48 protein-coding genes and 1 pseudogene (2 of these 49 only partly in view) are annotated in these 57,671 nt (G+C 71.4%); 17 read left to right on the forward strand and 32 right to left on the reverse strand.

Annotated elements, in window-relative coordinates:
• Positions 1-1,074, reverse strand: the 5' end (the start) of a protein-coding gene (locus ACH4U7_RS18270) for a vitamin B12-dependent ribonucleotide reductase (RefSeq protein ID WP_089508546.1). 1,800 nt of this gene lie to the left of the window's left edge; only the first 1,074 of its 2,874 coding nucleotides appear in the window; the start codon lies at positions 1,072-1,074; its stop codon lies off the left edge, out of view.
• A gap of 121 nt (positions 1,075-1,195) precedes the next feature.
• Positions 1,196-1,717 (reverse strand): transcriptional regulator NrdR, encoded by a 522-nt coding sequence (gene nrdR / locus ACH4U7_RS18275; RefSeq protein ID WP_398528893.1) that lies wholly within the window; start codon positions 1,715-1,717, stop codon positions 1,196-1,198.
• Positions 1,718-2,151: 434 nt separating this feature from the next.
• Between nrdR and lexA the strand changes: the two genes are divergently transcribed.
• Positions 2,152-2,955, forward strand: coding sequence for a transcriptional repressor LexA (gene lexA / locus ACH4U7_RS18280; protein WP_398528894.1), 804 nt, complete (start codon positions 2,152-2,154; stop codon positions 2,953-2,955).
• A 202-nt stretch (positions 2,956-3,157) separates the two neighbouring features.
• Here lexA and ACH4U7_RS18285 read toward each other — a convergent pair whose 3' ends face one another.
• From ACH4U7_RS18285 to ACH4U7_RS18295, 3 genes are all read right to left on the reverse strand, one after another.
• On the reverse strand, positions 3,158-5,164 hold the full coding sequence (locus ACH4U7_RS18285) for an ATP-dependent DNA helicase (RefSeq protein WP_398528895.1): 2,007 nt from the start codon (positions 5,162-5,164) through the stop codon (positions 3,158-3,160).
• Between the two features lie 113 nt (positions 5,165-5,277).
• A complete protein-coding gene (locus ACH4U7_RS18290) occupies positions 5,278-5,973 on the reverse strand; it encodes a GNAT family N-acetyltransferase (protein WP_398528896.1) in 696 nt (231 codons plus the stop codon).
• A 90-nt stretch (positions 5,974-6,063) separates the two neighbouring features.
• Positions 6,064-8,094, reverse strand: coding sequence for an IucA/IucC family protein (locus ACH4U7_RS18295; protein WP_398528897.1), 2,031 nt, complete (start codon positions 8,092-8,094; stop codon positions 6,064-6,066).
• A gap of 236 nt (positions 8,095-8,330) precedes the next feature.
• Here ACH4U7_RS18295 and ACH4U7_RS18300 point away from each other — a divergent pair, with 236 nt between their 5' ends.
• Positions 8,331-9,557: a trypsin-like serine peptidase gene (locus ACH4U7_RS18300; RefSeq protein ID WP_398528898.1), complete on the forward strand. Its 1,227-nt coding sequence runs from the start codon at positions 8,331-8,333 to the stop codon at positions 9,555-9,557.
• A 180-nt stretch (positions 9,558-9,737) separates the two neighbouring features.
• Here ACH4U7_RS18300 and hflX read toward each other — a convergent pair whose 3' ends face one another.
• From hflX to miaA, 6 genes are all read right to left on the reverse strand, one after another.
• A complete protein-coding gene (gene hflX / locus ACH4U7_RS18305) occupies positions 9,738-11,246 on the reverse strand; it encodes a GTPase HflX (protein ID WP_398528899.1) in 1,509 nt (502 codons plus the stop codon).
• Between the two features lie 117 nt (positions 11,247-11,363).
• Positions 11,364-12,941, reverse strand: a complete 1,578-nt coding sequence (locus tag ACH4U7_RS18310) for a M1 family metallopeptidase (protein ID WP_398528900.1) — start codon at positions 12,939-12,941, stop codon at positions 11,364-11,366.
• A gap of 130 nt (positions 12,942-13,071) precedes the next feature.
• Positions 13,072-15,246 (reverse strand): RelA/SpoT family protein, encoded by a 2,175-nt coding sequence (locus ACH4U7_RS18315; protein WP_398528901.1) that lies wholly within the window; start codon positions 15,244-15,246, stop codon positions 13,072-13,074.
• Between the two features lie 136 nt (positions 15,247-15,382).
• Entirely contained in the window at positions 15,383-16,297 is a 915-nt protein-coding gene (gene dapF / locus ACH4U7_RS18320; RefSeq protein ID WP_398528902.1) for a diaminopimelate epimerase, read from the reverse strand.
• A gap of 77 nt (positions 16,298-16,374) precedes the next feature.
• The gene (locus ACH4U7_RS18325) at positions 16,375-16,881 is read right to left on the reverse strand and encodes a hypothetical protein (RefSeq protein WP_398528903.1); all 507 of its coding nucleotides are present in this window, start codon (positions 16,879-16,881) and stop codon (positions 16,375-16,377) included.
• A 107-nt stretch (positions 16,882-16,988) separates the two neighbouring features.
• Positions 16,989-17,927, reverse strand: a complete 939-nt coding sequence (gene miaA, locus ACH4U7_RS18330) for a tRNA (adenosine(37)-N6)-dimethylallyltransferase MiaA (protein ID WP_398528904.1) — start codon at positions 17,925-17,927, stop codon at positions 16,989-16,991.
• 120 nt (positions 17,928-18,047) lie between these two features.
• Between miaA and ACH4U7_RS18335 the strand changes: the two genes are divergently transcribed.
• Both ACH4U7_RS18335 and ACH4U7_RS18340 read left to right on the forward strand, forming a co-directional pair.
• Positions 18,048-18,374, forward strand: a complete 327-nt coding sequence (locus tag ACH4U7_RS18335; protein WP_398528905.1) for a hypothetical protein — start codon at positions 18,048-18,050, stop codon at positions 18,372-18,374.
• 24 nt (positions 18,375-18,398) lie between these two features.
• Entirely contained in the window at positions 18,399-18,653 is a 255-nt protein-coding gene (locus ACH4U7_RS18340; protein ID WP_089508534.1) for an antitoxin, read from the forward strand.
• A gap of 216 nt (positions 18,654-18,869) precedes the next feature.
• On the opposite strand, the gene ACH4U7_RS18345 is transcribed toward ACH4U7_RS18340, so the two are convergent.
• The 3 genes from ACH4U7_RS18345 to miaB all read right to left on the reverse strand — a co-directional run bounded on the left by ACH4U7_RS18345 (position 18,870) and on the right by miaB (position 21,558).
• Complete coding sequence (locus ACH4U7_RS18345) at positions 18,870-19,592, reverse strand: class III extradiol dioxygenase subunit B-like domain-containing protein (RefSeq protein WP_398528906.1); 723 nt, start codon at positions 19,590-19,592, stop codon at positions 18,870-18,872.
• A 10-nt stretch (positions 19,593-19,602) separates the two neighbouring features.
• Positions 19,603-19,923, reverse strand: coding sequence for a hypothetical protein (locus tag ACH4U7_RS18350; protein ID WP_398528907.1), 321 nt, complete (start codon positions 19,921-19,923; stop codon positions 19,603-19,605).
• Positions 19,924-20,040: 117 nt separating this feature from the next.
• Positions 20,041-21,558 (reverse strand): tRNA (N6-isopentenyl adenosine(37)-C2)-methylthiotransferase MiaB, encoded by a 1,518-nt coding sequence (gene miaB, locus ACH4U7_RS18355; protein WP_398528908.1) that lies wholly within the window; start codon positions 21,556-21,558, stop codon positions 20,041-20,043.
• A 116-nt stretch (positions 21,559-21,674) separates the two neighbouring features.
• Here miaB and ACH4U7_RS18360 point away from each other — a divergent pair, with 116 nt between their 5' ends.
• A complete protein-coding gene (locus ACH4U7_RS18360) occupies positions 21,675-22,673 on the forward strand; it encodes a TAXI family TRAP transporter solute-binding subunit (protein WP_398528909.1) in 999 nt (332 codons plus the stop codon).
• A gap of 57 nt (positions 22,674-22,730) precedes the next feature.
• Here the strand turns inward: ACH4U7_RS18360 and ACH4U7_RS18365 are convergent, their stop codons facing one another.
• Positions 22,731-24,137 (reverse strand): ATP-binding protein, encoded by a 1,407-nt coding sequence (locus tag ACH4U7_RS18365; RefSeq protein WP_398528910.1) that lies wholly within the window; start codon positions 24,135-24,137, stop codon positions 22,731-22,733.
• Between the two features lie 21 nt (positions 24,138-24,158).
• Entirely contained in the window at positions 24,159-24,869 is a 711-nt protein-coding gene (locus ACH4U7_RS18370) for a response regulator transcription factor (protein ID WP_398528911.1), read from the reverse strand.
• A 273-nt stretch (positions 24,870-25,142) separates the two neighbouring features.
• Here ACH4U7_RS18370 and ACH4U7_RS18375 point away from each other — a divergent pair, with 273 nt between their 5' ends.
• The 8 genes from ACH4U7_RS18375 to ACH4U7_RS18410 all read left to right on the forward strand — a co-directional run bounded on the left by ACH4U7_RS18375 (position 25,143) and on the right by ACH4U7_RS18410 (position 31,870).
• Positions 25,143-25,919: an amino acid ABC transporter ATP-binding protein gene (locus ACH4U7_RS18375; RefSeq protein ID WP_014175929.1), complete on the forward strand. Its 777-nt coding sequence runs from the start codon at positions 25,143-25,145 to the stop codon at positions 25,917-25,919.
• Positions 25,920-26,022: 103 nt separating this feature from the next.
• Positions 26,023-26,928, forward strand: coding sequence for a glutamate ABC transporter substrate-binding protein (locus tag ACH4U7_RS18380; protein ID WP_398528912.1), 906 nt, complete (start codon positions 26,023-26,025; stop codon positions 26,926-26,928).
• A 72-nt stretch (positions 26,929-27,000) separates the two neighbouring features.
• On the forward strand, positions 27,001-27,648 hold the full coding sequence (locus tag ACH4U7_RS18385) for an amino acid ABC transporter permease (RefSeq protein WP_398528913.1): 648 nt from the start codon (positions 27,001-27,003) through the stop codon (positions 27,646-27,648).
• Positions 27,645-28,586: an amino acid ABC transporter permease gene (locus tag ACH4U7_RS18390; RefSeq protein WP_398528914.1), complete on the forward strand. Its 942-nt coding sequence runs from the start codon at positions 27,645-27,647 to the stop codon at positions 28,584-28,586. The genes ACH4U7_RS18385 and ACH4U7_RS18390 overlap by 4 nt, the downstream gene beginning before the upstream one ends.
• Positions 28,587-28,761: 175 nt before the next feature.
• On the forward strand, positions 28,762-30,588 hold the full coding sequence (locus tag ACH4U7_RS18395; protein WP_398528915.1) for an FAD-dependent monooxygenase: 1,827 nt from the start codon (positions 28,762-28,764) through the stop codon (positions 30,586-30,588).
• A gap of 177 nt (positions 30,589-30,765) precedes the next feature.
• The gene (locus ACH4U7_RS18400) at positions 30,766-30,855 is read left to right on the forward strand and encodes a putative leader peptide (protein ID WP_358644245.1); all 90 of its coding nucleotides are present in this window, start codon (positions 30,766-30,768) and stop codon (positions 30,853-30,855) included.
• Between the two features lie 60 nt (positions 30,856-30,915).
• On the forward strand, positions 30,916-31,473 hold the full coding sequence (locus ACH4U7_RS18405) for a cysteine dioxygenase (protein WP_398528916.1): 558 nt from the start codon (positions 30,916-30,918) through the stop codon (positions 31,471-31,473).
• Positions 31,474-31,477: 4 nt separating this feature from the next.
• Positions 31,478-31,870, forward strand: coding sequence for a rhodanese-like domain-containing protein (locus ACH4U7_RS18410; RefSeq protein ID WP_398528917.1), 393 nt, complete (start codon positions 31,478-31,480; stop codon positions 31,868-31,870).
• Positions 31,871-32,020: 150 nt separating this feature from the next.
• Here the strand turns inward: ACH4U7_RS18410 and recX are convergent.
• From recX to ACH4U7_RS18430, 4 genes and pseudogenes are all read right to left on the reverse strand, one after another.
• Positions 32,021-32,725 (reverse strand): annotated as a pseudogene (gene recX / locus ACH4U7_RS18415) (recombination regulator RecX); the annotation flags it as partial.
• Positions 32,626-33,765, reverse strand: a complete 1,140-nt coding sequence (gene recA / locus ACH4U7_RS18420; protein ID WP_398528918.1) for a recombinase RecA — start codon at positions 33,763-33,765, stop codon at positions 32,626-32,628. The gene recA and the pseudogene recX, both read right to left, overlap by 100 nt.
• Before the next feature lie 139 nt (positions 33,766-33,904).
• Entirely contained in the window at positions 33,905-35,116 is a 1,212-nt protein-coding gene (locus tag ACH4U7_RS18425; protein WP_398528919.1) for an AI-2E family transporter, read from the reverse strand.
• A 76-nt stretch (positions 35,117-35,192) separates the two neighbouring features.
• Positions 35,193-35,387 (reverse strand): DUF3046 domain-containing protein, encoded by a 195-nt coding sequence (locus tag ACH4U7_RS18430; protein ID WP_014175939.1) that lies wholly within the window; start codon positions 35,385-35,387, stop codon positions 35,193-35,195.
• Between the two features lie 79 nt (positions 35,388-35,466).
• Here ACH4U7_RS18430 and ACH4U7_RS18435 point away from each other — a divergent pair, with 79 nt between their 5' ends.
• A complete protein-coding gene (locus ACH4U7_RS18435) occupies positions 35,467-36,447 on the forward strand; it encodes a hypothetical protein (protein ID WP_398528920.1) in 981 nt (326 codons plus the stop codon).
• Here the strand turns inward: ACH4U7_RS18435 and ACH4U7_RS18440 are convergent.
• The 3 genes from ACH4U7_RS18440 to ACH4U7_RS18450 all read right to left on the reverse strand — a co-directional run bounded on the left by ACH4U7_RS18440 (position 36,444) and on the right by ACH4U7_RS18450 (position 38,499).
• Positions 36,444-36,746, reverse strand: coding sequence for an AzlD domain-containing protein (locus tag ACH4U7_RS18440; RefSeq protein WP_014175941.1), 303 nt, complete (start codon positions 36,744-36,746; stop codon positions 36,444-36,446). The genes ACH4U7_RS18435 and ACH4U7_RS18440 overlap by 4 nt on opposite strands.
• The gene (locus ACH4U7_RS18445; RefSeq protein ID WP_385627597.1) at positions 36,743-37,513 is read right to left on the reverse strand and encodes an AzlC family ABC transporter permease; all 771 of its coding nucleotides are present in this window, start codon (positions 37,511-37,513) and stop codon (positions 36,743-36,745) included. Before ACH4U7_RS18445 ends, ACH4U7_RS18440 begins: the two co-directional genes overlap by 4 nt.
• A 116-nt stretch (positions 37,514-37,629) precedes the next feature.
• Positions 37,630-38,499, reverse strand: coding sequence for an AraC family transcriptional regulator (locus tag ACH4U7_RS18450; RefSeq protein ID WP_398528921.1), 870 nt, complete (start codon positions 38,497-38,499; stop codon positions 37,630-37,632).
• Positions 38,500-38,578: 79 nt separating this feature from the next.
• Between ACH4U7_RS18450 and ACH4U7_RS18455 the strand changes: the two genes are divergently transcribed.
• The 3 genes from ACH4U7_RS18455 (at position 38,579) to ACH4U7_RS18465 (ending at position 44,874) form a co-directional block, all read left to right on the forward strand.
• Positions 38,579-43,186, forward strand: coding sequence for an ATP-dependent helicase (locus ACH4U7_RS18455; protein ID WP_398528922.1), 4,608 nt, complete (start codon positions 38,579-38,581; stop codon positions 43,184-43,186).
• 43 nt (positions 43,187-43,229) lie between these two features.
• Complete coding sequence (locus ACH4U7_RS18460) at positions 43,230-44,027, forward strand: Fpg/Nei family DNA glycosylase (RefSeq protein WP_398528923.1); 798 nt, start codon at positions 43,230-43,232, stop codon at positions 44,025-44,027.
• 73 nt (positions 44,028-44,100) lie between these two features.
• Positions 44,101-44,874 carry an SDR family NAD(P)-dependent oxidoreductase gene (locus ACH4U7_RS18465; RefSeq protein ID WP_398528924.1) on the forward strand — a complete coding sequence of 258 codons (774 nt, stop codon included), beginning with the start codon at positions 44,101-44,103 and terminating at the stop codon, positions 44,872-44,874.
• Between the two features lie 434 nt (positions 44,875-45,308).
• Here ACH4U7_RS18465 and ACH4U7_RS18470 read toward each other — a convergent pair whose 3' ends face one another.
• The 9 genes from ACH4U7_RS18470 to ACH4U7_RS18510 all read right to left on the reverse strand — a co-directional run.
• The gene (locus tag ACH4U7_RS18470; protein WP_398528925.1) at positions 45,309-45,788 is read right to left on the reverse strand and encodes a Dps family protein; all 480 of its coding nucleotides are present in this window, start codon (positions 45,786-45,788) and stop codon (positions 45,309-45,311) included.
• Positions 45,789-45,985: 197 nt separating this feature from the next.
• Positions 45,986-46,369: a helix-turn-helix domain-containing protein gene (locus tag ACH4U7_RS18475; RefSeq protein WP_014175948.1), complete on the reverse strand. Its 384-nt coding sequence runs from the start codon at positions 46,367-46,369 to the stop codon at positions 45,986-45,988.
• Positions 46,370-46,478: 109 nt separating this feature from the next.
• On the reverse strand, positions 46,479-47,030 hold the full coding sequence (locus tag ACH4U7_RS18480) for a CinA family protein (RefSeq protein ID WP_398528926.1): 552 nt from the start codon (positions 47,028-47,030) through the stop codon (positions 46,479-46,481).
• Positions 47,027-47,662 carry a CDP-diacylglycerol--glycerol-3-phosphate 3-phosphatidyltransferase gene (gene pgsA, locus ACH4U7_RS18485; RefSeq protein ID WP_398528927.1) on the reverse strand — a complete coding sequence of 212 codons (636 nt, stop codon included), beginning with the start codon at positions 47,660-47,662 and terminating at the stop codon, positions 47,027-47,029. Before pgsA ends, ACH4U7_RS18480 begins: the two co-directional genes overlap by 4 nt.
• Complete coding sequence (gene rimO / locus ACH4U7_RS18490; protein ID WP_398528928.1) at positions 47,659-49,239, reverse strand: 30S ribosomal protein S12 methylthiotransferase RimO; 1,581 nt, start codon at positions 49,237-49,239, stop codon at positions 47,659-47,661. The genes pgsA and rimO overlap by 4 nt, the downstream gene beginning before the upstream one ends.
• 63 nt (positions 49,240-49,302) lie before the next feature.
• Complete coding sequence (locus ACH4U7_RS18495) at positions 49,303-50,136, reverse strand: helix-turn-helix domain-containing protein (protein ID WP_398528929.1); 834 nt, start codon at positions 50,134-50,136, stop codon at positions 49,303-49,305.
• A 190-nt stretch (positions 50,137-50,326) separates the two neighbouring features.
• The gene (locus ACH4U7_RS18500) at positions 50,327-53,203 is read right to left on the reverse strand and encodes a DNA translocase FtsK (RefSeq protein ID WP_398528970.1); all 2,877 of its coding nucleotides are present in this window, start codon (positions 53,201-53,203) and stop codon (positions 50,327-50,329) included.
• A 194-nt stretch (positions 53,204-53,397) separates the two neighbouring features.
• Entirely contained in the window at positions 53,398-54,075 is a 678-nt protein-coding gene (locus ACH4U7_RS18505) for a two-component system response regulator (protein WP_398528930.1), read from the reverse strand.
• A gap of 274 nt (positions 54,076-54,349) precedes the next feature.
• Positions 54,350-57,671: the 3' portion of a HAMP domain-containing protein gene (locus tag ACH4U7_RS18510; protein ID WP_398528931.1), read on the reverse strand. Its footprint extends 2,201 nt past the window's final position; only the last 3,322 of its 5,523 coding nucleotides appear in the window; its start codon lies beyond the right edge, outside the window; its stop codon occupies positions 54,350-54,352.

The raw sequence follows: 57,671 nt of genomic DNA on the forward strand, positions 1-57,671 counted from the left end.
GCCCGTCTCCGGCGAGGTGTGCCAGTGGTTGATCGTGTCGTCGTACTGGATGCCCGGGTCGGCGCAGGCCCAGGCGGCCTCGGCCATCTTACGGAAGAGCGACTTGGCGTCGACCTCTTCGAGGATCTCGCCGCTCATACGGGCGCGCAGACCGAACTTCGAGCCGGACTCCACGGCCTTCATGAACGTGTCGTTCACCCGGACCGAGTTGTTGGCGTTCTGGTACTGGACGGACGTGATGTCCTCGCCGCCCAGGTCCATGTCGAAGCCCGCGTCGCGCAAGGCGCGGATCTTCTCCTCCTCCTTCACCTTGGCCTCGATGAAGGCCTCGACATCCGGGTGGTCGACGTCGAGGACGACCATCTTGGCCGCCCGGCGGGTGGCGCCGCCGGACTTGATCGTTCCGGCGGAGGCGTCGGCGCCGCGCATGAAGGAGACCGGACCGGACGCGTTGCCACCGGAGGAGAGCAGTTCCTTGGAGGAGCGGATACGGGAGAGGTTCAGGCCGGCTCCGGAGCCGCCCTTGAAGATCATCCCCTCTTCCTTGTACCAGTCGAGGATCGACTCCATGGAGTCGTCGACGGAGAGGATGAAGCAGGCGCTGACCTGCTGCGGCTGCTTGGTTCCGACGTTGAACCACACTGGCGAGTTGAAGCTGAAGACCTGGTGCAGCAGAGCATAGGTGAGCTCGTGGTCGAAGATCTCGGCGTCCGCGGGGGAGGCGAAGTAGCCGTTGTCCTCGCCGGCCTGGCGGTAGGTGCGCACCACCCGGTCGATGAGCTGCTTCAAGCTCGACTCGCGCTCCGGCGAGCCGACCGCGCCACGGAAGTACTTGCTCGTGACGATGTTGACCGCGTTCACCGACCAGAAGTCGGGGAACTCGACGCCACGCTGTTCGAAGTTGATCGACCCGTCGCGCCAGTTGGTCATGACGACGTCACGGCGCTCCCAGACCACCTCGTCGTACGGATGCACGCCGGGGGTGGTGTGGATGCGCTCGATACGCAGACCCTTGGCCGCCTTGCTGCCCTTGGAGCGGGAGCCTCGCGCGGGGCCGCTCGTCGTCTCTGTCATTCCGCCTCCCTGTACGGGCAAAAACGCCCTGATGTGCCCATTTCTTCCCATGGCACGGTGTATGTCGTTCATCCGGAGGCATCTCACCCCCGGCAAGCCTTGATCGCCGCGACTCAGTGACTCAGTCGGCGGTGGTGGCGGACGCGGGGACCTCCGCGACCCCGTCGGCGCCGGGCCCGCGGTCGTTCGCGGGAGGCTGTTGCTGGTTGCGCAGCTCCGTGACCGCGGCCTCGAAGTCTTCGAGGGAGTCGAAGGCGCGGTAGACGGAGGCGAAGCGGAGGTATGCGACGAGGTCGAGCTCCTGGAGCGGGCCGAGTATGGCGAGCCCCACATCATGGGTGGACAGCTCCGCGCTGCCGGTGGCCCGTACGGCCTCCTCCACCCGCTGACCGAGCTTGGCGAGGGCGTCCTCGGTGACCGGGCGACCCTGGCACGCCTTGCGCACCCCGGAGATGACCTTGTCGCGACTGAAGGGCTCGGTGACCCCACTCCGCTTGATCACCATCAGCGACGCAGTCTCCACGGTCGTGAAGCGGCGCGAGCAGTCGGGGCACTGACGGCGCCTGCGGATCGAACAACCGTCGTCTGTGGTCCGGCTGTCGACGACTCGACTGTCGGGGTGCCTACAGAAGGGGCAGTGCATGACTCCGTACCCTCCTCACCCTCAAGAACGGCGCATGGCTGACATGCTTCGACCGGCCCTCACAGGCCCTTTCGAAGCAGCCACAAGCATAGGCGAAGTACTCGGCCATGAATGACCGGGGACCACAACTTATGGGCGGCTACCATCCATCAAACCACTAGATGTGGTGCTTGGCACTCACCCGCCACAATGGCGTGTCCCGCCCCGCGAGCAGGCACGAGACTACGCGAAGCCCACCGGTCCCCGTGCCACGGGGGTGAGGGTGTCACACTGGTACGCCACCCCAGCCGACCATCGAATCAACCGCCCCATACACCCAATCCTGTGATCACGTCAGCTCATCTGCGAAATTTCACTCGAACGTGTGTTTGGCGCAACCTTTCGAAAGCAACTACCGTTGCCCTACTAGGGAGAACATCTCGAGAGGGGCCGTCGTGACCACCACCACAGAGAGCGCCACCATCACCACCCAGGAGCGCTCCCAGAGCCGACTCGAACACACGCATGCGATGAACCAGGGCCACGCGATGAATGACGCACCCACGAACCCGGAGGGGCAGAAGCCCACGCGCTCCCTACCCGGCCGACCTCCAGGGATCCGAGCGGACAGCTCCGGGCTGACCGACCGGCAGCGTCGAGTCATCGAAGTCATTCGCGACTCTGTGCAGCGCCGCGGCTACCCGCCGTCCATGCGTGAGATCGGGCAGGCGGTGGGCCTCTCCAGCACCTCGTCCGTCGCCCATCAGCTCATGGCGCTGGAGCGCAAGGGCTTCCTGCGCCGCGACCCGCACCGGCCCCGGGCGTACGAGGTGCGCGGCTCCGACCAGCCCAGCGCCCAGCCCGCCGACACCACCGGCAAGCCCGCTGCCTCGTATGTTCCCCTCGTCGGCCGGATCGCGGCCGGTGGCCCCATCCTCGCCGAGGAGTCGGTCGAGGACGTCTTCCCGCTCCCTCGGCAGCTGGTCGGAGACGGTGAGCTCTTCGTCCTGAAGGTGGTCGGCGACTCCATGATCGAGGCCGCCATCTGCGACGGCGACTGGGTGACGGTCCGCCGCCAGCCCGTCGCGGAGAACGGCGACATCGTCGCCGCCATGCTGGACGGAGAGGCCACGGTCAAGCGTTTCAAGCGCGAGGACGGCCATGTGTGGCTCCTCCCGCACAACGCCGCGTACCAGCCGATCCCGGGCGACGAGGCGACCATCCTGGGCAAGGTGGTCGCGGTGCTGCGCCGGGTCTGAGCTCGGCGGGTCCGAGCTCGGCAGGTCCGAGCTCGGCAGGTCCGAGCTCGGCAGGTCCGAGCTCGGCAGGTCCAGGCGCGCCGACCCTCCGCGCCCAGCGACCGGGCCCCGGAACCTCTGCGCCGGTTCCGGGGCCCTGCTGTATCCACGCCGCTGCTGTGTCCGCGCCCCTACGCGGGGCCACGCAGGGCCTGGGCTCGGCCTAGGCGTCAGCCGCCTTGGCCGCGGCGTCGATGGCGGCCAGCGAGCGGCGCACCTGATTGCGGTCGGTCGTGTACCAGAAGTCCGGCATGGACTTACGCAGGAACGAGCCGTAGCGGGCCCGCTCGACCCGCGGGTCGAGCACGGCGACGACCCCACGGTCTCCGGAGGCGCGCACCAGCCGACCTGCCCCTTGCGCCATCAGCAGGGCGGCATGCGTGGCCGCAACCGCCATGAAACCATTGCCGCCGGCGTCCTCCACGGCCTTCTGGCGAGCGCTCATCAGAGGGTCGTCGGGGCGCGGGAACGGCACCCGGTCCATCACCACCAGCTGGCAGTTCGGACCAGGGACATCGACACCCTGCCAGAGCGAGAGCGTGCCGAACAGGCACGTACGGGCGTCGCCCGCGAAGGTGCGGATCAGCTCGCCCAGCGTCTCCTCGCCCTGGAGCAGGATGGGCACGTCCAGACGGCCGCGCAGCTCCTCCGCGGCCGCCTGAGCGGCGCGCATCGAGGAGAAGAGGCCGAGGGTCCGGCCGCCCGCGGCCTCCACCAGCTCGGCGAGCTCGTCGAGCATGTCCGAGCGGCTGCCCTCGCGACCGGGCTGGGCAAGATGCTTGGCGACGTAAAGGATCCCCTGCTTGGAGTAGTCGAAGGGCGAACCGACGTCGAGCCCCTTCCACGGGGGCGCGGCGCCCTCCTCGCCCTTGGCGTCCCGGACGCCCTCGGGAAAGAGGCCGAGCGAGGCGGCCACACCGTTGAAGTCCCCGCCGAGCTTGAGGGTGGCGGAGGTGAGGACCACGGAACGGTCCTCGAAGAGCTTCTCGCGCAGCAGGCCGGACACCGAGAGCGGGGCGACGCGCAGCGAGGCGCCGAAGCGGTCGTGCCGCTCGTACCAGACGACGTCGTACTCGGACCCGTCCACGATGCGCTCGGCCACTTGGTGGATGTTCTCCACGGAGGCGAGGGCCTGCTTGCGCACGGCGTCCTCGTCCTGGACCGAGGCGTCGCGCGTGGCACCGAGCGCCGAGATGACCGTACGGGCCGCGTCGCGGAGCGCCATCAGGGCATAGCCGAGGTCTTCGGGAATCTCCTCGATGCGGCCGGGCAGCGCCAGCTCCATCAGCCGCTCGAAGGTCTCGGCGGCGGTCTGCAGAGCGTCCGCCGCCTTCTCGTTGACGAGCTTGGCGGCGCGGCGCACCGCGCGGTTGACCTGGCCCGGAGTGAGCTCGCCGCTGGCGACTCCGGTGACCCGGGAAACGAGCTCATGGGCCTCGTCGACGATCAGCACCTCATGGCTCGGCAGGACGGGCGCGCCCTCGATGGCGTCGATGGCCAGCAAGGCGTGATTGGTGACCACGACCTCGGCCAGCTTGGCGCGCTCGCGGGCGGCCTCCGCGAAGCATTCGGCACCATAGGTGCACTTGGACGCGCCGAGGCATTCCCGGGAGGAGACGGAGACCTGGGACCAGGCTCGGTCGGATACGCCGGGGGTCAGATCGTCGCGGTCGCCCGTCTCGGTCTCGTCGGCCCAGTCGCGCATCCGCAGCAGGTCCTTGCCCAGCTTGCTGGTGGGCTCGGCCGCCTCGAACGGGTCGAACAGCCCGACCTCCCCCGCCTCGGCGTCCTCCTGCGGCACACCCTCGTGGAGGCGGTGCAGGCACAGGTAGTTGGAGCGGCCCTTGAGCATGGCAAACTCGGGGCGGCGGCGCAGCAGCGGGTGCAGGGCGTCGACGGTGCGCGGCAGGTCGCGCTCGACGAGCTGGCGCTGCAGGGCGAGGGTGGCCGTCGCGACGACGACACGCTCTCCGTGGGCGATGGCGGGCACGAGATAGCCGAGGGACTTTCCGGTGCCGGTGCCGGCCTGGGCGAGCAGATGCGCGTTGTCATCGATCGCCTCGGCTACAGCTTCGGCCATGGCGGTCTGGCCAGGGCGCTCGGTGCCGCCCACAGCGGTGACAGCGGCATGCAGCAGGTCGGCGAGGGTAGGCGGGGACGATGCAGTCATAGGAGAGTCAGCCTACGCGGCAGCACTGACATCACGGGCGAGACTCCTGACGCGGAACCTGAACGGGTTGGGCGGTGTATTAGAGATCAGAGGCGCGAAGTGGCGCCGGTGGATCACAGGAGGTGGCGCAGGGTGCGATCCCGCAGCATGAGGGCCGCGTGTTTGTCGGGCAGTTCCACCTCTGCGGACAGCCGGAAGCCGGCGCCGAGGAAGGCGGCGACGCAGGGGGTGTTCCGCAGATCGGGTTCCGCGACCACGCGGCCGCAGGAGGGCCGCCGGTCGAGGACGAGATCGGCGACGGCGCGCAGCAGAGCCGTGCCGATACCCCGGCCCCGATCGCGTACGCGGCCGATGAGCAGGTGGAGACCCGTGTCCTGCGGCCGGGCCGGGTAGTACCGGGCGAGGGGAGCGAGGTCGGCGCGGTACACCTCCCAGTAGCTCATCGGCACACCGTCCAGGACCCCCAGACAGGGCACGCTGCGGCCGTCGCCGTCGAGCTGGGTGCACAGGTGCCGCGCGGTGGTCTCATGCGGGCCGGACAGCTCCCAGAAGGCGGAGACAGCCGGGTCGTTCATCCAGCGGGCGATGAGCTCGACATCGCGCTCGAGATGGACGGGGACGAGCTGGAAGGCGCCCACCGCCGTGCCGACGGGCCCCCACTGGGCGACCTGGTCGAGCAGGTCCGGCCGATCGGGGGCCGCCGGACCGGCAAGGTGCTCCTCGATGAGGCGTGCGGCCTGTTCCTCAGAGGGCCGCATATCGAGGGTGTCCTCGCTGCTGGAGCTGGTGCCGGAGTCGGTGGGCGGCATGGCGACGCTCTCCTCTCGTCGTTACCGGGGCGTCGTGGGGGCGCCTGATCGTCGGCGCGGGCGTCACGCCATGGATGTCATGCCAGGGAGTCACGCCATGGACGTCGTGGACGTCGCGGGCGTCACGGGCGTCACGGGCGTCACGGGCGTCACCGAGTGGAAAAGGGGGTTGGCGATGGTGACATAGACGGACTGGGTGTCCACCGGTCCCACGAGTTCGTCCAGGCCGCGCAGCCGGGTGAGCAGGTTGGCCTTGCAGCGCAGGGTGGGCGCCTCCAGGAGCCTGGCGGGCAGTGTCGAGCGGATCTTCGCGGGGCCGGACGCGGCCTCGGCGAGGAAGCGGCGGAACGCGGCCAGCAGAAGGCGCTCATCAGCGAGCCGCTGGGAGCCGAACGCCCCGACCAAACCGAGGACGTTGTTGACACCGAGGTAGTAGGCGAACCGTTCGTCGGCGACCTCGTCGGAGACGAAGGTGTCGCTGTGGGCGCCGATCTCGGGCAGTCGCCGCTGGAGTTCGGCGCACCGGGACTCACGGAAGTAGTACCCCTGGTTGTCGCGATAGCGGCCGCCGGCCGGCCAGCCGTCGGGGTCCAGCAGTACCAAGGTGTTCTGCTGGTGTGCCTCCAGTGCGATACCTGCCTCGCCGTCCAGCCAGAGCACGGGCCGTACGACGGTGTGCAGATAGCGCAGAAACCACTCGGTGCTGACGGTCGCCGGGCGGTGGCCGGTGCGGGCGGCGATCCGGGCGACGATCCGGGCGAGCCGTGAGCACATCGTCCTCCGGTCTGGCCAGGGGCGGAGCGCGGTGAGGCCGGCCAGGCATACGGCCTCGTCGCCCGGGCCGAACGGGTTGTGCCGGACGACGACATCGAGCCCGCTGATCGGGGTGCTGTCGGGGCTGTCGACCGCGAGCCAGGCGGGGTCGCGGACGATGTCGAAGCCGGGGCGTCCCGGGCAGGCCGCCCGCCACTGCCCGGAGAGGCCGCTGCGCAGGAGCCGGTGCACCTCGACGCCGCGCCACAGCTCCTTGCGCAGGTTCTCCCGGCGGGAGTTGGTGATCCGCAGGGCGAGCGACAGCTTGAGCATCGCGGGTGCGCCGGTCCGGTAGACGGTGCGGATGGAGGAGGTGGGGTGCCAGTGCTCGCCGGCCGGTCCCAGGTCGTGCAGCAGCCCCGCGTCGAAGAGCGCGGTGACCTCCGGGCGGTACCGGATCTCCCGGGCCTGCCAGGGGTGCAGCGGCAACGGCACGGTGCCGGGCGGCCGTTCGAGGTCCGGGCCCGCGAGCGAGAGGGCGAGCCGTTCGGCGGGCACGGTCCTGCCGCGTTCGGTCCAGGCCGAGTCGCGGGACAGGACGGACTGATCGACGGCGAACCAGTGCAGGGGAAAGGAACCACGCGACTCCGGTGAGAAGACAGGCGATTCGGCCTCGGAGAGCCCTTCGCGGCTCTTGGGGGTGGGATGGAAGGGGTGACCCAGGAGAAGGGACTGTTCGGCGGTCAGAAAGGGGGTGTCCGTCGCGGGGTCGGCGGGCGTGGCCCGTCGGGCGGACAGGAATTGGGCGGTGTGTCGCACGGAGTCCGCGACTCGGCCGACGAGTTCGGTGAGCGGTTCCCGGGAGCTGATCCGCTCGGGACCGTAGGCCGCCTCCCGGCCGAGGAGGGCCGCGAGGGTGACCGCGTCGAGGGCGGGCGCGTCCGGGGCGCCGCCGTCGAGCGTGGGCGGGCCGAAGCGGTGCCATCCGGTGGCGGACCAGTGGCGCACTGGCACCAGCAGGGCGGTGCCGACGGCGGGGAGCGGGATCCGCCAAGTGCCGGCGGCGGGGGGCGCCGCACCGCTCTCGCGCGCCCAGCAGCGCAGCAGGTTCTCGGTGGCGCAGGCGTCCGCCGCGGCCCAGGGGTCAGGGTGGTCCAGGGCATCGTCCGGGGCGGTGTCGTGGGCGCCTTCGTGGACGCCGTCGGCGCGGCGGCCCTGCCGTGGGACGGCCGCCACCTCGGCGCCACCCTCGTCGTGGGCTTCCTTGCCATGGGCTTCCTTGCCATGGGCCCCGGCAGCGGTCTGCGGTGCCGGCGGGAGGTGTGGGTGGTGTTCCCGGGGGGAGTGCGGCATATCGGGTGCGGGCACGGCTGTCGGTCCTCCTGCTGCTGAACGCCTTTCGGCTGTCCCCCGCACGTACCAACGACGCGCGGGGCGCGGGATCACGGGCAACCGGCAGATCCGTGCGGCCGGGAACCAAGGACCCGGCTGTGGCCGTCGTAGGCGGCACCGGCATAGTGGGGGCCGTCCCCTAATCGGGGCGGTGCATGACAATTTCACAGCAGCACTCAGAGCAGCCCAGAACATCAGGGGGAGTTCCGCCCATGCCATCCAATCGCCAGCCAGCCTCGCGTCCAGGGTCCAGGTGGAGGCCGCTGCGCGCCCGCAGCAGCTCCCCCGTGCTGGCCGCCGCGGCGATCGCCTCGGTGCTGGCGCTGACCGCCACGGCGTGCGGCCCCTCGGACGACAACGCGGGGTCCGAGCCGAGTGCCGCGTCGTCGCAGAGCGCAGGGGACATCACTCTTCCCGACAATCTCAACGACAAGTTGAAGGAGCTCGGGGTCGACCTGGACAAGTGGAAGAACGGCGCCTGGAACAAGTGGGACAAGGACGACTGGCTGCGTGAGGCCGGCGACTTCATCAACCCGATCATCAAGGACCTCTGGAAGCCCGACCGGATGAAGGAGGCCCAGGAGCCCGACACCCCGGTCGACGACAACGACATCTCGGGCGACCAGGGGGTCACAGACCCCGACCCCCAGCCGGTCGCAGCCAAGGAGGTCGCGAGCCCCTACAGCGCCAACGTCCCCGACGCGGGCAAGGTCTTCTTCGACGGCCCCGAGGGCTCGATGGTCTGCTCCGCCACCGTCGTGCAGGACCCGGCGCACCCGGGCAAGTCCAACCTGGTGTGGACGGCGGGCCACTGCGTCCACGCGGGCAAGGGCGGCGGCTGGTACAAGAACCTGATGTTCGTCCCCTCGTACAACGACGCCGGCAAGTCGGTCGACGAGCTGGAGAACGCCACCAAGGAGCAGCTGGCGCCGAAGGGCGTCTGGTGGGCCGACTGGGCGCAGACCTCCTCGCAGTGGATCGACAACGGCGCGGCCGTCGGCGGCAAGGGCGCCCCGTACGACTTCGCGGTGCTGCATGTGAAGCCGGAGAACAGCGGCGGCAAGTCGCTCGAGGAGACGGTCGGCGGCGCACTGCCGGTCGACTTCAACGCCCCCGCGGTGAAGTCCATCAGCAAGATCACGGCCACGGGCTACCCGGCCGCGCCGCCGTTCGACGGCCAGAAGATGAACCAGTGCTCGGACAAGCCGGGCAGGCTCTCGCTCGACGCCAAGCAGCCGACGATGTACCGCATCGGTTGCACGATGACCGCGGGTTCGTCCGGCGGTGGCTGGGTCGCGACCGGCTCGGACGGCAAGCCGGCGCTGGTGTCGAACACCTCGATCGGCCCGACCACCGCCACCTGGCTGGCGGGTCCGCACCTCGGCCCTGAGGCGAAGGCCGTCTACAACGCGGTCAGCAAGAAGTTCGCCAACCAGTAGAACCGGCAGGCCGAACGGAGGGACGTGGCGGTCGGCACCGGCCGCCACGTTCTTACGGAAGCCGCCACGTTCGTCCCGCGGCGTTCGTACAGATGCCGCGTTCGTACAGATACGGACCAGACGGCGAAGGCCCGCCCCCGGTATCCCGGAGGCGGGCCTTCGCCGTGGAAGGGGTGTGGATCAGCCCTGCGCGGAGCTGGCGGGCACGTACCGCCGCAGCTCTGCGGCCAGTTCCTCGTGCACCCGTGCCTTGAGCAGCGTGCCCTCCGGGGTGTGCTCCTCGGAGATCACCTCGCCCTCGGCATGCGTGCGCGCGACCAGCTTGCCCTGGGTGTACGGCACCAGCGCCTCGATCTCGACCTGAGGCCGCGGCAGCTCGTTGTCGATCAGCCCCAGCAGCTCGTCGATGCCCTGCCCCGTACGGGCCGACACCACGAGGGCGCGCTTCTCGACGCGCAGCAGCCGCTGCAGCACCAGCGGGTCCGCCATATCCGCCTTGTTGATCACCACGATCTCGGGCACATCGACCGCGCCCACATCGCGGATCACCTCGCGCACGGCGGCCAGCTGCTCCTCCGGCATCGGATGCGAGCCGTCCACCACATGGACGATCAGATCGGCGTCGCCGACCTCCTCCATGGTGGAGCGGAACGCCTCGACCAGATGGTGCGGCAGATGCCGCACAAAGCCGACGGTGTCCGCCAGGGTGTACAGCCGCCCGCTGGGCGTCTCGGCCCGGCGCACGGTCGGGTCCAGGGTGGCGAACAGCGCGTTCTCCACCAGGACGCCCGCACCGGTCAGCCGGTTGAGCAGCGAGGACTTCCCCGCGTTGGTGTATCCGGCGATGGCGACCGAGGGCACCTTGTGGCGCTTGCGCTCCTGCCGCTTGATGTCGCGGCCGGTCTTCATCTCCGCGATCTCCCGGCGCATCTTCGCCATCTTCTCGCGGATGCGGCGCCGGTCGGTCTCGATCTTGGTCTCACCGGGACCGCGGGTGGCCATACCGCCGCCGCCCGCCGCTCCGGAGCCACCGCCACCCATCTGCCGGGACAGCGACTGACCCCAGCCGCGCAGCCTCGGCAGCATGTACTGCATCTGGGCCAGGGAGACCTGCGCCTTGCCCTCGCGGGACTTGGCGTGCTGGGCGAAGATGTCGAGGATCAGGGCGGTGCGGTCCACCACCTTGACCTTGACGACATCCTCCAGGTGGATCAGCTGGCCGGGGCTCAGCTCACCGTCGCATACGACGGTGTCGGCCCCGGACTCGATCACGACGTCGCGCAGCTCCTGGGCCTTGCCGGAGCCGATGTACGTGGCCGGATCCGGCTTGTCGCGCCGCTGGATGACCCCGTCGAGCACGAGGGCGCCCGCGGTCTCCGCGAGCGCGGCCAGCTCCGACAGCGAGTTCTCCGCGTCCTGCACGGTGCCGGAGGTCCAGACGCCGACCAGCACCACGCGCTCCAGGCGCAGCTGCCGGTACTCGACCTCGGTGACGTCCTCCAGCTCGGTGGACAGGCCCACGACGCGCCGCAGCGCGGCTCGCTCGGAGCGGTCGTACTGATCGCCGTCACGCTCCTGGTCGATCTCGTGACTCCAGGCGACGTCCTCTTCCATCAGGGCGTCGGCCCGAAGGCTCTCGGCGAAGGCGATGCGCTGCCGGTCCTGCGGAAGGGAAGAGGAGTGGGTCAAATCGATCCTTACGTCGTTGAGTACTCTCACCGTCGACAACGCATGGCGGACCCGGAGGATTCCCGGCCGCCGGCCGCGGCGCCGACCTGTCGATGGTCGCACGCGGCGGCCGGGCCGTCACCCGGGTTTCCCGGCGGATTCGTACGCCCGGCGGTCCGCCTTTCCGTCGGCCTTCGCCATGGCCCTCCCCGAGGATCTGACGTCGGGCCTCCAGTCGGGGTGCCCTGGCATCTTCGGCGTCGTCCTCCCGTACAGCCACGGCCGCAGGAAACCGGTCAGATCGCGGCCCGCCACCTCCGACGCCAGCCGGACGAAGTCCGCGGTCGAGGCCACACCGTCGCGGTACTTGTGCACCCACCGCCGCTCCAGCCGCTCGAACGCCGCCCGCCCGATCCGCTGCCGCAGCGCGTACAGGACCAGGGCGCTGCCGTCGTAGACGATCGGGCGGAAGATGCCGATCTGGTGGTCGGGGTCGGACGGCAGGGGCGCGGCGGGCGGGCCCCCGGACGCGCGCCAGGCGTCGGACCGCCCGTAGGCGAGACGCATCCGCTTGTCGAGCGGCATCTTCCCGCGCTCGTCCCCGTAAAGCGCCTCGTACCAGGTGGCATGGCCCTCGTTGAGCCACAGGTCGGACCAGCGGCGCGGGCTGACGCTGTCGCCGAACCACTGGTGCGCCAGCTCATGCACCATGATCGACTCGATGTACCACGACGGCAGTCCCGAGGTGGTGAACAGCCCTCTCTCGAAGAGGGAGAGCGTCTGGGTCTCCAGCTCGAAGCCTGTCGTGGCCTTGGCGATCAGTACGCCGTACGTCTCGAAGGGGTACGGGCCGACCTGCTTCTCCATCCACTCCAGCTGTCCCGGTGTGCGCGCCGGCCACTTGGCCAGGCGGGTGCTGTCCGCCGCGGGCACGACATCGCGCACCGGCAGCCCACCGGGGCCGGTGCGGTGCAGAACGGCCGAACGGCCGATGGAGATCTGCGCCAGTTCGGTGGCCATGGGGTGGGCGAGGCGGTATCGCCAGGTGACGTTGTTCCCCTCACGGCTGCGCCCCAGGGACTTCCCGTTCGCGACGACCGTGAGGTACTTGGGGGTGGTGACGCTGAAGGTGAAGCGCGCCTTGTCGGAGGGGTGGTCGTTGCAGGGGAAGACGCGGTGGGCGGCGTCGGCCTGGTTGGCCATCGCGAGCCCGTCGTGGGTGCGGATCCAGCCGCCGCTGTTGCCGCTCGGGTCGCTGGTGTGTTCAAGGGCGACCTGGAAGGAGGCGCCGCTGCGGACGGGCCGGGCGGGGGTGATGACCAGGTCCTCCCCCGCGCCGGTGAACCGGGCGGGCCTGCCGTCGACCCGCACCGAGCGCACGGTGCCGTGCGTGAAGTCGAGGTTGAAGGTGCGCAGCGGGGCGGTGGCGCGGGCGTCGAGGGTGGTGACGGCGTCCAGCGCCCGGTCGTTGCCGTGGTAGCGGAAGGCGATGTCATAGGCCGTGACGTCGTAGCCGGGGTTGCCGAGATACGGGAAGAGCCGGTCGCCGATGCCCCGGGGGCCCGGGGGCGGCGGCTCCGCGGCGGACACCCGCCCCGCGGCGGAGGACGGGCAGACCACGACGAGGGCGGCGGTGATCGCGGCGGCCGCGGCGGCGGTCCTGTGCCGCCCCGCGCGCCGGGCTGACGAGGGGCGGCCCCTCGGGGAAGACAGCATGACCTACGGCTATCAACGCCCGGACAAAAGCGGCCGACGGCACGGCCCAAGTCCACCCGAATGGGGTTCGGCCCCGGTTCGGCGCCAAAGGGCGAGGGGACCGGAGAGGCCGAGAGGCACCGGCCGGGGTTCAGGACCGGGCCGCCGCCATGCTGCGGCCCGCCCGCGTCACGTCGTAGACGCCGGGCACATCGCGCATGGCGCGCATCAGCGTCGGCAGTCGGCCCGGGTCGGGCAGCTGGAGCGTGTACGTATGGCGGACGCGCTGCTCGCGGGGCGGCTCGACAGCGGCCGAGACCACGGCCACCCCTTCGGCGGCGATGGCCTCGGTGAGGTCGGCCAGCAGGCGCGGTCTGCTGAACGCCTCGGCCAGGAGGGTCACGCGATAGTCGCCCCCGTCGCCCCCCTCCTCGTCCAGCCAGCGCACCCCGACCGTGCCGCGTCCGGTCGCCGTCATACGGGACACCGCGGGGCACTGCTCGCGGTGGACGGTGACGGTCCCGCCGCGCACCGCGAAGCCGATGACGGCGTCCGGGGGCACGGGGGTGCAGCAGCCCGCCAGCCGTACGGCCGCGCCGGGCAGGTCCGCGGCCACGCCCGGGGCGACCGCCGCCCGGTCCTCGACCCCACCGGACGCACCGGCTCCGGCCTGGTACTCGGCGGGGGCCGGGTCCGGGGCGGGGTCCGAGGAGGGCTGCTGGCGCTCCGGATTGGCGGCCAGCCAGCGGCTGATGGCGATGCGCGCGGCGGGCGTCCGGGCGTGGTCGAGCCATTCGGGCGAGGGCCCTGAGGAGGCGGCGTCTCTGGTGTCGCGCGCCATGAGCAGCTGGAGCATGTCGCCGTCGCGCAGCACCGTGCTCAGCGTCGCGATACGGCCGTTGACCCTGGCCCCGATGCAGTCGTGGGCGGCCTCGCCGTACTGGGCGTACGCGGCGTCCACGCAGCTCGCGCCCGCGGGCAGGCCGAGCGTGCCGCCGTCGGCCCGGAAGACGGTGATCTCCCGGTCCTGGGCGAGTTCGGCGCGCAGCGAGGACCAGAAGGTGTCGGGGTCGGGGGCGGCGCTCTGCCAGGCCAACAGCCGCGACAGCCAGCCGGGGCGGGTGGGGTCGGCGCGCTCGCCGTCGAAGGCGTCGGCGGCCTCCACCGGCGCGTTCGGCGCGTTGGTCGCGTACGGATTGCCGAGGGCGATCACTCCGGCCTCGGCGACCTGGTGCATCTGGTGGGTGCGGATGAGGACTTCGGCGACCTCGCCGTCGCGCCCGGCCACGGCCGTGTGCAGCGACTGGTACAGGTTGAACTTGGGGACGGCGATGAAGTCCTTGAACTCCGAGATGACCGGGGTGAAGCAGGTGTGCAGCTCGCCGAGGACCGCGTAACAGTCGGCGTCCTCCGAGACGAGGACGAGCAGTCGGCCGAGGTCGGAGCCGGTCAGCTCGCCGCGCTTGATGCCGACCCGGTGGACGGATACGAAGTGCCTGGGCCGGACGAGGACTTCGGCGGCGATGCCCGCCTCGTGCAGCACGCCGCGCACGTCCTCGGCGGCGCGGGCGAGCGGGTCCGGGCGGCCCGCGTGCTCCAGCAGGAGCTCGCGGGTACGGGCGTACTCCGCGGGGTGGAGGATGGCGAAGACCAGGTCCTCCAGCTCGGTCTTGAGGGCCTGCACGCCCAGCCGCTCGGCGAGCGGAATCAGCACATCGCGGGTGACCTTCGCGATGCGGGCCTGTTTCTCGGGGCGCATCACGCCCAGGGTGCGCATGTTGTGCAGGCGGTCGGCGAGCTTGATGGACATCACGCGCACGTCGTTGCCGGTGGCAACCAGCATCTTGCGGAAGGTCTCCGGCTCGGCCGCCGCGCCGTAGTCGACCTTCTCCAACTTGGTGACACCGTCGACGAGATAGCGGACCTCCTCGCCGAACTGCTCGCCCACCTGATCCAGCGTCACGTCCGTGTCCTCGACCGTGTCGTGGAGGAGCGACGCCGTCAAGGTCGTGGTCTCGGCGCCCAGTTCGGCGAGGATGAGGGTGACGGCGAGCGGATGGGTGATGTACGGCTCGCCGCTCTTGCGCATCTGGCCGCGGTGCGAGGACTCGGCGAGCACATACGCCTTGCGCAGTACGTCCAGATCGGCACCGGGGTGGTGGGCCCGGTGCACCTTGGCCACATGCTCGATCGCGTCCGGCAGGCGGCCGCGGGCGGGCGAACCCAACAGGGCGGCCCTGCTGAACCTGCGGAGATTACGCAGGTCGATGCGCGGGAGGCCGCGCCTGCGGCCGAGAACGGCATGGTCGGTGGCCTCTGCGCTCATGGGCACCTCCGGCGGCGTCGAGCGTCAACCGGCGTGGGCACTCCCCCTGGGCCGGTGCTTGATGCTACCGAGCCCATCACGCACGGCCGACCGGCTCTCGCCCAGAGTGAAATGGATCACCCATTGGGGTGAACTGTCAGGCGAGGGCCGTGTCCAGCCATGCGGGGTCGAGCTCGCCCTCGGCGACGATCACGGCCGGGCCGGTCATCTCGACCGTTCCGTCCGGAAGCTCACTGATCACTAGACGGCCGCCGGGGACGTCCACGGTATACGTGACGGGGTGGCCGTCTGCAGCGGGGTCGGCGCCGTCCCGCCGGGCCGTGGCAACCATCACCGCGCAGGCGCCGGTGCCGCAGGAGCGGGTCTCGCCCGAGCCGCGTTCATGCACCCGCATCGCCACATGGCGCGGGCCTCGGTCGACCACGAACTCGACGTTGGTGCCGTGCGGATACGCCGAACCAGGGGTGACGGCGGGAGCGTCGAACAGACGCCCCGCCTGGTCGAGGTCGTCGACGAACGCGACCGCGTGCGGGTTGCCCATGTCGACGTGGCGGGCGGGCCAGCTGTGCTCGCCGACGGCGACCGTGACCGCGCCCTCGGGGCCGGACTCGGGCAGTGCGGCCTTGCCCATCTGGACGGTGATCGCCCCACCAGGGGCGTCCGCGCCGCCGAGGTCGTCCTTGGCGATGTGGATACGGCGCACTCCGGCCCGGGTGGCGACCGCGAGATCGCCTGCCTCGACGAGCCCCGCCCGCTCCAGATAGCGGGCGAAGACGCGGACGCCGTTGCCGCACATCTCGGCGACGCTGCCGTCGCTGTTGCGGTAGTCCATGAACCACTCGGCCTCGTCGGCCATGCCCCGCGCCTCGGGGTGCGCCGAGGACCGTACAACGCGGATCAGCCCGTCACCGCCGACGCCGGCCCGACGGTCGCAGATCCGGGCGACGGCGGCCGGGGACAGCTCGAGCCGTCCGTCCGGGTCGGGGACGATGACGAAGTCGTTCTCGGTGCCGTGGCCCTTGAGAAAGGCCAGGCGGGGCGCGTCGCTCATCCCTCGATCCTACGGGGCACCCAGGACAACCGCCCGGACCGGGCTCCGCCACCGGCGGGGATCACTGCCTGCGGGGCTCAGCGGAGGCGGGCCACGCGCCAGAAGGTGAGGGCGGCCAGCAGCGCCACGATCACCACGTACAGCACGACGAACCGCCAGTCGGGGCGGCGCCCGGAGCCCCGGGGCGGCAGCCCCGGCCAGGTGTAGCCGACGCGGCGGGCGGCCATCAGCCCCCACCCGGCGGCGCAGCAGCTGAGCAGCAGGCCCAGCATGGCGACCACCGCCCCGCCGTCGCCGAATTCGAAGGCGAGCGGGAAGGCGAACATCAGGGAGCCCAGGATGGCGAGGCCCACGATCGGCGCGATCTGCCAGATCCGCAGCCGACGCGGCGGGCGAAGCTCGCTGAAGGACTCGCCGGCGGCGGGCAGGCCCTCGGCGCCGTCATCGATGGCCGGGCCTCCGGGCTCGCCGGAGACCACATCGTCGTCCGGGCCGTCGGAAGTGAGGTCCGGACCGTCGGAGGTGAGCGGTCCCGGATCGCTGTGGGGCGACTGGCGCGACACGTCGCGAGGGCCGGCCTCCATCGCCACCCGCCCTCCCAACTCCTGAACAACACCACGATCGGAGCTCGATGATGGCATGCCCGTGGGGGCCGGTATGGCACACGGAGCGTCCCGATGCCATCACGTGATCAGGCTGTGACCGCCCGGTCGACCAACGCCAGCGCGTCCGGCAGAAGCGCTTCGCGGCGGGCGGCCGCGCCGCTGAGCCAGTGGACGCGCGGGTCGCGGCGGAACCAGGAGTCCTGGCGGCGCGCGAACCGTTTGGTGGCCCGCACGGTCTCGGCGCGCGCCTGCTCCTCGCCGTAGTCCCCGGCCAGCGCGGAGAGCACCTGCTGATAGCCGAGCGCGCGGGAGGCGGTGCGCCCGGCGCGCAGCCCGATGCCCTCCAGCCGCCGTACCTCGTCCACGAGCCCGGCCTCCCACATGCGGTCCACGCGCCGGGCGATGCGCTCGTCCAGCTCGGGCCGCTCGACGTCGACGCCGATCTGCAGGGTGTCGTAGACGGCCTCATGGCCCGGCAGATTGGCGGTGAAGGGGCGGCCGGTGATCTCGATGACCTCGAGCGCCCGGACCACCCGCCGGCCGTTGCTGGGCAGGATCGCGCGGGCCGCCTCCGGGTCGGCGGCGGTGAGCCGGGCGTGCAGCAGCCCCGAGCCGAGCTCCGCCAGCTCGGCCTCGAGCCGGGCCCGGACGACCGGGTCCGTACCGGGGAACTCGAGGGCGTCGATCGCCCCCCGGATGTACAGCCCCGAGCCGCCGACCAGGACGGGGGTGCGGCCCTCCGCGAGCAGCCGGTCGATCTCGGCACGCGCCAGCCGCTGGTACTCGGCGACACTGGCCGTCTCGGTGACGTCCCAGATGTCCAGCAGCCGGTGCGGCACCCCTTGCCGCTCCTTCTCGGTCAGCTTGGCGGTGCCGATGTCCATGCCCCGGTAGAGCTGCATGGAGTCCGCGTTGACCACCTCGCCGTCGAGGTGGCGGGCGATGGCGACGCCCAGGTCGGACTTTCCGGCCGCGGTGGGGCCGACGACGGCGATGACGCGGTGTGGAGGGCCTGCGGTATTCACCGGACCAGTCTCGCAAATCCCAGGCGGCCTACTCGAACGAGCGACGTGACGGAGCACTTCCGGTCTCGTTGCCTGAGCGGCACGCGATATCGCCCGCACGAGTAGGGTATGGAGAAACATATGGGTGTTCTTGATTGGTTTCGCCGAGCTTCCAAGGAGGCGAGCCGACCGCCCGAGGCGTCAACCGAGCAGGCCCGGGCCGACACCCAGGCAGCCGGTGCGACGGCCGACCAGGCTGACGGAACGGCGCGGGGACACGGTGAGACAGAGGCCCCGCCGGGCGACGGCATCGGTATTCCGAAGCAGCAGTCCAAGCAAGAAGCCGATGCCGCTCGGGAGGGCGTACGCCATCCTGAGCAGGAGACGGCGCCGGACACCGCGCAGAAGACCGTGCGGAAGCCTTCCGGCGGCGCGGACAGCGAAACCGGCGAGAGCGCCCGCACATAGCCATTGACCGAGGGAAGGTGGCCCATGAGTGTGCTGGACAACCTCAAGGCCAAGGCCGGAGTCATGAAGGACAAGGCCGTCGGCTTCACACAACAGCACGAAGAGAAGATCGAGCGAGGCCTGGACAAGGCCGTCAAGACGGTCGACAGCAAGACCAAGGGCAAGTACCGAAACAAGCTCGAGACCGGTGCGGACAAGGCCAAGAACGCCCTCGGCCGCTTCTCCCACCCACAGGAGGGCCAGGGCAAGGCCAAAGGCCACCGTCGGCCCAGCACCTGAACCCCGCCGGTGAACGGCCGCGGAGCCGCCGCTCCGCGGCCGCGACCGTTTCCACTCCCGGCCCGCCGCCGGCCGCCCCTCCCGGGCCCGGACGCGCGCCCGCCCCCGCGACCGCCAGGATCGCGTCTCAAAGCGCTACGACCAGATCGTGATCTCGACACGCTACGGCCACACCGCGATCCCGACGCGCCGCGACCACGTCGCGATCTCGAGGCGCTAGGACCACATCGCGACGAAATACCCCACGCCGTACGGCGCTCCCTCATACCGCAACTCCCCCTTCAGCGCGGCCCCCTCACCCGCGCCCGCGAGCACCTGCAACGGCGCCCGGCCCGCCGCCTTCAGCTCCGCCGCCAACTCCTCGTCCAGCGCGGCGAGCGCGCCGACGTCCGCCGCGCCCAGCGCCCGCGCCACATCCGCATCGAAGCCGGCCGCGCGCTCGTCGAGATAGCCCGGAGCCTTCAGCGAGCGGCACGCGCTGCCGTCGCCCATCACCAGCAGCGCGACCCGCTCGGCCTGCGCCGCCAATTCCCTTCCGACTTCTCTACACCGCTCCGACGCCAGAGGTTCCCCCACGCCCAGCCCTTCGACCGGCGCCGCCTGCCACCTCGCGTGCTCCAGCAGCCACGCGGCCACGGCCAGCGAAGGAGGCAGCGTCCGCTCCGAGGCCTCGGCCGCGGCCTCGCCCCAGCCCCCGAGCCGTACGTCGAGATCCACCCCGAAGCCCCGGAAGGACCCGGGCGTGCCCTGGGGGTGCGGGCCCCGCCCGTCGCGCTCCGCGGGCCCGACGACGATCAGCCGCTCGGGCCGGGCCGCGGCCAGCACACCGACCGCGTCCAGGCACGCCGCGCGCAGCTCGTCCAGCTCACCGGCCGCCCCGGCGGCGACCTCGGGCACCAGGAGCGGCGGGCAGGGACAGACAGCGGCGGCGATCAGCATGATCGCCAGCCTATCCGGCGGGCTCGGGCCGGGGCGCCGAGTCCCACAGCAGCTCGGCCGCCCGGAACCGGTAGCAGTAGTTGCCCGTCGCGGCCTCCAGGACCATCAGGAAGACGTCCCCGTCGCGGTACACCAGCTTCCGGTACGGGTTGACCGGGTGCCGCGGCTCATAGCGCAGCGCGCGCTCGCGCAGCGCCAGCAGGGCCTCTTCCCGGGTCCCTCTGATGTGCGCCAGCGGGGTGATCGAGTGGTTCCTGGCGCCCGGGCCCATGATCTGGAGGTAGTCCTCCACGAGCAGGCCCCACCACGTCGCCGCATCGTCCCCGGTCACGCCGCCGTCCCCCGTCACGCCATGTCCCCCGTCGGATCCCGGGCGCCCAGCCCGGCCGTGCAGTCACTCAGCTGAAGCGGGCGCCCAGTCGTACGGTCGCCCCGCTCGTACGGTCGCTCAGTCGCAGCCGCAGCCCGCGGCGGGCGCGGCCACCGGCGGCGGGGCGCCGACGGTCGGCAGGCCCAGCATCACGCCCGCGGGCTTCTTCTCCTCGGCCGCGGTGCGCCGCTCCCACGCGTCACCCGAGCGGGTGCGCCGCACGCCCCTGGCCGGGCCCTCGGCGAGCAGGTGGTGCGGTGCGGCGTAGGTGATGTCCACCGTCACGACGTCACCCGGACGGACGCTCTCCTCGGGCCGCGCGAAGTGGACGAGGCGGTTGTCGGGGGCGCGGCCGGACAGCCGGTGGGTGGCGCCGTCCTTGCGGCCCTCGCCCTCGGCGACCAGCACCTCCACGGTCCGGCCGACCTGCTTCTTGTTCTCCTCCCAGGAGATCTCCTCCTGGAGGGCGACCAGCCGCTCGTAGCGCTCCTGCACGACGGCCTTCGGCACCTGCCCGTCCATCTCGGCGGCGGGCGTACCGGGCCGCTTGGAGTACTGGAAGGTGAACGCCTGTGTGAAGCGCGCCTCGCGCACCACATGCAGCGTCTGCTCGAAGTCGGCGTCGGTCTCGCCGGGGAAGCCGACGATGATGTCGGTCGAGATCGCGGCGTCCGGCATGGCGGCGCGCACCTTCTCGATGATCCCGAGGTAGCGCTCCTGCCGGTAGGAGCGGCGCATCGCCTTCAGCACGGTGTCGGAGCCGGACTGGAGCGGCATGTGCAGCTGGGGCATCACGTTCTCGGTCTCGGCCATGGCGGCGATGACGTCGTCCGTGAAGTCGCGGGGGTGCGGCGAGGTGAAGCGGACGCGCTCCAGGCCGGACACCTTCCCGCAGGCCCGCAGCAGCTTGCTGAACGCCTCGCGGTCGCCGATGTCGGACCCGTACGCGTTCACGTTCTGGCCCAGCAGGGTGATCTCGCTGACGCCCTCGGCGACCAGGGCCTCCACCTCGGCGAGGATGTCGCCCGGACGGCGGTCCTTCTCCTTGCCGCGCAGCGCCGGGACGATGCAGAAGGTACAGGTGTTGTTGCAGCCGACGGAGATGGAGACCCACGCCGCGTACGCCGACTCGCGCCGCGTCGGCAGGGTGGACGGGAATGCCTCCAGGGATTCGGCGATCTCGACCTGGGCCTCTTCCTGGATCCGGGCGCGCTCGAGCAGCACCGGCAGGCTGCCGATGTTGTGGGTGCCGAAGACCACGTCGACCCAGGGGGCCTTCTTGACGATGGTGTCGCGGTCCTTCTGGGCCAGGCATCCGCCGACCGCGATCTGCATACCGGGGCGCCTGGCCTTGATCGGCGCGAGCCGGCCGAGGTTTCCGTACAGCCTGTTGTCGGCGTTCTCCCGCACCGCGCAGGTGTTGAACACGACGACGTCGGCGAAGGCCTCGTCGCCCTCGCCCGCGCCCTCGGGCGCGCGGACATAGCCGGCGTCCTCCAAGAGGCCGGAGAGCCGCTCGGAGTCGTGGACGTTCATCTGGCACCCGTAGGTGCGCACCTCGTAGGTCTTCAAACCGGCTACCTCACTGCTGCTCACCCATCCAGGGTAAGGGGCCGCGATCAGGCCACTGTGCCGAATGACGAAGGCCGCCCGTACGGCCCCGACGGCCCCCGACTCCCCAACAGGCCGGGAGGACTGTCATGATCCTGCTCATGGCCGTCCGTCTTCCGCGCCTCGGCCGGCGCCGCGCGCTGCAGTCCGCCGCCGCCGGAGCCGTCGCGCTCGCTCTTCTCCTGTGGTGGCTGCTGCCGTTCGGGGGCGACGAATCGCCCCAGGGTCGGGTGACCTTCGCGACCGGCGTACCCACCGGCGTGTACGAAACCTACGGCAAGATGCTGCGCCGCGACCTCTCCCGGGACCTCCCCGACCTGGATGTGACGCTCCAGCGCAGCAAGGGGTCCCCGGACAACGTCCGGCGGCTCGCCGAGGGCCGCGCCACGTTCGCCATCGCCGCCAGCGACGCGGTCGCCGCCTACCGCGAACAGCGCGGGAAGGGCGCCGATCGGCTGCGTGCCTGCGCGCGGCTGTACGACGACTACATGCAACTGGTGGTGCCCAAGGGCTCCCGGGTGCAGTCCGCCCGGGACCTCAAGGGGCTGCGGGTCGGCGTCGGCGAGGACGACTCGGGCGTACAGCTGATCGCCAAGTCGCTGCTCAAGGCCGCCGGGCTCGACATGGGCAAGGACGTCAAGGCCGTGCGGGAGGGCATCGACCGGATGCCGGGCCTGCTGAAGGCCAAGAAGCTGGACGCGTTCTTCTGGTCAGGCGGGCTGCCGACGACCGCCGTGCGCACCCTGGCCCACGACTATCCGATCCGGCTGGTCCAGCTCGGCGACCTCATCGGCCCGCTGCACAGCCAGGGCGGGGTGACCCGCTACTACCGGGCGGCGTCGGTGCCCGCCGACGCGTACGAGGACATGCACCAGCGGGACGCCATCAAGACGATCGCGGTGCCCAACCTCCTGGTCACCACGGACCGGGTGGACCCCGCGCTCGCGGAGGCCATCACCCGGACCGTGATCAAGAACCGGGACCGCATCGGCTCCAAGGTGCACGCGGCGCAGAAGGTGGACCTGCGCACCGCGATCTTCACCGACCCGCTGGAACTCCACACGGGCGCGGAGCGCTACTACCGCTCGGTCAAGCCGTAGGGCCCCGAACCGTAGGGCCCCAAGCAAATAGGGCCCACCGCCCCTTGATACGACCCCCTAATGCGGCCCGGTGCGCGGCACAGTGATGGTCACGCGCAGCCCGCACGGCTCGTTGGGGGCGTACGCGATGGAGCCGCCGCCCGCCGTGAGCAGCGCCCGGGAGATCGACAGCCCAAGACCGGAGCCGTTGATGTTCTGGTGGCGGCTGCTGCGCCAGAAGCGGTCACCTATGCGCGCGAGCTCGTCCTCGGTGAGGCCGGGGCCCCCGTCGGCGACGACGATGGCGACCGTGTCCCCGTTCGGCTGGGCGGAGACCACCACCTCGGCGCCCGTCGGCGTGAACTTCACGGCGTTGTCCACGACCGCGTCCAGCGCGCTGGACAGCGCCACCGGGTCCGCCCAGCCGGCCACGGCCGCCGGGCCCTCGTAGGAGAGGCGGACGCCCTCGCGCTCGGCGACCGGCAGCCAGGCGTCGACCCGGTCGGTGGCGAGCTCGGCGATGTCGGTGAACTTGAGGTCGGTGGTGGAGTGCTCGGCCAGGGCCAGGTCGAGGAGGTCGTCCAGGACCTGGGCGAGGCGTTTGCCCTCGGTGCGCACCGAGGCGATCTCCTCGTGGCCGTCGGGCAGGTCGAGGGCCAGCAGCTCGATGCGCAGCAGCAGCGCGGACAGCGGGTTGCGCAGCTGGTGGGAGGCGTCGGCGACGAAGGCCCGCTGCTGTTCGAGGACTTCCTCGACGTTGTCGGCCATCTCATTGAACGAGCGGGCCAGGCGGCGCAGCTCCGGTGGCCCGGAGGCGGCCGCGACACGGGACTGCATGCGCCCGGTGGCGATGTCGTGGGTGGCCGTGTCGAGGATGCGTACGGGGCGCAGCACCCAGCCGGTGAGCCGGAAGGCCGCCCCGACCGCCAGAAGCATCGCGGCCGCCTCCCCCGCGGCGATCACCAGCCAGCCGTGCAGGATGCGCGACCGCATCTGTGGGGTGGGCGAGTCGGTGACCACGACGGCCACCACGTCGCCGTCGCGCACCACGGGGGAGGCGACGGTGAGCCGGCCCTGTTGCCAGGGCCAGACCTGGTCCGGATCGTGGCTGCGGCGGCCCTGAAGGGCCTCGTCGAACGCCTCGGCGCCGTCGCCGGTCTCGGGGAGCCGCCAGTCGCCCGGCGCCTGGGCCATGGGCCTGCCGTTCCGGTAGTAGACGCCGGCCCGGATGCCGTACAGGTCGTGGTAGCGCCGGAGTTCGGCCCTCAGGGTGCTCAGCCGTTCGTCGTCCTCCGCGGTGGTGGCGGCGGCCGGCCCGGCCGTGACGAACTGGGCGAGCGCGGCGAACCGCGCGGTGTCGTCGATCCGGTCGACGACCACGCGCTGCTGCTCGCGGGCGGCCACGCTGCCCGCGAGCGGAAAGCCAAGCGCGAGCAGCACGCCGGCCATGAGGACGATGAGGAGCGGGAGAAGTCGGGTGCGCACGGGGAGAAGTCTCGCGGTTCCTCAGTTCGCCGGTGACACCAGGCGGTACCCGACGCCCCGGACCGTCTCGATCAGCGCGGGCATGCGCAGCTTGGAGCGGAGCGAGGCGATATGCACCTCAAGGGTGCGCCCGGTCCCTTCCCAACTGGTGCGCCACACCTCGCTGATGATCTGCTCGCGGCGGAACACCACGCCGGGGCGCTGGGCGAGCAGGGCGAGCAAGTCGAACTCCTTACGGGTGAGCGAGACGGTCGCGCCGTCCACCGCGACCTGCCGGGTGGCCAGATCGAGGGTGACGGGACCAATGTGCAGGGGGGCGTTACGGCTGTCGGCACTCTCCTCGGCGCTCGGTGCGGGGTCGGCCGGAAGCGTGCGCCGACTCACAGCGTGGATCCGGGCGAGCAGCTCCATGGTGTCGTAGGGTTTGACCACATAGTCGTCGGCACCGAGGTTGAGACCATGGATGCGGGATCTTACATCCGCCCGCGCGGTCACCATGATCACGGGAGTGGTGGTCCGCTTGCGGATACGGCCACATACCTGGAAGCCGTCCTGGTCCGGCAGCCCGAGGTCGAGGAGCACGACGCCGAACGGCGGCCCCGAGTCGGGCAGCAGCGCTCTCAGCGCTTCCTCACCACTTCTGGCGTGCGTGACTTCGAAACCGTGCCTCGCGAGCACCGCGGACAGAGCCGCGGCGACATGGTTGTCGTCCTCGACGAGCAGCAGTCTCACCGACCCCTACACCACCTTTCCACTGAGTGGCGCATGCGTTTCACCAACATGGCCACAGGGCATCCACGCCTAGTCGGCACGTGCCCGTCAAGACGCATCTAGTCACACTTAGGTTTCCGTTATGTAGCCGGTACGGCAGCCTGGGATCGCGTTCACACAGAGTGTCGCCTCGCCGCCGGATCGTTATCCTCAATTTCCGCTCAGATGTAATGACGCTGGTCTCGGCGGCCCCCTAAGGTCCTCCCAACCGAGGAGGACGGAGCGAAACGCCGAATGAGCGAAGTACCGGTGACCAAGGACGCAACTCCGGTTGCGGACGCGTTGGTTGCGCTGTCAGGAGTCAACAAGCACTTCGGCGCGCTGCATGTGCTCCAGGACATCAACCTGAACATCGCACGGGGCGAAGTGGTCGTTGTGATCGGCCCTTCCGGGTCCGGCAAGTCGACCCTCTGCCGCACCATCAACCGCCTGGAGACGATCGACTCCGGCACCATCACGATCGACGGCAAGCCACTGCCTCAAGAGGGCAAGGAGCTCGCCCGCCTGCGCGCCGACGTCGGCATGGTCTTCCAGTCGTTCAACCTTTTCGCGCACAAGACGGTGCTCGAAAACGTGATGCTGGGCCAGCTGAAGGTGCGCAAGATAGACAAGAAGACCGCCGAGGAGAAGGCCCGCACGCTGCTCGACCGAGTGGGCGTGGGCAAGCAGGCGGACAAGTACCCCGCGCAGATGTCCGGTGGTCAGCAGCAGCGCGTGGCCATCGCCCGAGCGCTGGCCATGGACCCGAAGGCGATCCTGTTCGACGAGCCGACCTCCGCGCTCGACCCGGAGATGATCAACGAGGTGCTGGACGTCATGCAGCAGCTCGCCCGGGACGGTATGACGATGGTCGTCGTCACGCACGAGATGGGCTTCGCGCGCTCCGCGGCGAACCGGGTGGTCTTCATGGCCGACGGCCGGATCGTCGAAGAGGCCGAGCCCGAGGAGTTCTTCAACAACCCCCGCAGCGACCGGGCCAAGGACTTCCTGTCGAAGATCCTTCACCACTAGAGCCCACCACTGGCTTCCCAAGCCCGCACCTGGCTTCACCACTGAGCCCCGCACGGCTCACCCACGTCTGCACGCACGCACAACAAACCTTGAGGGATGCACGATGAGAATTCGTAAGACGGCCGCAGCGGCTTCGGTGGTTCTGGCTCTGGCGGCGACCGCTGCCTGTGGTGGCAAGGAGGGCACCGCCGGCGACAAGCCCAAGGGCGGCGAGGTCGTCAGCGGCAAGTACACCGTCGCCAAGGACGTGAAGCTGGACTCGCCGACCCTCAAGGCGGCCCAGAAGCGCGGCAAGCTCATCATCGGCGCCAAGGCCGACCAGCCCTACCTCGGCTTCGAGGACACCAACGGCAAGCGCTCCGGTTTCGACATCGAGATCGCCAAGATGGTCGCCGCCGACCTGGGCTTCTCCGAGGACCAGATCGAGTTCAAGACGGTCGACTCCAACGTCCGCGAGACCTCCATCTCCAAGGGCCAGGTCGACTACTACGTCGGCACCTACACCATCAACGACGAGCGCAAGAAGCAGGTCGGCTTCGCGGGCCCGTACTACGTGGCCGGCGCGGACCTGCTGGTGCGCAAGGACGACAAGGACATCACCGGCCCGGACGCCGTCAAGGGCAAGAAGGTCTGTTCGATCGTCGGCTCCACTCCGCTCCAGGAGATCAAGAAGTCGAAGTACGGCGCCAAGACCACCGAGCTCGGCAAGTACTCGCTGTGCGTCAAGCAGCTGCTGGACGGCCAGGTGGACGCGGTCACCACCGATGACGCGATCCTCAAGGGCTACGCGGCCCAGCGCCCGAGCAAGCTCAAGGTCGTCGGCAAGCCGTTCACCGAGGAGCCCTACGGCGTCGGCATGAACAAGGACGACAAGGCGCTGCGCGACGCGATCAGCGACGCGCTCGAGAAGCACATCAAGAACGGCGACTACAAGAAGGCGTACGAGGGCACGCTCGGCAAGTCCGGCTCCGCCTACGTCGCCCCGAAGACGCCCCTGCCGCGCTACTGAGCCGGTTCTCCCCGTACGCCCTGAAGCCGGTACGACCCGTCGTGCTGACCTGACCGCTAGCGCGGAGAACAGATGAACCTACTCTTCGATTACTTTCCCGAGTTCCGCGACGGATTCCTCGGAACGCTGTCGCTCACCGCGGCCAGTGCGGCGCTCGCCCTCATCCTCGGCATCATCATGGCCGGCTTCAGGGTGTCCCCCATTCCGCCGCTGCGTGCCTTCGGAACCGCCTGGGTCACCCTGCTGCGGAACACCCCGCTGACCCTGCTGTTCCTGATCACGTTCTTCGTGATCCCCCAGATCCTCTTCCCCGGGACGAGCCCCTACAAGCTCGCGGTGGGGGCGCTGGGCTGCTACACCTCGACGTTCGTCTGCGAGGCTGTGCGCTCCGGCATCGGCACGGTGCCGATCGGGCAGGCCGAGGCGGCCCGGAGCCTGGGGATGACCTTCTTCCAGACCCTGCGGATGATCGTCCTGCCGCAGGCCACCCGGACCGTGATTCCCCCGCTGAGCAGCATATTCATCGCTCTCACCAAGAACTCCGCCATCGCGGGCGCCTTCAGCAACACCGAGCTGTTCAGCGTCTCGAAGCTGCTGAGTGACAAGGGGTACCCGATCGCCTGGATCTTCCTGTGGATCGCGCTCGCCTACCTGGTCATCACCTTCTCCATCAGCGGACTCTTCCGACTGCTTGAGCGCCGCATGGAGGTGGCCCGATGAGCGCAAGCGTCCTGTACGACGCACCCGGTCCCAAGGCCCGTATACGCAACCGCGTCTACTCGGTCATCGGCACCCTCGCCGTGATCGGCCTGATCGTCTTCATCGCCATTCGGCTGAACGACAAGGGCCAGTTCGCGCCGGAGATGTGGGACATCTTCAACTACGCGGGTGTCCGCAACGACATCGTCGACGGCCTGCTGACCACCCTCCAGGTGTTCGCGGTGGCCGCGGTGCTGTCCATCGCGCTCGGCGTGGTGCTGGCCGTCGGCCGGCTCTCGGACCACAAGTGGGTCCGCCTGTTCGCGACCGGCTTCATCGAGCTGTTCCGGGCCGTCCCGCTGCTGATCACCATCTACGCCCTGTGGGTGCTCTTTCTCACCTACAAGAACGACCTGGGGTTCACCGGTGACGGGACAGAGTTCTGGGCCCTGGTCATCGGCCTGACCGTCTACAACGGCTCGGTGCAGGCCGAGGTGTTGCGGGCGGGCATCAACTCGGTGCCCAAGGGGCAGAGTGAGGCCGCCTACGCCCTGGGTATGCGCAAGACCCAGGTCATGATGACCATCCTGATCCCGCAGGGTGTCCGCGCGATGCTGCCGACCATCATCAGCCAGCTGGTGGTCACCTTGAAGGACACCTCGCTCGGCTACGTCATCACGTACCAGGAACTGCTGTACAAGATGCAGCACATCGCCGAGGCGACCGTCGTCAACGACGAGAGCCCCTACGTTCAGGTGATCATCGTCGGTGGTGTGATCTACGTGGCCCTGTGTCTGGCGCTGTCGGCCCTGGCCACCTGGATCGAGCGGCGCGGTCGGCGCACCAAGACCGGCATCGCGGTCGCCCCGGCCGAGCAGCCGGTGGCGGCGGGAGACGCCCTGGACGTCGTCGATCAGTCCGAGGTCGCCGGACCGGTCGACACGTCGGCGAAGAGCTGACCGTATACCCGGTTCGATATCCGGTCCGACGGGGGCGGTGGCGTACGCGCCACCGCCCCCGTCGCTTGACGCGGGGACCCGCAGTGGGTTGCATACTTTGTGTGATCGCGCACCGGGTTTCAACTGCCAGTTTCCTCAACTCACGTACGTCCCGCAGGGCCACAGGAACCGCGCCGTGGACCCGGTGATCATCGCCGGGGCGGGCCCGGTCGGCCTCGCCCTGGCCCTCGCGCTCGCGCGCGCCGAGGTGCCCGTCATCCTGCTCGACGAGAGCTCGGGCGACGACGAGCGCCGCCCCGCCCGTACGGCCGTGCTGCGCCCCGACACCGCCGCCCTGCTGGAGGGGCTGGGCTGCCGGGCCGGCCAGGCGGCCGTGCCGTGGACCGGCTGGCGCACGATGCGGCGGCGGCAGGTGGTCCGGCAGCTGACCCTGGTGCCCGGCGGGCTGTTCCCCCTGGGCACGGCAGGCGGCCACGACGGCCCCGATAGCCGCGGCTATGACGTCGGCTACGTCCGTGACGGCGGCCAGGTCCGTGAGAACGGCTCGGCCGGCCACGAGGGCGGCCTGGGCGGCTTCAGCGCCGGCTTCGGCAGCGGGCCGGAGGGCGACGAGGCGGAGGAGTCGGAGCTGCCCTCGCCGCTGCATCTGCCCCAGCACGAACTCACCCGCGCCCTGCGCGCCGCGCTGGCCACCGTCCCCGGCGAGAACCTGGTACGGATCATCTCGGGCACCCGTCTCGACACCCTGGAACAGGACGCCCGGGGCGTCAGCATCCACACCCGGGGCACCCAGAGCACCTGGTGGCGGGGCAGCTTTCTGATCGGCTGCGACGGGCCGCGGTCCACCGTCCGCAAGCTCCTGGGCGTGCGCTTCCCGGGCCGCACCGCGGTGGAGCGGCACGCGGTCGCCGCGCTGCGCGCCGAACTCCCCTGGCCCGGCGAGGCCGTGCTGCACCGCTCGCCGCCGTGGCGCACCGTCGACACGGAGGTGACCGCCCGCCCGCTGCCGCGCGGCGTCTGGCGGCTGGACTGGCTGCTGCCGCCGGGCCGGGACCTGGTCACACCGGACGCGCTTCTCGCGCGGGTGCACGACACCCTCACGGGGTGGTGCGGGGACCCCGCGCCCCCGTACGAGCTTCTGGACACCGGCGTGCACACCGTGCACCACCGGCTCGCGCGCCGCTGGCACGTCGGCCGCGCCTTCCTCGCCGGGGACGCCGCCCATCTGCTCGGCGCGCTGGGCACCCAGGGGCTGGACGAGGGGCTGCGCGACGTCGCCAACCTCTCCTGGAAGCTGGCCCTCGCCTGGCACCACGGGGCGACGGACGCGCTGCTCGACAGCTATCAGGCCGAGCGGCGCGGCGCGGTGAGCGCCCGGCTGCGCGCCGCGGACCAGGCGCTGCCGCTGGTGCGGGCGTCCGGCGGCTGGCATGCGGTGCGGCGCTCCGTACTGCCCGGCGCGGTGCGCACGCACGACGCGCTGCTGACCGACGGTCACCTGGGGCGGGGCCCGCTGGGCGAACCGCCGGTCTACGGCCGCTCGCCCCTGATGCCCGCGGTGGCCCCCGAGGGCTCGGTCACGGTCGACACCGAGATCGGCGCGCCCGCCGCAGATGTGCCGGTGACCGCGTCGGACGGGTCGCTCACCCGGCTGCGGGCGAGGCTGGGGCGGGAGTTGCTGGTGGTCCTCGTCGCCCCCGGGACAGGGGTGTGGGACCGCCGCCACTGGCTGCGCGCGGGGCTGATGCCACGGCTGGCCGCGGCGGTCGCGGCGCTGCCGGTGCGGGCCGAGCTGCTGGTCGCCGAGGAGTACCCCGGGGCCCCGGCCCACACCGTGCTGCTGGTGCGGCCCGACGGGCATCTGGTCGCGGCGCTGTCCGGGGTGCGCCCGGCCGAGCTGTACGCGTGCGCGGACGCGGCGCTGGGCGGAAAGGCAGCGCGAGGCGGCGCGGCTGAAGGGTCATCGGCTGAGGCAGAGGCGGAGGCGACGGCGCACAGATAGGACCGCCCGCACGGCCTGCCCGCACGGCCTGCCCGCACGGCCTGCCCGCACGGCCTGCGCCGCGGCATGCGCGGCGAGGTGCGCGGCGGCGTGTACGGCGGTGCGCGCGGCGGGTGCGTCCGAGGAGTGGACAGCAGTAGTTGACCTTGGTTTTCGGCCCGTGGTTGAGTACGCCCTGTGACTGACGCTCGGCTGCCTCGCTTCTGGCGGAGGGTCCATGTGGACCTCGTCCGCTATGCGGGCTGCGTCTGTCGACCCTCCTGTTGATCAGCCTTTTCCTTGCGCGGCTCGGGCCGCGCCCCTTCGCGATCACTCAGGACGGTCTCAGTGCCCGACGTACGCACTTCCTCCCCCACCCGGCCCTCGGCGCCCGCCGGGACCTCTGCCGACACCGCGCCAAGCCCGGCCGAACTCCTCGCATTCGCCCGCCGTACGGCCGCCGACACCGCGCTCGTCGACTCGCTCCCCCTCGACCCGGAGGGCCGCACCTGGCTGCGGCTCGACGGACCCGGGGGCAGCGAGGCGTGGCTGATCGGCTGGCCTCCCGGCACCGGCACCGGCTGGCACGACCACGGCGGCTCGCACGGCGCCTTCGTCGCGGCGGCCGGTGAACTGCAAGAGCTGTCGCTCGCCGCGCGTCTGCCCACCGAGGGCTGGAAGACCCTCGAACTGGCCGACGACGTCGACCGTGAGCGGCGGCTGCCCGCCGGACAGGGGCGAGCCTTCGGTCCGCACCACGTCCACGAGGTGATCAACACCTCCACGGAGCGGCATGCCGTGTCGGTGCACGCCTACTACCCGCCGCTGCCCCTGATGCGCCGCTACAGCCGCACCGGACAGGTGCTGCGGCTGGAGCAGATCGAGCTGCCGGGCGAGTGGGAGTGAACTGATGAGCACGAAGCGGAGCATCGACGAACTGCTGGCCGAGGCCCGCGCCGGCCTCGACCGCCTCGGCCCCGCGGAGGCCGCGGCGGCGCACGCCGAGGGCGGGCTGCTGGTGGACATACGGTACGCCGAGCTGCGGGAGCGCGATGGGACCATCCCAGGCGCGCTGATCGTCGAGCGGAACGAACTGGAATGGCGGCTCGACCCGCTGTGCGACCACCGGCTGCCCGAGGCCACTGACCACGATCTGCGGATCGTGGTGGTGTGCAACGAGGGGTACGCGTCAAGCCTCGCGGCGGTCTCGCTGCGGCAGCTCGGGCTGTCCCGCGCCACGGACCTGGTGGGCGGCTTCCAGGCCTGGCGCGCGGCGGGCCTGCCAGTAAGCCCGCACTCCTGAGCCCCCGCTCCTGAACGTCGGGCCCCCGGAAGCTGTTCGGGGGCTGGCCAACAGCCGGGGCCCATCGGCAGCCGGGGCCCGTCGGCGCAGGGGCGGCGGTGGACTGGACGGCGGTGAGCCGGGCACCGGCTCTGGGCCGGCCCGGGCCCACTAGGCGTCGGGCAGATGCCGCTCCAGCAGCTCCGGGTCCTCCCCTTCTTCCTCCAGCGCGCGCCGCACCACCCGCAGCGCCACCCCCTCCGGATAGCCCTTGCGCGCGAGCATCCCGGCCAAGCGGCGCAGCCTCTTCTCCCGGTCGAGGCCGCGGGTGGCCCTCAACTTGCGCTCGACCAGCTCACGGGCGGTGCGCTCCTCCTGTTCGGAGTCGAGCTGCCCCACGGCCTCGTCGATCAGGGCCGAGTCCACGCCCTTGGTGCGCAGCTCACGCGCGAGCGCCCGGCGGGCGAGACCCCGGCTGTGGTGGCGGGACTCCACCCAGGCGTCCGCGAACGCCGCGTCGTCGATCAGCCCGACGTCCTCGAACCGGGACAGCACCTCCTGCGCCACCTCGTCGGGGATGCCACGGGTCCGCAGCGCGTCCGCTAGCTGTCTTCGCGTGCGCGGGGTCCCGGTGAGCAGGCGCAGACAGATTGCCCGCGCCTGCTCCTCCGGGCTGCGCGGCGGCCCCTGCTCGGCCCTCGACGAGGAGGGGCCGCCGCTGTCCGGGCCGACCGGACGGCCTTGACCGTCCGGCCAGTCGGTCCGCCGCGTCACGGTCAGCTCTTGGCCGCGGCGGTCTTGGCCGCCTTCGTCCCGGCCTTGGCCGCCGTGGCGGGCGCCGCCTTCGCCGGCGCGGTGGTGGCCGCTGCCGGAGCCGGGGCGGCAGCGTCGGCGGCGGGCTCAGCGGCCGGCTCCTCCTTCTTGACGCCGATGCCCAGCTTTTCCTTGATCTTCCGCTCGATCTCGTTGGCGAGGTCGGGGTTGTCCTTGAGGAAGTTCCGGGCGTTCTCCTTGCCCTGGCCGAGCTGGTCGCCCTCGTAGGTGTACCAAGCGCCGGACTTGCGGATGAAGCCGTGCTCCACGCCCATGTCGATCAGGCCGCCCTCGCGGCTGATCCCCTGGCCGTAGAGGATGTCGAACTCGGCCTGCTTGAAGGGCGGCGCGACCTTGTTCTTGACGACCTTGACGCGGGTGCGGTTGCCGACCGCTTCGGTGCCGTCCTTGAGGGTTTCGATACGGCGGATGTCCAGGCGCACCGAGGCGTAGAACTTCAGCGCCCGGCCACCGGTCGTCGTCTCGGGGGAGCCGAACATGACGCCGACCTTCTCGCGGAGCTGGTTGATGAAGATCGCGGTGGTCTTGGACTGGTTGAGCGCACCGGTGATCTTACGCAGCGCCTGGCTCATCAGCCGGGCCTGGAGGCCGACGTGGGAGTCGCCCATCTCGCCCTCGATCTCCGCCCGCGGCACCAGGGCGGCGACGGAGTCGATGACGATCAGGTCGAGCGCGCCGGAGCGGATCAGCATGTCGGTGATCTCGAGGGCCTGCTCGCCGTTGTCCGGCTGGGACAGGATCAGGGAGTCGGTGTCCACGCCCAGCTTCTGCGCGTAGTCCGGGTCGAGGGCGTGCTCGGCGTCCACGAAGGCGACGGTGCCGCCGGCCCGCTGGGCGTTCGCCACCGCGTGGAGGGTCAGGGTGGTCTTACCGGAGGACTCGGGCCCGAAGACCTCCACCACACGGCCGCGCGGCAGGCCGCCGACGCCGAGGGCCACGTCGAGCGCGGTCGATCCGGTGGGGATGATCTCGATCGGCTCGTTCGGCCGCTCCCCCATGCGCATCACTGCGCCTTTGCCGAATTGCCGTTCAATCTGTGCGAGCGCGGCGTCGAGCGCCTTCTCGCGGTCGGTTCCTGCCATGGGTTCCACCCGGTTTGCTTGAGTCGATCGCTTCACGTCCACGACGCTAACCCCTGCCACTGACAAGCGGCCCGGACGTCCTCCACCTGTGGATAACTCAGGCGAGATCCACCATGAGAATGGATGTTCGATTTTCGTGTCAACTACGCCGCTTCAGCGAGTCCCGCACCCGCGCGAGGGCCGACATGCCGCCCCGCCGCCGCGTCCGGCCCTGGACCCGCAGGTCGTCCGCCACGTCGTACCGCTTGATGTACGCGCCGAGGAACGCCTGCAGCGTCGCGGTCGCCGGGATCGCGATCAGCGCGCCCACCGCGCCGAGCAGCGCGGTGCCCGCGATCACCGAGCCGAACGAGACGGCCGGGTGGATGTCCACGGTCCTGGCAGTGATGCGCGGCTGCAGCAGGTAGTTCTCGAACTGCTGGTAGACCACGACGAAGACCAGCACCCACAGCGCGTACCAGGGCTCGACGGTGAACGCGATCAGCATCGGCAGGGCGCCCGCCAGATAGGTGCCGATGGTCGGGATGAACTGGGAGATCAGCCCCACCCAGACGGCCAGCGCCGGGGCGTAGGGCACGCCCAGCCACTCCAGCAGGACGTAGTGCGCCACGCCGGAGATCAGCGCCATCAGGCCGCGCGAGTAGATGTAGCCGCCGGTCTTGGCAACCGCGATCTCCCAGGCGCGCAACACCTCGGCCTGCCGGGTCGGCGGCAGGACCGAGCACAGCGCGCGGCGCAGCCGGGGGCCGTCGGCGGCGAAGTAGAAGGCGAAGAGGGTCACCGTCAGGACCTTGAAGAGCCCGCCGAGGACCTGCGCCGAGACGTCCAGGACATTGTTCGCGCTGTTCCTGACATAGCTCTGCAGCCAGTCCGAGTGGAGCACGCTGTCCTGTATCTCGACCCGTGACAGCTCGGTGTGGAAGGTCTCGTTGACCCAGCTGACCAGCTGGTCCAGATACTTCGGGAAGTCCTCGACCATGGTCATGATCTGGTCGGCGAGCATCGAGCCGAGCAGGGTGAAGAACCCTGCGACGCCGATCAGGATGCCGAGAAAGACCAGCCCGGTGGCCACCCCACGGCGCACGCCGCGCGCGGCCATCCGGTCCACGGCCGGTTCGATGGCGAGCGCGAGGAAGAACGCGATCAGGATGTTGAGGAGCAGTCCGGTCAGCTGGTCGAAGGCCCAGGTGGCCAGGCGATAACAAGCCACCAGGGCGAGCGCGAGCACCATGGCGCGCGGCAGCCAGCGCGGCATGGCCGCGCCGGGCCGCGCCTCGCGGGCGGCGTCAGCCTGGGGGCCGGCGGGGACGCCGTCGGCGTCGGGCGGGAGGGTCTCTTCTGCTGGGGCCACTGAGCAAGTGTGGCGTACATCGGTGAAAGATATCCGGCCACCCCGCGAACTCCGGGCTCACGGGCCCGGCGGCCACTCAGCGCCTGTCGGCCGGAATCTCCAGGGCGGCGCACACCCCGCGCCAGACGTCCTTGGTCTCCCAGCCGGCCTCCAGCGCCTGGTGCACGGTCCGGCCGCCGAGCTCGGACATCACATGGTCGCGCGCGAAGGAGTCCGCGTACCCCTCGCCGAAGTAGTCCGCCATCCGCTGCCAGAAGTCCGTCAACCGCATGTGATCAGTATCGCGCTCCTGGGGGTGCAGTCGGACGCGAGCCGCCGTGCGGCAGCTCTTTCCGGCCTACGGTCGGCCCATGGACCGATCCGCAGCAGTCCCCTCCTCCCCGCTGGCCCGCGCCGAGCAGTTCGTGTGGCTGACCGCCCGGGTGCTCGAGCAGCGCAGATTCGCGTACCACTTCCTGGGCGGCGGCGCCGACCCGGTCGAGACCGCGCTGGCCGCGTACCTGGGTGACGACGGGGGCTACGGCCACGCTCTGGAGCCGGAGCTGCGCGGCCCGCGCAGCCGCCCGCAGCACGCCGCGCACGCGCTGCGCGTCCTGGACGGGATCGGGCGCTGCGGGGGACGGCGCGTGGAGCTGCTGTGCCGCTATCTGACGGAGATCACCACCCCGGACGGCGCGCTCCCGGCGCACCGCCCCGCGCCGCCCGGCGCCGCAGTGGCCTCCTGGAACCCCGTGGCGGACGGCTCGGCCGGCGATCTGCTCGCGACCGGTCCGGTGGTGGGGCTGCTGCACCGCAACGACGTGTGGCACGCGTGGCTGTTCCGGGCGACGGATTTCTGCTGGGCGGCGATCGCGGCGCTGGAGGAGGGCGCGGCCCCCCGGCCGCACGAGGTGCTGGCGGCCGTCGCCTTCCTCGACAGCGCGCCGGACCGCCCCCGCGCGCTGGCGGCGGCGGAACGGCTCGGCCGGCGGGTACGCAAACAGGGACTGGTGGTGCTGGATCCCGAGCGCGCCGAGGACCACCCGCTGCCGGAGGGCCGGGCCCGGGGCGAGCGGGCCTTCGTACCGGGCGGCGAGCGGGCCTTCGCACCAGTCGGCGAGCGGGTCTTCGTATACGAGGTGGCGCGCACCCCCGACTCCGCGGCCCGCCCGTGGTTCACCGACGCCGAGGTGGAGCGGTCGCTGGACTTCCTCGCGGACTCCCAGGGCGAGGACGGCGGCTGGCCGCTGCGCCGGCGCCCGTGGGCGCCCGGGGCGGCCTTGGAAGGGCGGCCGATCGTGACCATCGAGGCCCTGCTGACGCTGCGCGCGTACGGCCGCGCGCTCGGCTAAAGGGCCCGTACGCCCGCGGTGACGACCACGGCGACGGCGACCACCACCAGAAAGGGAGCGCGCAACACCAGGGCGACCGCCGCCGCGCCGAGCCCGGCGGCCCGCGCGTCGAGGACCAGGTGCTGCCCGTCGCCGAAGGTCTGCTGGGCCGTGAGGGCGGCCAGCAGCGCGACGGGGAGCAGCGCGGCGAGGCGGCGGACGGCGGGGCGTTCCAGGGCCCCGGCGGGCACCGACAGGCCCAGCAGTTTTGCCAGGTAGCACCCGGCCGCGGTGACGCCGATGGCGATCCAGGTGCTCAACGGACCCCGCCTTCCCCTGTGGCACCCCGGGCGCGCAGACCGTGTACGGCGAGGACGGCGGGTGCGGCGAGCGCCGCCACCAGGACCGGCACGCCGGCGGGCAGCAGCGGCAGACAGCCGAGGACGAGCAGCACCCCGAGACCGGCGGCGGCCCGCTCGACCGTGCCGCGGAGCATGGGGGCCAGCAGGGCGAGGAAGACCGCCGGCCCCGCGGCGTCCAGGCCCCACGCCGCGGTGTCGCCGAGCGCGGATGCCCCGAGGGCGCCGACCAGTGTGGTCAGGTTCCACAGGGTGTACAGGCTCAGGCCGGTGACGGTGAAGCCGAGCCGCGCGGTGCGCCGGTCCGGCTGCGCGAGGGCGACGGCGGAGGTCTCGTCGATGACCCAGTGGGCGGCCAGGGGGCGCACCGACCGGGGCAGACCGAGGAGGCCGGACAGCCGCAGCCCGTAGAACGAGTTACGCACCCCCAGGAAGAACGCGCCCGCGGCGGCGGTGAACGGATTGCCGCCCGCCGCCAGCGCGCCGACGAGGGCGAACTGCGAGGCGCCGGTGAAGACGAGGAGGCTGAGCGCACAGGTCTGCAGGACGCTGAGGCCTGCGCCCGCCGATGTCACGCCGAAGGCGAATCCGGAGAGCCCGACCGCGACCCCCACCCCCAGCGCGTCGCGGACCACGGCCGCGCTCGCCTTGGGTTCAGCGCCGCTGCCGGGCCCGGAGCGAGCCTCGGAGCCGGTACGTATCTCGATCTGTTCTGGCACACCCCGCACAGTAGGAGACCGGACGGCGCCCGGTCTTGTACGTTCTTGCACCCCACACGCATGGGCGAGCGCCCGGTTCACCTCCGCGACCACCTCGACGCCGGGTCCTTCGACGAGCGCTTCGCCTACGGCCTGGCCGGGCTCCTCAGCCGGTCGGCGGCGCGCTCGCGCCGGTAGGCGCCGGGCGGCACTCCGACGATCCGGGTGAAGTGACGGTTCAGATGGGGCTGATCGGTGAAGCCGACGGCCGCGGCCGCCTCGGCGGGCGCGGCACCGCCCTCCAGGAGGCGGCGGGCCCGGCGTACCCGGGTGTCGGTGAGCCAGGTGTGCGGCGGCATGCCGTAGGCAGCGCGAAAGGCGCGCAGCAGGGCGAAAGGGCCCGTGCCGAGCTCGGCCGCCAGCTGCTCCAGGGTCGGCGGATCCGCCATCCGCTCCTCGAGGAGCTCGCGGGCGCGCGCCGCCGTTCGCGCTCCCGCGCTGCGCGCCGTGCGCTCGGGGAGCGGGCCGCCGTGGTGGCGCAGCAGGTGGGCGACGGCGACGCGCAGCAGGCTGTCGGCGGCGAGCGCGTCGCCCTCCTCGGCCGCCCGGTGCACCTCGCTGATGAGGTGCGCGGCGTGCGGAGCCTCGACCATGGGCTCGGCGAACCCGACCGTGCCACGAACCGTGGTGGTCTCGGCCGCGATCTCGGCGATCACCGACGCGGACGGATAGAGCGTGGCGTAGGCCCAGCCCTCCGGCACCCCGGCGCGCGCGGTGTGCGGCACCTCGGGGTTGATCATGACGACCGTACCGGGGCCGGCCCGCTCGGTGCCGCCCGGCAGCCCGACCTCCTCCACCCCGCGGGTGACGGCCCCGAACACATACCCGTCATGGGAGTGCAGGGGAAAGGTGTGGCGTACATAGCGGGCCCGCAGCAGGTCGAGCCCCGGCAGCGCGGTCCAGCGCCAGTGCCGTGCCCACTCCCCTGTCCGCTCCCCCGCCCGCCTGGTGTCCATGGAGCCATTGTGCGACGCCGCCCAGGGCCATGACCTGCGGGTCCGCCCGTTGTCAGTGGCCCGGTGCACGATGGAGGACATGGCAGGCCCAGCACTCGACGGATTCTCCCCCGCCACCCGCGGTTGGTTCGCGGGTGCCTTCACCGCGCCCACGGCCGCGCAGGAGGGCGCCTGGCGGGCGATCGGCGCGGGATCGGACGTGCTGGTCGTGGCCCCCACCGGCTCGGGCAAGACCCTGGCCGCGTTTCTCGCCGCGCTCGACCGGCTGGCCAGCACGCCCCCGCCGGCCGAGGCCCGGCGGCGCTGCCGGGTGCTGTACATCTCGCCGCTCAAGGCCCTGGCGGTGGACGTCGAGCGCAACCTCCGCAGCCCGCTCACCGGCATCCGCCAGGAGTCCGTGCGGCTCGGGCTGCCCGAGCCGGAGATCCGGGTGGGCGTCCGCTCCGGCGACACCCCGGCCGCCGAGCGCCGCGCCCTGGTCAGCCGCCCGCCGGACATCCTCATCACCACCCCCGAGTCGCTGTTCCTGATGCTCACCTCCTCCGCTCGGGAGGCGCTGCGCGGTGTGGAGACGGTGATCCTGGACGAGGTGCACGCCGTCGCCGGGACCAAGCGCGGCGCGCATCTCGCGCTCTCCCTGGAGCGGCTTGACGAGCTGCTGAACCGCCCCGCCCGGCGGATCGGCCTCTCGGCGACCGTGCGGCCGGTGGACGAGGTGGCGCGCTTTCTGTCGCCGCGGCGCAGGGTGGAGATCGTCCAGCCGCCCTCGGGCAAGGAGTTCGACCTGTCGGTGGTGGTCCCGGTCGAGGACCTGGGCGAGCTGGGCGGCTCCCCCGTACAGGACGGGAGCGACGGGAGTACGGGCGAGAAGCCGTCGATCTGGCCCCATGTGGAGGAGCGGATCGCCGATCTGGTGCAGGCCCACCGCTCGACGATCGTCTTCGCCAACTCCCGCCGCCTCGCCGAGCGGCTGTGCAACCGGCTCAACGAGATCGCGTACGAGCGGGCCACCGGCGAGGCTCTTCCCGAGGACCACTCACCGGCCGAGCTGATGGCCGAGTCGGGGGCGGCCAAGGGGGCGCCCGCGCTGCTGGCCCGCGCGCACCACGGCTCGGTGTCCAAGGAGCAGCGGGCGCTGGTGGAGGAGGACCTGAAGGCGGGCCGGCTGCCCGCCGTGGTGGCCACCTCCAGCCTGGAGCTGGGCATCGACATGGGCGCGGTCGACCTCGTCGTCCAGGTCGAGTCGCCGCCCTCGGTGGCCTCCGGGCTGCAGCGCGTGGGCCGCGCCGGCCACCAGGTGGGCGCGGTCTCCACCGGCGTGGTCTTCCCCAAGTACCGCGGCGACCTGGTGCAGGCGGCGGTGGTCACCGAGCGGATGCGCGAGGGGGCCATCGAGTCGCTGCGCGTGCCCGCCAACCCGCTGGACGTGCTGGCCCAGCAGCTCGTCGCCATGACGGCCGTGGACACCTGGGACGTGGACGAGCTGCTGGCCCTGGTCCGCCGCGCCGCCCCGTTCGCCGCGCTCCCCGAGTCCGCCTACATCTCGGTCCTGGACATGCTCGCGGGCCGCTATCCGTCCGACGCCTTCGCGGAGTTGCGGCCGCGTCTGGTGTGGGACCGCGTGGCGGGCACGGTCACCGGCCGCCCGGGGGCGCAGCGGCTGGCCGTCACCTCGGGCGGCACGATCCCCGACCGCGGGCTGTTCGGGGTCTTCCTGGCGGGCGCCGACCCTAAGAAGGGCGGCGGCAGGGTCGGCGAGCTCGACGAGGAGATGGTCTACGAGTCGCGGGTGGGCGATGTGTTCACCCTCGGCACCACCTCGTGGCGGATCGAGGACATCACCCGCGACCGGGTCGTGGTCACCCCCGCCCCCGGCGTCCCCGGCCGCCTCCCGTTCTGGAAGGGCGATCAGCTGGGCCGCCCGCTGGAGCTGGGCCGCGCGCTGGGCGCCTTCCTCCGGGAGATCGGCGGCATGACCCCCGAGGCGGCCCGGGAGCGGCTGCTGGCCGCCGGGCTCGACACCTGGGCCGCGGACAACGTCCTGGCGTATCTGGACGAGCAGCGCCGCGCCTGCGGCCATGTGCCGGACGACCGCACGATCGTCGTGGAGCGCTTCCGGGACGAGCTGGGCGACTGGCGCGTCGTTATCCACTCCCCCTTCGGCGCGCAGGTCCACGCCCCCTGGGCGCTGGCGCTGGGCGCGCGGCTGGCCGAGCGGTTCGGGCTGGACGCGCAGGCGATGCACGCGGACGACGGCATCGTGCTGCGGCTGCCCGACGCGGACCTGATGGGCCTGGACCTGCTGGACGGCGACCCGATGGCGCAGGGCAGGGAGTACGACTTCGAGCAGTCCCCCGTCGGAGCGGCCGATGTCGCCTTCGACAAGGACGAGGTCGGCCAGATCGTCACCGACCAGGTGGGCGGCTCGGCGCTGTTCGCCTCCCGGTTCCGCGAATGCGCCGCCCGCGCCCTGCTGCTGCCCCGCCGCGACCCCGGCAGGCGCACCCCGCTGTGGCAGCAGCGCCAGCGGGCCGCACAGCTCCTGCAGGTGGCGAGCGAGTTCGGGTCGTTCCCGATCGTGCTCGAGGCCGTCCGCGAATGCCTCCAGGACGTGTTCGACGTCCCCGGTCTCACCGAGCTCATGGGCGACCTCGAGTCCCGCCGGGTCCGGCTGGTGGAGGTGACCACCCCGGAGCCGTCCCCGTTCGCCCGCTCGCTGCTCTTCGGCTATGTGGCGCAGTTCCTGTACGAGGGCGACTCCCCGCTGGCCGAGCGCCGGGCCGCCGCGCTCTCCCTCGACTCCCGGCTGCTGGCCGAGCTTTTGGGCCAGGCGGAGCTGCGCGAGCTGCTGGACGCCGACGTCCTGGCCGAGCTGGAGCGCGAGCTGCAGTGGCTCACGGACGACCGCCGGGTCAAGGACGCCGAGGGCGTGGCCGACCTGCTGCGCCTCCTCGGGCCGCTGACCGACGCCGAGCTGGCCGAGCGCGGCGCCGATCCCCAGTGGGCGCGCGATCTGTCGGGCACCCGCCGGGCCATCCGCGTCCGGATCGCCGGGCAGGACCACTGGGCGGCCGTCGAGGACGCGGGACGGCTGCGGGACGCACTGGGCACGGCGCTGCCCGTCGGGGTCCCCGAGGCGTTCACCGAGCCGGTCAAGGATCCGCTCGGGGATCTCCTGGCGCGTTTCGCCCGCACCCACGGCCCGTTCACCTCCGCCCAGGCGGCGGCCCGCTTCGGCCTGGGCACCGCCGTCACCGACGGGGCGCTGCACGGCCTCGCGGCGGGCGGCCGGATCGTCCAGGGCGAGTTCGCGCCGGCCGGCGTCAGCCAGGAGTGGTGCGACGCCGCCGTGCTGCGCCGACTGCGCCGCCGCTCGCTGGCCGCGCTGCGCCATGAGCTGGAGCCCGTCCCGCCGGCCGCGCTCGCCGCGTTCCTCCCCCGGTGGCAGCACCTGGGCACCCACAGCCTGCGCGGGATCGACGGGCTGGTGCGCGCCATCGAGCAGCTGCAGGGCGCCCCGGTGCCCGCCTCCGCCCTGGAGAAGCTGGTCCTGCCCTCCCGGGTCAGCGACTACACCCCCACCATGCTGGACGAGCTCACCGCGAGCGGCGAGGTCGTATGGGCCGGGGCGGGCGCGCTGCCCGGCAAGGACGGCTGGGTCACCCTCCACCTCGCCGAGGCCGCCCCGCTGCTGCTGCACGCGCCGCACCCCCTGGAGATCGGCCCCCTCCACCAGACCGTGCTGGACGCGCTGGCCGGGGGCTACGGCCTGTTCTTCCGGCAGATCGCCGAGCAGGTCCGGGCCGCCGGGCACGACGTCCAGGACCCCCAGCTCGCCGAGGCCGTCTGGGACCTGGCCTGGTCCGGCCGGCTCACCGGCGACACCCTCGCCCCGCTGCGCGCCCTGATGGGCTCGGGCCGCACGGCCGGCTCCACCGCCCACCGGGCCAGGCGCGCGGTCCCCCGAGGCCGCTACGGAAGCCTCACCGCCCGCCCCACCGCCTCCCGGAACGGACCGCCCACCGTGGCGGGCCGCTGGTCCCTGCTGCCCGAGCGCGAGCCCGAGCCCACCCACCGCGCCCACGCCCTGGCCCGCACCCTCCTCGACCGCCACGGCGTGGTGACCCGCGGCGCGGTCGCGGCCGAGGGTGTCGAGGGCGGGTTCTCCGCCGCCTATCGCGTGCTGTCCGCCTTCGAGGACAGCGGCCAGGCCCGCCGCGGCTATGTGGTCGAAGGGCTCGGCGCCGCCCAGTTCGCCATGGACGGAGCGGTTGACCGGCTCCGCGCGGTCAGCACGGCCCGTGACACCGGCGACCCCGCCCGCCGCGCCGTCCTCCTCGCCGCGGCCGACCCCGCCAACGCGTACGGGGCGGCCCTCCCCTGGCCCGATCCGCCCGCGGACGCGACCCACCGGCCGGGCCGGAAGGCGGGCTCCCTGGTGGTCCTCGTCGACGGAGAGCTGAGCCTGTACATGGAGCGCGGCGGCAAGACGCTGCTCGCCTGGCATGACGACACCCGGCTCGACGCGGCGGTCGAGGCGCTGGCCCAGGCCGCGCGGGCGGGCTCCCTGGGCACGGTGACCGTGGAGCGGGTCAACGGGGCGGCCGCGCTGTCCTCCCCGACGGGGCGCGCCCTGGAGGCCGCGGGCTTCCACCCCACCCCCCGCGGCCTGCGCCTGCGCCCCTGACCAGCGGGCCCCGGTCCGCCCCGCCGGGCGGCATCATGGACCCATGCCCGAAGGAGATACCGTCTGGCGGACGGCCAAGCGCCTGAACCAGGCCCTGGCGGGCCGGCCGCTCACCGGCTGCGACCTGCGCGTCCCTCGGCTGGCCACGGTCGACCTCGCCGGGCGCCAGGTGATGGACGTCACCGCGCGCGGAAAGCATCTGCTCACCCGTCTGGAGGGCGGCCTGACGCTCCACTCCCATCTGCGGATGGACGGCGCCTGGCATCTGTACGACCCCGGCGAGCGGTGGCGCGGCGGGCCGCTCCACCAGGTCCGCGCCATCCTCAGCACCGCCGAGCGCACGGCCGTCGGCTACCGCCTCCCCGTCCTCGAACTGCTCCGCACCACGGACGAGGACCGGGCCGTCGGACACCTCGGCCCCGATCTCCTCGGCCCCGACTGGGACCCGCACGAGGCCCTGCGCCGGCTTCTCGCCGACCCCGCCCGCCCCCTCGGCGAGGCGCTGCTCGACCAGCGCAACCTCGCAGGGATCGGCAATGTGTACAAGTCGGAGCTGTGTTTCCTGGTGCGCGTCTCCCCATGGCTCCCCATCGGCCAAGTGCCGTCCCCGGAGCGCCTGGTCGCCCTCGCCAAAAGGCTCCTGGAAGCCAACAAGGCCCGGCCGGCCCGCATCACCACGGCCGAGTCGCGCGCCGACCGCCGGCTGTGGGTCTACGGCCGGGCGGGCAAGCCCTGTCTGCGCTGCGGGACGCCCGTACGCATGGAGCAGGGCCGCGCCGACAAGGAGCGCAGCACGTACTGGTGCCCGGCCTGCCAGCCAGGCCCCACCGTCGACGGCTGACCCGACCGACGGACCGACTGCCCGGCCAACCAGCTAATTGACGACCCGTCAGATCCGGTCGTACGGTCACGCCATGACCCTCAACGCGTACGACCTCACCGGCCGCACCGCACTGGTCACCGGCGCGGCCAGCGGAATCGGCCGGGCCAGCGCCGCCCTGCTCGCCGAGGCCGGCGCGACCGTCCACTGCGCGGACCTGGACGGCAAGGGCGCGCAACGGACAGCCGACGACATCACCGCATCCGGGGGCAGCGCCCACGCCCACACCCTCGACGTCGCCGACCGCGCGCAGATCGCCGCCACGGTGGCCGCTGTACGCACCGGCGCACCCCTCGACATCATGGCCAACATCGCCGGGATCATGCACAGCAGCACCGTTCTGGAGACGGACGACGCCGACCTCGACCGCGTCCTGGCGGTCAACTTCAAGGGGGTGCTGTACGGCTGTCAGGAGGCCGCCCGCGCCATGATCGAGCAGGGTACCGGCGGCACCATCGTCACGATGGCCTCCGGCGCCATCGACACCGGCGCACCCGGCCTGCTCTGCTACGGCGTCACGAAGGCCGCCGTCGTCCAACTCACCAAGACCCTCGCCACCGAGGTGGGCCGCCATGGCATCCGCGTCAACGCCGTCGCCCCCGGGTGGATTCGCACGCCCATGACCGACCGCCACAGCGATGAGGAGCAGCGCCTCACGGAAGAGCCGATGGTGCGGCGCACTCCGCTGGGGCGGGTGGGCGAACCGACGGACGTCGCGCACACCGTGCTCCACCTGGCGTCCGACGCCTCATCCTTCATGACCGGCCAGATCCTGCGTCCGAACGGCGGCGTCGCCATGCCCTGGTGACCCCGGCCCTTGCGACCCCGGCCCTGGTGGCCCCGGCCGCGACCCCGACGCGATCCGGCGCACCGACCGCCCCGGGGAGGGACCGCAGTGCACCGGCAGCAGACTCAGCCCCCAGCCGCCCGCCGTCAACGCCCCCTCGACCGGCCCGGTCTGCTCCGGCGCCGCCGCCAGCCGTAGCACCGCCCACCACCACACCCCGCCGAGAGCGAGCGCGACCGCCCACCGGACCGGTCCGCGGCGCTGGTTGTCCGCCCCTCCCACGGCTGCCATCGACTGCCTCCTTCGGCCGACGCTAGACGCCCGCTCACGGACGACGGGAGGGCGCACGGAAGGCTCATGGGCGCGTGTCAGACGTCCCGCGCCCATGAAGTCTGCCCAGCCTCTCCGACACCGCACCCAGCACCGGAGGACCACCGCCGCCCCGGGCGACCGGGCTAGCGGCCGTTGACGTTCTCCGCCTGGAACATCCAGTGATGCTTCTCCAGATCACGCGTGAGCCCGATGAGGATGTCCTGCGTCACGGGATCGGGTTCGGCCGTGGCCTCGATGCGGTCCCGCATACGGGTGATCACGGATCCCAGGCCGACCACCAGGGCCCGCACCGCGTCCCCGTCCTCGGTCCAGCCGGTCCTGGCCGTCTCGATGCCACTGGCCGCGGCCACGGTGGCGGCACGGCCGTCCGGGGGCACCCCGAGCGCCGAGGCCCGCTCCGCGACGGTGTCGGCGTGCGTCCTGGCGGTGCTGACAACGTCGTCCAGTTGCAGATGCACCGAACGGAAACGCGGGCCGACGATGGTCCAGTGGACCTGCTTGCTCACGAGCGCCAGATCGACGAGGTCAACGAGGGCACCCTGCAGCGCGTCGCCGACGACCTTGAGGTTCTCCTCCGAGAGCGGGCTCTTCACCACAGACATCCATCTCCTCCTTTTCGACCTGTTGACTGTTTTTTGAATACCTTTTGGAGCATTTGAGGGCTTTTGGGCCCTCTCCACCTTCCCACAGAGTCACCCGCGCGCGACCGGGCAAACGTCGAGCCCCGGTCGGTGTACTACCGACCGGGGCTCAAAAGCTCTTCGCTGTCAGGGTGCGGCGCGCCAGGGCGCCACGGCGATCAGGCCGCGACCACGTCCACAGCCTCCGCAGGCGCCTTGATGGTCACCCGCTCCTCCGGGACACCCGTCACGGACGTCACGGAAACCGAATTGAGCATGGGCCGCATCGGTGCGGGCACCTTCTCGCTCGCCGCCGCCGACTCCGCCAGCTCCGCGAGCGACAACTCGTCGCTCACCTCTCGCATGACCTGGGACATCCTGACGTCCAGTGCGTCGCAGATCGCGGACAGCAGCTCGGAGGACGCCTCCTTCTGGCCGCGCTCCACCTCTGAGAGATAGCCGAGGGACACCCGGGCGGAGGAGGACACCTCGCGCAGGGTACGGCCCTGGCGCTGGCGCTGCCGGCGCAGCACGTCACCCAGCAGGCGACGGAGCAGAATCATCGCTGGCTCCCTCCTCGGACCTCGGATCCGGATCCTTCACGCCCCACCGTACCGCCTCTTGCTGCGCCCGTGCGGGGAGCGATGTCGTGTTCACTCAGGGCTGCAAACATCAAATCCCCCCGTGTTGTTCCGTATCCTGTGCCCTCGCAGTCGCGATCAATTCCCTCAACAGCAGCTTGACCGCCGCCTCCACGGTCTGTCCACGGATTCCGGCACGGTCTCCGGCCAGCCTCAGCGCCACCCCGGTGGCCGCCCCCGACGGCCCCGCCACGGCCACATGGACCGTGCCCACGGGCTGTCCGTCCTGCGGTGTGGGCCCGGCCACACCCGTGGTCGCCACACCCCAGTCCGCGCCCAGCACCCGCCGCACACCCCGCGCCATCTGCCGGGCGACCTCCGCGTCCACGGCCCCGCGGGCGTCGAGCAGGGCGCCGTCCACGCCCAACAGATCCCGCTTGAGTCCGGTGGCGTACGCGGTCACCGAGCCGCGGAAGGAGCGGGACGCGCCCGGTACGGCGGTCAGCTCGGCGGCCAGCAGCCCGCCGGTCAGCGACTCGGCTACGGCGATGGTCTCCCCGTGCCCCTCCAGCAGCCCCAGCGCCTCGGCCGCCACTCCCCCGACACTCCCGATTCCCTCATTCCCCCCGTGTTCCCCGGTCATCCCACGGACTCCCGCTCCGCGGCCAGGCCGGCCCGGCGCAGCACTATCGCCTGCCGGACGTAGTCGAGGCCGGTGAGCACGGTGAGCGCCACGGCCACGGCCATCACCCAGAAACGCAGGGTGGCCAGCGGCCCGGTGAGCGCCAGAATGTACATGCCGACCGCGACGCCCTGCGCGAGCGTCTTCATCTTCCCGCCCCGGCTGGCCGGAATCACCCCGTGCTTGATCACCCAGAAGCGCATCAGTGTGATCCCGATCTCACGGAAGAGGATCACTCCGGTGACCCACCACGGAAGGTCGGACAGCGCCGAGAGACAGATCAGCGCGGCACCCATGATCGCCTTGTCGGCGATCGGGTCGGCGATCTTGCCGAAGTTGGTGACCAGGTTGTACCGGCGGGCCAGATGCCCGTCGAAGAGGTCAGTGATCATGGCGATGGCGAACGCGGCCCAGGCGAAGGAGCGCCAGGCCGGGTCATACCCACCGTTGTGCAGCATCAACAACACGAACCCGGGCACCAGCAGCAACCGGACCATGGTGAGGATGTTGGCGATGTTCCACAGCCCTACGGGCCGGGCGGCCGCGGCCGGCCGGTGGTGGCCCCCCGCGGCGGAGGCCGGGACTCCGCTCATCTGCCGGCCTCCTCGGAACACGCGCCGCCCGCCGACAGCTCCCCCTGCTCCAGCACCTCGGCGACCAGGTCCACGCCTTCCGTCGCCACCACCTTCGCCGTGACCAGCTGCCCCACGGCAGGCACCGGACCGGTCCCGGACATGGTCAGCAGGGTCTGGCCGTCGGTCTCGGGCGCCTGGTGGGCGGCGCGGCCCGCCAGGGATCCCGCCCCCTCATCAGTGCCGTCGGCGCCGTCGGTGTCCCCGGCGGCGTACGCGTCACCGGACTCCTCGACCAGCACCTCGACCACATCGCCCAGCCGCTCCTCGGCCCGCTGCGCGGTGAGCTCCTCGGCCAGCCGCGAGATATGCGCCAGCCGCTCGGCGACCTCGTCCGGATCGACCTTGTCCTCGTATGTCGCGGCCTCGGTGCCCTCCTCGTCCGAATACCCGAAGACGCCGATGGCGTCCAGCCGGGCCGCGCCGAGGAACCGCTCCAGCTCGGCCAGATCGTCCTCGGTCTCGCCGGGGAAGCCGACGATGAAGTTGGACCGGACACCCGCCTGCGGCGCCTTGGCCCGGATCCGGTCCAGCAGCTCCAGGAAGCGGTCGGTGTCCCCGAAGCGGCGCATCGCCCGCAGCACCGAGGGGGCGGAGTGCTGGAAGGACAGATCGAAGTACGGCGCGACCTTCTCGGTCGACGTGAGCACGTCGATCAGCCCGGGCCGCATCTCGGCGGGCTGGAGATAGCTGACCCGGATCCGCTCGATGCCGTCCACCGCGGCCAGCTCGGGCAGCAGCGTCTCCAGCAGCCGGATGTCGCCGAGGTCCTTGCCGTACGAGGTGTTGTTCTCGGAGACCAGCATGATCTCCTTCACGCCCTGCTCGGCCAGCCAGCGTGTCTCGCCCAGTACGTCGGAGGGTCTGCGGGAGATGAAGGACCCGCGGAAGGACGGGATGGCGCAGAAGGAGCACCGCCGGTCGCAGCCGGAGGCCAGCTTGACGGAGGCCACCGGGCTGCTGCCCAGTCTGCGGCGCAGCGGGGCCCGGGGCCCGGAAGCCGGGGCCACGCCCGCGGGCAGATCCTCGGGCGCGGGCAGGTCCTCGGGCGCGGGAGCGGCCTCGGCCTGCGCATGGCCCGGCAGGGCGACCTCGGCGGCCCCCTGCCGCTCGGCCGGGCTGACGGGCAGCAGCTTGCGCCGGTCGCGCGGCGTGTGCGAGGCGTGGATCCCACCCGACAGGATGGTCTGCAGCCGGTCCGAGATATGGGCGTAATCGTCGAAGCCGAGCACCCCGTCGGCCTCGGGCAGCGCCTCCGCCAGCTCTTTTCCGTACCGCTCGGCCATGCAGCCGACGGCGACCACGGCCTGGGTGCGGCCGTGGTCCTTCAGGTCGTTGGCCTCCAGCAGGGCGTCGACCGAGTCCTTCTTGGCCGCTTCTACGAATCCACAGGTGTTGACGACGGCGACATCAGCATCGGCGGCTTCCTCGACGAGCTCCCAGCCGTCCGCCGCCAAGCGGCCTGCGAGCTCCTCCGAGTCCACCTCGTTACGGGCGCAGCCAAGAGTGACAAGGGCGACGGTGCGGCGTTCGGACATGGGCTCAGACTACTTCGTCGCGCCGACACCTCCCGCTGCCAGGGCTCCCGTCCGGCTGTCGGCTCAGCCCGCCTCGGGATCTCCCTTGGTGTAGCTCAGCCGCTGGACCTGCCCGTTGGCCGCCAGATCCTTGACCTCCTTGCCATTCACGAACAGCTTGATGGCCTGGGCGTTGCCGAGCACCAGATCGATCCGCTTGCTGTCGCTGAAGGTCTTGGAGTCGCCCTGGCGCAGCAGGCCCTCGTGGATCAGCCGTCCGTTGTGGTCCTGGGCGGAGATCCAGCTTTGTCCGTTCTCCGCGGTCAGCCTGACCGTGACCTTGTCCGCCGGAACACCCGCGATGGCGCTGTCAGAAGGCTCGGGCTTCTGGTCGGCCGGCTTGGTGGGGGTCGGCTTGGCGGTGGGCTTGGTGGTCGGCGGCTTGGCCGTCGTGCTCTCCTCGGCGACCGTGGAGCCGCCGTCCCCCTTTCCGCCGTTCTCGCCGCTGAAGAGCGTGAAGCCGACGAATCCGACCACCGCGACGATCGCCGCGACCATGGCGGCCGTCCAGTTGGGGCGGCGGGGCTCGGGGCGGATCCGCTCGGCCTCGAACACCGGCGCCGCCAGCGTCGGCTCCGGGCGGCCTCCGTGCTCGGCGTCGTACTGGGCGACCAGGGCGTCCGGATCGAGGCCGACGGCGCGGGCGAGCACGCGGATATGCCCTCTGGCGTATACGTCGCCGCCGCACCGCGCGTAGTCGTCCTGCTCGATGCCTTGCAGCAGGGGAACGCGCACCCGGGTGGTCGTACTGACCTCGTCGACGGTCAGCCCCGCGGCGATGCGGGCCTGCTGGAGGGCGCGACCGACCGAAGGCCGGTCGTCTTCTGGCGAGTTGCCGGGGGAGTTGCCGATGGACACGGGGGCGCCTTTCGAGCGTGTAGCCACCTGCTGGAGGTTCAGTTTAGGGGTGGGGCGAAAGGGTCGGGCAAGCGGGAGGACGGAGTTTGTCCGCCATCAGGATTGCCGTATGACCACCATCGTGGGACATCCCTTCGCCACCTCCCTCAACTTGACGTATCGGCAGGGGAAACGGTTGCCCGCCGATTCCTTATGGGTGAGCCTCCCCGCGGATCACCGCGAGCACTCCATCCAATTCATCCGGTTTGACCATTACATCGCGCGCCTTGGAGCCCTCGCTCGGGCCGACGATCCCCCGCGACTCCATGAGGTCCATCAGTCGGCCCGCCTTGGCGAAGCCGACCCGCAGCTTGCGCTGGAGCATCGACGTCGACCCGAACTGTGTGGAAACGACCAGCTCAGCGGCCTGGCACAGCAGGTCCAGATCGTCGCCGATGTCCTCGTCGATCTCCTTCTTCTTCGCCGTCCCGACGGTGACGTCGTCGCGGAAGACGGGCGCCATCTGTGCCTTGCAGTGCTCGACAATGGCGGCGACCTCCTCCTCCGTGACGAAGGCGCCCTGCATCCGGACCGGCTTGCTCGCGCCCATCGGCAGGAACAGGCTGTCGCCCTTGCCGATCAGCTTCTCGGCGCCGGCCTGATCCAGGATCACCCGGCTGTCGGCCAGCGAGGAGGTGGCGAAGGCGAGCCGTGAGGGCACGTTCGCCTTGATCAGGCCGGTGACGACGTCCACGGACGGCCGCTGGGTGGCCAGCACCAGATGGATGCCCGCCGCGCGGGCCAGCTGGGTGATGCGGACGATCGAGTCCTCGACGTCCCGGGGCGCGACCATCATCAGGTCGGCGAGCTCGTCGACGATCACCAGCAGATACGGGTAGGGCTTGAGCTCACGCTCGCTGCCGTCCGGCTGCTTCACCTTGCCGGCGCGGACCGCCGCGTTGAAGTCGTCCACATGCCGGAAGCCGAACGCCGCGAGGTCGTCGTAGCGCAGGTCCATCTCCCGTACGACCCACTGCAGGGCCTCGGCGGCGCGCTTGGGGTTGGTGATGATCGGCGTGATCAGATGCGGGATGCCCTCGTACGCGGTCAGCTCCACGCGCTTGGGGTCGACCAGCACCATCCGCACATCGTCCGGGGTGGCGCGCACCATGACCGAGGTGATCAGGCAGTTGATGCACGACGACTTTCCGGAGCCGGTGGCGCCGGCCACCAGCACATGGGGCATGGCCGCCAGGTTGTGCGCGACATAGCCGCCCTCGACGTCCTTGCCGAGCGCGACGATCATCGGGTGGTCGTCGCCGACGGAGTCGGCCGAGCGCAGCACGTCCCCCAGCCGGACCATCTCACGGTCGCTGTTGGGGATCTCGATGCCCACGGCGGACTTGCCGGGGATCGGGCTGATGATGCGCACATCGGGGCTGGCGACGGCGTAGGCGATGTTCTTGGTCAGCGCCGTGATCCGCTCGACCTTCACCGCGGGGCCCAGCTCCACCTCGTAGCGGGTGACCGTCGGGCCGCGGGTGAAGCCGGTGACGGACGCGTCCACCTTGAACTCGGTGAAGACGTTCGACAGCGAGGCGACGACGGCGTCGTTGGCCGGGCTGCGGCTCTTGCCGGGCCCGCCGCGCTCCAGCAGCTCGAGCGAGGGCAGGGCATAGGTGATGTCGCCGGAGAGCTGCAGCTGCTCGGCGCGCGGCGGCAGCGGCTCGGAGAGCTCGGGCGCGGGCCGGGTCAGGTCGGGGACGACGGCCGCCTGCTCCCCCTCGTCGACCCCCTCTGGCCCCTTTGGCCGATCGGGCCGCTTCCGCTTGCCCACCGTGGCGCCCGCCTTGCCGGTCTGCTCGGCGTCGCGCGCACCCGGCACCGCGCCCGTGTCGGACCCGGTGCCCCGGTCGGTGGAGATTCCGCTGCTGAGCCCGGCGACCAGCGGTGAGGGCTGGACGCCGTGCAGCACCGCCCCGTCCAGGGCCGCGGCAGCGGCGGCCGCCACGTCCACGGCGTCCATCGGGCGGTCGAGCGGCGGCTGCGCGGACGGCGCGCGGCGCGTCCGCCGGCGCTTGCGCAGCGTCTCCTCCTCGGCCCGCTCCGGGTCGCCGGCACTCTGTGGGCCCCCCTGACCCGCCGAGGCCCGCCGAGGCCGTCTGGCGGGCGTCTCGCGCCATTCCTCGGCGTACTCCCCGGCGCCGTACGGCTCGTAGTCGTCGTAGGCCCCGTAGTCCTCGTCGTCGGCCTGGTACTCGGCGGGGCGCTCCCGTACGAGGCCGAGCTTGACGCCGAGCCGGCGCAGCCGCTGCGGGATGGCGGCGACCGGCGTCGCGGTGACGACCAGCAGCCCGAAGACGGTGAGCAGCACCAGCAGCGGTACGGCCAGCACCTCGCCCATCGCGAGGATCAGCGGCCGGGACGCCGCCCAGCCGACGAGGCCGCCCGCATCCTGGATCGCCTGGGTGCCCTGGCCGCGGCCCGGCGCCCCGCAGGCGATGTGGATCTGCCCGAGCACGCCGATCACCAGGGCGGACAGGCCGATGACGATCCGTCCGTTCGCCTCCGGCTTCTCGGGGTGGAGGATCAGCCGGACCGCAATGGCGCCCAGCAGTATCGGCACGACCAGGTCGAGCCGGCCGAAGGCGCCGGTGACCAGCACCTCGACCAGGTCGCCGACCGGGCCCTGGAGATTGGACCAGGTGCCGACCGCGACGATCAGGGCCAGGGCGAGCAGCAGCAGCGCGCTGCCGTCCTTGCGGTGGGCCGGGTCCAGCCCCTTCGCGCCGCGCCCTATGCCGCGGAACAGCGCCGCGACGCCGCGGGCCAGGCCCATCCATACGGCGCGCGCCACGCGCAACACCCCGCTGGTGGGGTTGGGCGCCGGCTTGGGGGGCGCGGCCTTGGCGGCGGCCTTCTTCGGCGCGGCCTTCTTCGCGGGCGCGGCGGACTTCTTGGCAGGCGCCTTCTTGGCAGCCGCTTTCTTCGCGGGTGCCTTCTTGGCGGCGCCCCCGGACTGCCCGGCGCGCTTCTTCGAGGTGCCCGCCGTGCTCTGGGAACCCTTGCCGGACGTACGAGAGGCCATGAGGGCGAGATTACCCGCGTCCGCCGTACGGAGCACGCATACGGCGGTGGCAGGCGTCACTCACGTCACGCCACTCACATCACGCCCGTGACGGCCCCGGCGGCCCTGGCGGGCGGAAGGGCGCGGGGTGACAGGGCATCAAGGCGACGGGACGTCACGGCCAGGGCGCCGCAAGGAGCGTGACCGCGCGCCGCTCAGGCCTGCGAGGGCATCGGGCTCGCCCCACCGCCGGCGCCGGGCTCCAACGCGTCCAGCGCCCGCCGCAGTCCGGTCAGTTTCCGCTCCAGATGGGCGGCGGTCGCCACAGCGGCCGCGTCCGCGGACTCGTCCAGCTGCTTCGACAGCGCCTCGGCCTGCTCCTCCACCGCGGCCAGCCGCGCGGACAGCTCGGCCAGCAGCCCCGCCGCCTCCTTGGCGTCCTCCCCGGTGGACTGGCCGCCCTCCAACTGCAGCCGCAGCAGCGAGGCCTGCTCCCTCAGCTGGCAGTTCTTCATATACAGATCGACGAACACCGAGACCTTCGCGCGCAGCACCCATGGGTCGAACGGCTTGGAGATGTAGTCGACCGCGCCCGCCGCATATCCGCGGAAGGTGTGATGCGGACCATGGTTGATCGCGGTGAGAAAGATGATCGGAATGTCACGGGTCCGCTCCCGCCGCTTGATATGCGCGGCGGTCTCGAAACCGTCCATCCCCGGCATCTGGACGTCCAGCAGGATGACCGCGAAGTCGTCCGTCAGCAGCGCCTTGAGCGCTTCCTCCCCTGACGATGCCCGTACCAGCGTCTGATCGAGCGCGGAGAGAATGGCCTCCAGCGCCAGCAGATTCTCCGGCCGGTCATCGACCAGGAGGATCTTGGCCTTCTGAACCATGGCCCGTCCTCCTCGCCCCGGCATGGGGCCTCCCCTGCTCGAAGAGCTCGGGGAAGCGCCGGGCGCCGCCCCGGGGGACGACTCCCTTGCGCCGCCCGTCCTTGTGCCGGTCATGGTAGCCGCACCCCGCTGTTCGCCACACCCTGTCACCGCGATGTCACTGTGCACGTAGCAGAAACGCGGTAAGAGACCAGAAGGTTCCCCGAACACGGTGTTCCCACACGTGTTCGGCGACACTCAGTCAACAGCCTTGCGGCCGCCGCGTTCCCGCCGGTCACTCCGCACCCATCCACTGTTCCATGACCGCGAGGAGATGGTCCGTGTCGACGGGCTTGGTCACATAATCCGACGCACCGGCCTGGATGCTCTTCTCCCGGTCGCCCTTCATCGCCTTCGCGGTGAGGGCGATGATCGGCAGCCCGGCGAACTGCGGCATCCGGCGGATCGCCGCCGTCGTGGCGTAACCGTCCATCTCCGGCATCATGATGTCCATCAGGACGAGTACGACGTCGTCATGCTGCTCCAGCACCTCGATGCCCTCCCGGCCGTTCTCGGCGTAGAGCACCTGCAGCCCGTGCTGTTCCAGCACGCTGGTGAGCGCGAACACATTGCGGATGTCGTCGTCGACGATCAGCACCTTCTCGCCGTTGAACCCGCCCGCCGGCTCCGGCGCTACCAGGTCCTGACCACCCAACAGCCAGGGCTCGGGCGCCTCCGTACGCCGCGGGGCCGGGCGGCGGCCCGGCCGGCCCAGGGCCGCCCCGCCGGCCTCCTCCTGAGGCGCGACCCGCCGACCGCTCCGGTAGCCCCCCGCGCCGCCGCGCGCCCGCTGCTGGCGCGCCGCCACGGGCACCGAAGGCTCCCGCACGGCCTCCTGCGGCTCCGCGGCGCCCTCCTCGCCCGCGGCCTCGGCGCCGCTGTCCAGGACGGCCTCCAGGGCCAGCGCGGGCTCTCCGACGGGGCCGAGCTGCGGGTAGCCCTGAGGCGGCAGCTGGCTGGGGTGGAGCGGCAGGTACAGCGTGAAGGTCGAGCCGCGGCCCGGCTCGCTGGCGGCGTGGATCTCACCGCCGAGCAGCCGGGCGATCTCCCGGCTGATGGACAGGCCGAGGCCGGTGCCGCCGTACTTGCGGCTGGTGGTGCCGTCGGCCTGCTTGAACGCCTCGAAGATCACCCGCATCTTGCTGCTCGCGATGCCGATACCGGTGTCCGTGACCGAGAACGCGATCATCTCGGCGTCCGGGTCGCGCAGCGCGCCGTGCTCCAGCAACTGCTCCCGGATCCCGTCGGGCACATCCGCGCCCGCGGGCCTGATGACCAGCTCCACGGCGCCGGTGTCGGTGAACTTCACCGCGTTGGACAGCAGGTTGCGCAGCACCTGCAGCAGCCGCTGCTCATCGGTGTGCAGCGTCGCCGGAAGCTCCGGGGAGACCCGTACGGAGAAGTCCAGGCCCTTCTCCGCGGTCAGCGGCCTGAACGTCGCCTCCACGTAGTCGACGAGCTGGATCAGGGCGATACGGGTCGGGCTGACGTCCATCTTGCCCGCCTCGACCTTCGACAGGTCCAGGATGTCGTTGATCAGCTGGAGCAGGTCCGAGCCCGCGCCGTGGATGGTCTCGGCGAACTCCACCTGCTTGGGCGAGAGATTGCCGTCGGCGTTGTCGGCCAGCAGCTTGGCGAGGATCAGCAGGGAGTTGAGCGGGGTGCGCAGCTCATGCGACATGTTCGCCAGGAACTCGCTCTTGTAGCGCATCGAGACGGCAAGTTGCTCGGCGCGCTCCTCCAGCACCTGCCGGGCCTCTTCGATCTCGGTGTTCTTGACCTCGATATCGCGGTTCTGCCGCGCCAGCAGCGCCGCCTTCTCCTCCAGCTCCGCGTTGGAGGCCTGCAGCGCCTTCTGCCGGTTCTCCAGCTCGGCGGACCGCTCGCGCAGCTGCTCGGTGAGCTCCTGCGACTGCTTGAGCAGCACCTCGGTCTTGGTGTTGACGCTGATGGTGTTGACGCTGGTGCCGATCATCTCGGCGATCTGGTTGAGGAAGTCCCGCTGGATCTGGGTGAAGGGCTGGAAGGAGGCCAGCTCGACCACGCCGAGGAGCTGGCTCTCGAACAGCACCGGCAGCACGATCACATTGGCGGGGGCGGCCTCGCCCAGGCCCGAGGAGATCTTCAGGTAGTTCGGCGGCACCCGCTCGATCAGGATGCTGCGCTTCTCCACCGCGACCGTGCCGATGAGCGAGTCGCCCGGCCGGAAGGTGGTCGGCATGGTGCCCTTGGAGTAGCCGTAACTGCCGATCAGGCGCAGCTCGTACGCGTCCTCGTCACTGTCGGCGCCGCCCTCGTCGGTCGGCATCGCCAGGAAGAACGCGCCATGCTGCGCTGAGACCACCGGGGTCAGCTCGCTCATGATCAGCCGGGCCACGTCCGCCAGATCGCGCCGCCCCTGCATCAGACCGGAGATACGGGCCAGGTTGCCCTTGAGCCAGTCCTGCTCCTCGTTGGCGAGCGTCGTCTCCCGAAGATTGGCGATCATGGTGTTGATGTTGTCCTGGAGGACCTGGATCTCGCCCGCGGCATCCACATCGATCTTGAGGTTGAGGTCGCCGCGGGTCACCGCGGTGGCGACCTCGGCGATGGCGCGCACCTGACGGGTCAGGTTGCCCGCCATCTCGTTCACCGACTCGGTCAGGTCCTTCCAGGTACCGGCCACGTCCCGCACCCGCGCCTGCCCGCCCAACTGCCCCTCGGTGCCCACCTCACGGGCCACCCGGGTGACCTGGTCGGCGAACGACGACAGCTGGTCGACCATCGTGTTGATCGTCGTCTTGAGCTCCAGGATCTCGCCCCGGGCCTCGATGTCGATCTTCTTCGTCAGATCACCCTGGGCGATCGCCGTGGTGACCATCGCGATGTTGCGGACCTGCCCGGTCAGGTTGGACGCCATCGAGTTCACGGACTCGGTGAGGTCCTTCCAGGTCCCCGAGACGCCGGGCACCCGCGCCTGGCCGCCGAGGATGCCGTCGGTGCCCACCTCGCGCGCCACCCGGGTGACCTCGTCCGCGAACGACGACAGCGTCGTCACCATCGTGTTGACGGTGTCGGCGAGCTGTGCGACCTCGCCCCGCGCCTCGACCGTCACCTTCTTCGTCAGATCCCCGTTGGCGACCGCGGCCGAGACCTGGGAGATGTTGCGCACCTGAATGGTGAGGTTGTTGGCCATCAGGTTGACGTTGTTGCTCAGGTCCTTCCAGATGCCGGTCACACCCGGCACCCGCGCCTGACCACCCAGCTGGCCCTCCGTACCCACCTCACGGGCCACCCTGGTGACCTGCTCCGCGAACGACGACAGCTGGTCCACCATCGTGTTCACGGTCGTGACGAGCTCCAGGATCTCGCCCTTGGCGTCGACCGTGATCTTCTTCGACAGATTGCCCTTGGCGACCGCCGTGGTCACCTCGGCGATGGAGCGCACCTGGGAAGTCAGGTTGTCGGCCATGCCGTTCACCGACTGGGTGAGGTCCTTCCAGGTGCCGGAGACCCCCTGCACCTCGGCCTGCCCGCCCAGTTGGCCCTCCGTACCCACCTCGCGGGCCACCCTGGTG

The organism is Streptomyces sp. NPDC020845 (assembly GCF_044334165.1).
Lineage (GTDB): Bacteria > Actinomycetota > Actinomycetes > Streptomycetales > Streptomycetaceae > Streptomyces.

Coding starts and splice junctions, on each gene's coding strand:
- nrdR (WP_398528893.1), bottom strand. CDS start 1,717: ATGCACTGCCCCTTCTGTAGGCACCCCGACAGTCGAGTCGTCGACAGC.
- ACH4U7_RS18285 (WP_398528895.1), bottom strand. CDS start 5,164: ATGACTGCATCGTCCCCGCCTACCCTCGCCGACCTGCTGCATGCCGCT.
- ACH4U7_RS18290 (WP_398528896.1), bottom strand. CDS start 5,973: ATGCCGCCCACCGACTCCGGCACCAGCTCCAGCAGCGAGGACACCCTC.
- ACH4U7_RS18300 (WP_398528898.1), top strand. CDS start 8,331: ATGCCATCCAATCGCCAGCCAGCCTCGCGTCCAGGGTCCAGGTGGAGG.
- ACH4U7_RS18310 (WP_398528900.1), bottom strand. CDS start 12,941: ATGCTGTCTTCCCCGAGGGGCCGCCCCTCGTCAGCCCGGCGCGCGGGG.
- ACH4U7_RS18315 (WP_398528901.1), bottom strand. CDS start 15,246: ATGAGCGCAGAGGCCACCGACCATGCCGTTCTCGGCCGCAGGCGCGGC.
- dapF (WP_398528902.1), bottom strand. CDS start 16,297: ATGAGCGACGCGCCCCGCCTGGCCTTTCTCAAGGGCCACGGCACCGAG.
- ACH4U7_RS18325 (WP_398528903.1), bottom strand. CDS start 16,881: ATGGAGGCCGGCCCTCGCGACGTGTCGCGCCAGTCGCCCCACAGCGAT.
- ACH4U7_RS18335 (WP_398528905.1), top strand. CDS start 18,048: ATGGGTGTTCTTGATTGGTTTCGCCGAGCTTCCAAGGAGGCGAGCCGA.
- ACH4U7_RS18340 (WP_089508534.1), top strand. CDS start 18,399: ATGAGTGTGCTGGACAACCTCAAGGCCAAGGCCGGAGTCATGAAGGAC.
- ACH4U7_RS18345 (WP_398528906.1), bottom strand. CDS start 19,592: ATGCTGATCGCCGCCGCTGTCTGTCCCTGCCCGCCGCTCCTGGTGCCC.
- ACH4U7_RS18360 (WP_398528909.1), top strand. CDS start 21,675: ATGGCCGTCCGTCTTCCGCGCCTCGGCCGGCGCCGCGCGCTGCAGTCC.
- ACH4U7_RS18375 (WP_014175929.1), top strand. CDS start 25,143: ATGAGCGAAGTACCGGTGACCAAGGACGCAACTCCGGTTGCGGACGCG.
- ACH4U7_RS18380 (WP_398528912.1), top strand. CDS start 26,023: ATGAGAATTCGTAAGACGGCCGCAGCGGCTTCGGTGGTTCTGGCTCTG.
- ACH4U7_RS18385 (WP_398528913.1), top strand. CDS start 27,001: ATGAACCTACTCTTCGATTACTTTCCCGAGTTCCGCGACGGATTCCTC.
- ACH4U7_RS18390 (WP_398528914.1), top strand. CDS start 27,645: ATGAGCGCAAGCGTCCTGTACGACGCACCCGGTCCCAAGGCCCGTATA.
- ACH4U7_RS18410 (WP_398528917.1), top strand. CDS start 31,478: ATGAGCACGAAGCGGAGCATCGACGAACTGCTGGCCGAGGCCCGCGCC.
- recA (WP_398528918.1), bottom strand. CDS start 33,765: ATGGCAGGAACCGACCGCGAGAAGGCGCTCGACGCCGCGCTCGCACAG.
- ACH4U7_RS18430 (WP_014175939.1), bottom strand. CDS start 35,387: ATGCGGTTGACGGACTTCTGGCAGCGGATGGCGGACTACTTCGGCGAG.
- ACH4U7_RS18435 (WP_398528920.1), top strand. CDS start 35,467: ATGGACCGATCCGCAGCAGTCCCCTCCTCCCCGCTGGCCCGCGCCGAG.
- ACH4U7_RS18450 (WP_398528921.1), bottom strand. CDS start 38,499: ATGGACACCAGGCGGGCGGGGGAGCGGACAGGGGAGTGGGCACGGCAC.
- ACH4U7_RS18455 (WP_398528922.1), top strand. CDS start 38,579: ATGGCAGGCCCAGCACTCGACGGATTCTCCCCCGCCACCCGCGGTTGG.
- ACH4U7_RS18460 (WP_398528923.1), top strand. CDS start 43,230: ATGCCCGAAGGAGATACCGTCTGGCGGACGGCCAAGCGCCTGAACCAG.
- ACH4U7_RS18465 (WP_398528924.1), top strand. CDS start 44,101: ATGACCCTCAACGCGTACGACCTCACCGGCCGCACCGCACTGGTCACC.
- ACH4U7_RS18470 (WP_398528925.1), bottom strand. CDS start 45,788: ATGTCTGTGGTGAAGAGCCCGCTCTCGGAGGAGAACCTCAAGGTCGTC.
- ACH4U7_RS18475 (WP_014175948.1), bottom strand. CDS start 46,369: ATGATTCTGCTCCGTCGCCTGCTGGGTGACGTGCTGCGCCGGCAGCGC.
- ACH4U7_RS18480 (WP_398528926.1), bottom strand. CDS start 47,030: ATGACCGGGGAACACGGGGGGAATGAGGGAATCGGGAGTGTCGGGGGA.
- pgsA (WP_398528927.1), bottom strand. CDS start 47,662: ATGAGCGGAGTCCCGGCCTCCGCCGCGGGGGGCCACCACCGGCCGGCC.
- rimO (WP_398528928.1), bottom strand. CDS start 49,239: ATGTCCGAACGCCGCACCGTCGCCCTTGTCACTCTTGGCTGCGCCCGT.
- ACH4U7_RS18500 (WP_398528970.1), bottom strand. CDS start 53,203: ATGGCCTCTCGTACGTCCGGCAAGGGTTCCCAGAGCACGGCGGGCACC.
- ACH4U7_RS18505 (WP_398528930.1), bottom strand. CDS start 54,075: ATGGTTCAGAAGGCCAAGATCCTCCTGGTCGATGACCGGCCGGAGAAT.